Here is a 50,066-nt window from a genome sequence, read left to right as displayed (position 1 = left end):
AAAAAGATCTGTTTTTTCTCTTGACTATAATATAGCTGACTTTCCGTGGCCGGGCGGTGAACCCGCTGTGCTTCGCACATCGGTTTCACCTGTCCCTTTCCGCCACAGGAGTCTCCGGGGGAGGACGGTCCTTGGGAGATGTTTAATGATTTTATAAACAAAAAAGAAACAAATGCATGTATACATCTGTTCCTCTACTTTTTGATTTATGAAATCAGTCATCTTTCTTATCCATTAAGAAACGGTATTGATAGAAGTGTTCGGCGAATTCGGTAATTTTTCTTGTGAGCTGGTAGTTTGATACGGCTCCGATTGAGACTGAGATGACCGGGATGTTGGAGATTTTTTTGTTCTGGAAAGAGCGTATGGCGAATGTTTTGATGAGCTGGATGCCCGGTCCTTCAAGCCACTTTTCGTTGATGAGCTCATCATTTTCTGTAAAGAAGTAGTCCAATTTTTTTGAGTCGGCTGTCTGGATGAGATCGTCCCAGGCTTTTCTCTGAAAGCGTTTAGGGAGTGTGGCAGCATGGAAAACTTTTAGCGCAAGGGTCATTTCGTATGGGGTATGTATATCCCTGCCGTATGATGTAGCAATCATCTGGATCGCGCGGATATTCAGGAGCAGCATGGCGATTAGATCTGTCAGGAATGCGACTGTGCCTCCTGTACCGGCTATGCCCCCCTGTACGAAGGAGTAGAGTCTGTGTTTTCCGGTTTGCTGCAGTGACAGGTAATTTAATTGATCGATTGAGAGCTGTTGAAAGTCCTCCAGCTGTTGAATCGTATCGTCGAAAACTCTTGCGGTTTTCATCATTCTCTCCCGTTCATCCTGCGTCAGCTGAAACCCCTGGAGTGTACTATGCATATGAAACAGAGAGGTGTCTATTTTTGAAAAGAGCTCTTTTTTAAATTCTTCGGGTAAAGCGGAGAATGAAAGCTCCAGCCATTTGGCAAAAACATATGAAAGGTCATTTCCATGAATGGATGTCAGCGATTCTCTCCATGAAAGTATTTCTTCGTATACATCTTTCTCTCTATCCGTCCACGACATGTTATCCCCACCTGACGTTTTCCTTTATTATACTATTAAAAAGCAGAAAAAGCCCTTTTGTCTCAAAGTAAGACAAAAGGGCTTTGTTGTGTTTACGTCAAACGTGTCACGTCACGTGCAATCATAACCTCTTCATTGGTCGGGATGACCATCACTTTAACAGGTGAATGAGGATAGTTAATAAACGCTTCCTCTCCACGCGTTTTGTTAAGGGCAGGATCCCAGTAGATACCCATAAATTCAAGGCCTCTTAATACTTCTGCACGAATTACATCGCTGTTTTCACCAATTCCTGCTGTAAAGATGATCGCATCTACACCATTCATACGGGCAGCGTAGGATCCAATGTATTTGTGGATTCGATTTGAAAATACATCAAGCGCCAGTCTTGCGCGTTCGTTTCCTTCAGCTGACTGAAGTTCGATGTCACGAAGGTCACTTGAGAACCCTGATACTCCAAGCATACCTGAACGTTTATTCAGAACGTCAAGCACACCTTCAGCCGTCTGGTTTGTTTTTTCCATGATGAATGGAATTAGCGCCGGGTCAATGTTACCGCTTCGTGTTCCCATCGTTACACCAGCAAGTGGTGTGAAGCCCATGGAAGTATCAATAGAGCGTCCGCCTTCAATCGCTGCGATACTTGCTCCATTTCCAAGGTGGCAGGAAATCAGACGAAGCTGCTCAAGCGGACGGCCTAGCATTTCTGACGCACGTTGAGAAACATACTTATGGGATGTTCCGTGGAAACCGTATTTACGGATTCCAAAATCTTTATAGTAGTCGTAAGGCAGACTGTATAAGAATGAGCTTTCAGGCATTGTCTGATGGAATGCAGTATCAAATACAGCCACTGCAGGTACTTCAGGCAGTACATTGCGGAAAGCTTTAATACCGGTAATGTTTGCAGGGTTATGAAGTGGAGCAAGCTCTGACAGTTCTTCAAACTTCTCAATTGTTTCTTCTGTAATGACAACAGAATCGTTAAATACTTCTCCGCCGTGTACTACGCGGTGTCCGATTCCATCGATTTCATCAAGTGATTTGATAATTCCTGCTGATGTCAGCTTGTCCAAAAGCAATTTAACTGCGACTTCATGGTCTGGAATATCCGTGACTTCCTTTTGTTTTTCACCGTTTACTGAAATCGTGAACACACTATCGTTCAGGCCGATCCGTTCAATAAGGCCTTTTGTAATGACAGTCTCTTCCGGCATTTCAAACAGCTGAAACTTTAGCGATGAACTGCCTGCATTAATGGCAATGACTTTAGTCATGAATGAATTCGCTCCTTTAACAATCTATAAAATTAAAAGCATTATTACATGGTTACCCTGCTTTTTTATTGTTTATCCACGTTCATTTAATCATTGAATGACCAAGGCTTCAAGGAAAAGCTGATGATGGCAACGTTTACACGTTAAAGTGTTTATTTTCAGAACATTTGACAAGGGCTGATCTTTTCATGATATGAGAAGATCAGCACCTCATAAAAGTCCAGCCATTACTTGTTTTCAATCATCCACTGCTGAATTTTGCCCATCATATTCTGAACAGCAACACCGTTACTCAACTTTGGCATTTCTGCGAGCAGTACCTGTTTTGGCGGTTTGATTTCTTCTCCCTGCTTTTGAAGAATGAGAATGCTTTTTGCGGACTGTTCGTTTTTAAATAATGAAGAAGGAAGTTTAATTAACCCCTGTATATGAACAACCTTTTTTAAATAGTCGTGCAGCTGGGAGGACAGAGGTGACTCAAAGATTCCATTAGGCACAAGGAAAAAGAGATAGCCTCCATTTTTCACATGCTGGATGCTCTGCTCAATAAATAAATGATGAGCATAGGAGTGTCCCTCAGGTGCCTGCAGCTCGTAATCGGCCGCTCTCAAATCATTCGGATAATAGCCGACCGGCAAGTCACTGACAACGGCATCAGCCGGATCAATGAACAATGGTTCCAGTGAGTCCTGCGTGTAAAGGTGCAGTGGTTGCTGAGTCAGGTTCGCACCTGCATAAGAAAGACGGATCAGTACTTCATCAATTTCAACACCGTGTGATTCGGCCACTTTTCCATCCAGCTGATTCATAATAGATAAGACAAGGTTACCGGTTCCAAGTGCCGGATCAAGTATTGTCATCTGCTTTTGATTGCCGGTGAATTTATCAAGAAGATACCCAATAACCATGGCAATGGAATCCGGTGTCATCTGGTGATTTGGTTGAATATGTTCTTTCATTCCTTTTAACACAGCGAGCTGGAATCCTTTACGGAGATCGTCACGCTTAAAATTTTCTAATGGATGTTCATGATATTGCTTATCCAATCTTTTTTGCACAAGTGGCTCCAGGGAATCCGAAGCTTCATTTAAAAACCAGCTTTCTCCTGTTTCTGCAAGTGCTTCAAGGTAGGTTACACCCCGTGCATCCTGAATAACAGATGCCGTTTCATTCAGAAAGGTAAAGATTTTTTCGACTGGTGAAACACTCATTCTGTTCACGCCCCTAATCGGTTTTAATCAATGTTTCATTGTAACGTGTCTGTTATGAAAATGAAAGTAAAAAGCCGGCACCCTTGTCAGAAAGGGAGCCGGCTTTCAATGATGAAAGATCAGTTTGCTGATTTTGCTGCTGCAATGGCAGCTTCATAATCCGGGTGGTTCGTCGCTTCAGAAACGTATTCAGCATGAACAACTTTGTCCTCTGTATCAATCACAAATACAGCGCGCGCCAGAAGACGAAGCTCTTCAATGGCAACACCGTACGCTTTACCGAAGGACAGCTCTTTATGGTCGGATAGTGTGATCACATTTTCAAGTCCGTTTGCTCCACACCAGCGTTTTTGCGCGAATGGCAGGTCAACTGAGATCGTCAGAACCTCGACATTATCAAGCTCGCCCGCTTCTTCATTGAAACGTCTTGTCTGCGCATCACATACACCAGTGTCAATTGATGGCACAACACTGATTAGTTTAATTTTTCCAGCAGAATCTTTTAACTGAAATGGTGAAAGATCATTTGCCAGCACTTCGAACGCAGGTGCCTGATCGCCTACCTTCACTTCATTTCCAAGTAATGTGACCGGGTTGTTTTTAAATGTTACAGAAGCCATAAAAAAATCCTCCTTCAATATGTATTCTTTCTCATCATACTGAAAGGAGGGTGGGTTATTCAACTAATGCGTTTCCTCTGAGTGCTGTTTTCTGAACATTTCCTGAATACGGCCAATGGTTTCAGGAGCCATATCCATCAGCTTTTCAAGAAGATGTGTGCCTTCATTCATGTGATGCATCGATACGCCTTCTTTACCGACAATCAAAAAGGCAACCGGTGTAATAGATACGCCACCGCCGCTTCCACCGCCGAAAGGATGTCCTTCCACTGTTTCCTCAAAAGCCGACTGAAACTCACTGCCACCTGCTGCATAGCCGAACCTGACACGTGATACGGTCATGATGGTGCGACCGTCTCCTGTTTCAACCGGATCGCCGATAATCGTATTCACATCAACCATCTCTTTTAACTGTTCCATTGCTGAGGACATGACGCCTTCAATTGGATGTTCCATCTCTTCCACCCGCTTTCTTTTCGATGACCTTATTTCTGATAAGAAATAACAGGCCTGCTTTTATAAGCTGTCCGGCTTTGATAGATCCTATACATGAAAACGCCAGTTGAAATGCCGGTTCGTTAAATGCCGGATAGACATTGCAAGCCGGCTTGCACCGGAACGGCACACACAAACTCATTCCAGTTTGAAGAAATGCCAGTACAGGATATATTATCCCGATTACCAATGCCGTTGTGTCAGCTGAACCTGTTCCCGCCTTCACTCTCAGGTCATACTTTTCAATTGAGATCTTACGGAGCGTCTGTCTTCCCCATGTTCTTAAACCCGTTGTCTCTGCCTTCAGCTGCTTGTATTGATGCACAAGGAGTTTGAAATCATGGACAGTCATTCTTTTTTTCTCACCGTTCACTTTCATTTTTACAGACAGCTTTTGTCCGTATTTAAAAGGGATGATCCATTTTTTTATCCTGATTCCTGCAGCATACAGTTTCAGGACACAAAAAATCCTGTCACGGCCTGTCTGAATGTCAATTGATAATTTAATCTTAATAAACAGAATGATAAGCGGTATAAGCAACAGGAATAGCCAGTTCATTAGCGCCACCTCTTCCTTAATATCCCCTCTACACCAAAAATTATTTCAACTTTACTAACTTACAAAAAAAGGGTGGAGAGCCGTCCAACAGGACTACTCACCACCCGTATTTATGATTGTACGTATGCTGCTTTTTCAGGCTTACCTGCTATAACTGTCCGTTCGTGAATAACGGTTGTATCCGCGAGCAGGTCGTGAATGCCCTGCTTTTTCGGTGTAAATGCAACCACACCGTATAAAAACAGGAAGACCGGCAGACTGAAAAAGGTAATCGCGATGTGAAGGTAGCGTCCAATCAGCTCTCTGAAAAGCACTGTCACCCAGCTTAATTTTTCTGATGGCAATGCAACCACTTTCAGTCCGAAAATCATTTTTCCGAGTGTCTGACCGAGTATTTTAGTCATCAGTACGAAGTAGGCAAAAAAGACAATACCTGTCGCAATATTGATCGGGCTGAACATACCACCTGTCAGGTCAATACCTGCAAGCCGGAAAGCAGGCTCAATGAGCAGACCGTTTAATGCTGCAATGATCAGTAAGTCAAATAAGTAAGCACAAACCCTGATCCAGAAGCCTCCGTAATGCGGCTCATATGTCACCGTAGAAGGAACAGCTTCGGACTGAAGAGTTTCTTGTTCATGATGGTCCATGAAAGTTCCTCCTTTTAGTTGGAATACAAGTACATCGGACGCGGTCCGCCAGTGTTATTCATGATTTCAGATAATATTTGTGTTTCCGGACTGCCAAATAATCTGGATGCCTGATAATTAAACAGAGAGGCGAAATCGTTCGGCATACCGTAACGGATGACCTGGGCATTGCCAATCTCCAGATCCTCTTTTAGTGCTGCGATTACGTCTTCCTCGTAACCGAATTCATCGATCAAGTCGAGTTCGAGTGCCTGAGTACCATTATAAATACGGCCGTCTGCAATCTCTCTTACACGTTCTTCCGGCAGATCACGTCCGTTTGCAATAACATCGACAAATCCCTGATAGGAATCTTCAAGCATGCTTTGTACAATGGCCAGGTCTTCTTCTCTTACTTCCTCAGCCGGGTTTAACATATCTTTAAATTCACCGGAGGTAACGCTGACAAATTCCACACCAAGCTCATCTGCGAGCCCGCTGAAATTAATGCTTTGAAGAATAACACCTAATGATCCCGTCATCGTTTCCCTGCTGGCGAAAATCTTATCTGCTGGTGCCGAAACGTAGTAACCGCCAGATGTGGCCTGAGCCCCCATCGAAACATAGACAGTTTTATCTGTTTCTTCGATAATCTCCACTAGCTTGTCATGAATCTCCGCACTTTCTACGACACCGCCACCTGGCGTATTGACGCTAAGCACAATTCCTTTGATCGATGCATCCTCTTTCACCTGATTAAGCTGATTCATAAAATGGGTATGATTGTACCCGACAGGCCCGAGAAAACCACCTGTATCGCCGGTATCCTGAATCGTCCCGTTCAGCTCAAGCACAGCAATCCTGTCTGAAAAGCTGCCGTCTTCAATGACTTCCTCAGGCAGTCCGTCAAGAGAAGCTGCAGTTGAAAACATTTCTTCAAAATCAGTTGTCAGAGCAACTGAGGCAAAATTAATTCCCGCCGATACAACAAACAGCACAACGGCAATACCTAATGCTATCCATCTTTTTGCTGACATTGTTATAGCCTCCTTTAATCTTTCAAATATCCTTACGTTCGAGTTTTGGATATGTTTCATTTCATGATACACTTTTTGTATGTACATGAATATTGTACAGCACTACATATTGACGCATTCAATTGAACCGGAGGGATCTTTGATGGAACAACGACGAAATATGTATTTTTATGCCCGTAAAGATGACAAAACAAAAGAACAGGTTTCCATGCTTGAAGAACTGGCTGAGCGCTATGGATTTTCTGTTGTCGCTGATTATAAAGAAGCAAATATTATTGTCAGTGTCGGAAGTGACGGTGCATTCCTGCAGGCCGTGAGAAAAACCGGATTCAGACAGGACTGCCTGTACGCCGGCGTATCGACATCACGAAAAAGAAGCCTCTACTGTGACTTCCACATTGATGACGTTTCATCCATGATTGAGGCAATGACTAAAGAACAAATTGAAGTCCGTAAATATCCGACCATCGAAGTCACGGTTGATGATGAAACAAAATTTTTATGCCTGAATGAATTCAGTATCCGGTCAGGCATTATTAAAACATTTGTGATGGATGTCCATATTGATGATCTTCACTTCGAAACTTTCCGCGGTGATGGCATGATTATCTCCACACCTACCGGAAGCTCTGCCTATAATAAATCAGTAGGCGGCGCTGTTGTTGATCCAATGCTTCCATGTATGCAGGTCAGCGAACTCGCCTCCGTGAACAACAACCGCTTCCGTACACTCGGCTCTTCCTTTATCTTGAGCGGACAGCGAAAACTTCGCCTTAGTGTGACGCAGGATGGCAATGACTATCCGGTTATGGGTCTCGATAACGAAGCATTGGGCATCAGCCACGTACAGCACGTTGATCTTGCGCTGAGTGAAAACATTGTTAAAACGGTTAAGCTGAAAGACAATTCCTTCTGGGAAAAGGTGAAGCGGACGTTTTTATAAATAAAGCTTCTAAATATAAACCGGGCTCAATTCACCCTCCGCTTTCCATGGCCGGGCGGTGAACCCGCTGTGCTTCGCACATCGGTTTCACCTGACCCTTCCGCCATAGGAGTCTACGGGTGAATTGAGCCCTTTTATGGAGATAACCTCATTTTCTTAATGATAATTAGTAAAGAAACGTCGCCTAAACTTTATAATGGTAATCGGAGCATGTCACTGGCCCGGTTTTATCTAACTCACACTGCTTTCTTTCTCCTCACCGGCACCTGCATCGCCCACTTCGTTCTCGAAACAGTAAACACAGCAAGCCCCAACCAGATAAAGATAAACGAAATCAGATCTACCGCACTGAAAGGTTCTCCATAAAAAAATACGCCAAGTATCAACGTAATCGTCGGTGCAATGTACTGCAAAAACCCGACCATAAATAACGGAATCCGCTGTGCCCCATTGGCAAAAAGGAGAAGCGGAATCGCTGTAGCCGCACCAGCTGCGACAAGCAGAAAATCAGTCCCAAAAGAAACATTGAACAACGCAAGGTCCCCTGCTGCCCCAAGGTAGCCGAGATATAAAAGAGCAATTGGCATAATCGTCAGCGTTTCAAGTGTCAATCCAATCGCTGCATTTACCTTCAACATTTTTTTCACCAGTCCGTACAGTCCAAATGAAAAAGCAAGGATGAACGCAATCCAGGGAAACTGGCCGTATGAGACAGTTAGAATCAGCACACCGACCAAAGCAAGGATAAAAGAGAGAACCTGTGCCTTACTCATTAATTCCTTCAGCACAATGACACCGAGTAAAACAGACACCAGAGGATTAATGTAGTAACCGAGACTGGCTTCAACCATCTGACCAGAGTTAACCGCCCATATATAAACAAACCAGTTAATACTGATCAGGACCGATGCAGTCACCAGCGCCGCAAATCTCTTTCTCCGCTTCAGAAGTGAGAAGGTCTCACTTCTGAAAGCTTTGAACTGTCTTGTTGCCACCAGTAAAATCAACATGAACCAGAATGACCAGAAAATCCGATTGGCGAGTATTTCATCAGCCGGTACATGCTCCACCAGCTTCCAGTAGATCGGCAATAACCCCCATAATGTATAGGCAAAAGCCGTATAGATGATTCCTTTACGTTCTTCAGTTACCATATTGTTTCTCCAATCATTCGACTTTCTAAATAACGGAACTAATTATACGCCTTCTGACACGGTTGCATCAATGAAACTAGCTTAGGCACGTGAGAACACCGTTTTACCATCTACAACTGTTTTTTCCACCTTCAGCGTCAAAAGCTCATCAGGATGTATAGTAAATGGATCCTTCTCCAGAACTGTAAAGTCAGCGGCAAAACCTTCTTTTAACAAGCCGCGGTCGTTTTCATGATGACACACGTATGCACTGCCTTTTGTAAAAAGAGAAATTGCTTCGTATACAGATAAACATTCGTGCTCCTTATAAACGGTCCGTTCAGGATCACCCGGCTTTGTTCTCGTCACGGCTGCATGAATACCAAGTAACGGATCAAGTGGCTCAATCGGCGCATCAGATCCCGCTGCCAGCGCAATCCCGCGATCGAGAAGCGTTTTCCAGGCATAATTCCACGTCATATTCTCTTCACCAATTCTGTCAATCACCCATGGGAAGTCTGATGGTACAAATCTCGGCTGGATATCGAGCACGATTGGAAGTTTTTCCGCACGTTTGATGAGATCCTCATCTAAAATCTGAGCATGAATCAATCTATCCCGCTCCCCGTTTGACGGATATTCTTCAATGGCATCGAGCATATACTCAAACGCCTGATCACCAATGACGTGAACCGCTACCGGCATATCATACTGGCGCGCTTTATAAACGAGCTGCTTCAGCTTGTCAGGACTGTGAATCGCAACCCCTTTTTCACCCGGCATATCTGCGTACCCGTTTTTAATGAGCGCGGTCCGTCCACCTAACGCGCCGTCAGCAAAAATTTTCATTGCACCAAATTCAACATATCTTGAACCGGAAAGGAAGGAATGTCCCTGCCTGTGCCAGTCCTCAATCACCTGATGATGAACGAGAAGGTGGGCACGGAACGGACGTCCATCCTCTTCAATGATCTTCTGAAACGCACGGTACGTTCTTGTAAAATCACCATAGTAGCTGAGATCTTCCGTATGACCACCTGTCAGTCCAAGCGACCAGGCATGCTCAAGTGCAGTTTTCAACGCTTTTTGAATATATTCATCCTTAATTGGAGGCAGTGCCGGAATCATCAGATCCTGCGCCTGATCCTTTAACTGACCGGTCAAGTAGCCTTTTGCATCACGTTCAATCACGCCACCTTCCGGATCAGGTGTTTCAGCCGTGATTTTCGCCAGCTCAAGTGCCATGGAATTAGCAACAACCGCATGCCGGCAAATTCTTTTTAACAACACAGGGTGGTCAGGGGCAGCCTCATCAAGCTCCTGTGCAGTCAGAACCTGCGCTTCTTCCCACTCATTTTCATTCCAGCCGTCTCCTTGAATCCATTCACCTGCAGGAAGCTCCCGTGCCTTTTCCTTCACGGCCTCCAATACTTCCTGTTTGGACTTCATTGAAGATAAATCAAGTCGGAGCAGGGTTTCCCCGACACCTACAATATGTAAATGACTGTCAACAAACCCGGGGAACAATACGGCTCCATTCAGATCCTGAACGTGGTCAACTTCACCATTTACCAACTTTAATAGCTCTTCTTCCGTTCCAAGCGCAGCAATTTTACCGTTATTCGTCAAAATCGCCTCAACCGTTTCCCCTTCACGCTGCATCGTATAAATCGTGCCATTTTTCCACAACTGCTTCATTCGTCATTCCTCCAGATTTTTCGACTCTAGAAACAGTTTACAAAAGACCCGACAAAAAGAAAAGAGTGTAGAGTTGGGGTCATCCCCCGACTCTACACTCCTTTTATAAATTATTTAGAGTAACCGTTAAGCTGTTGTTCAGCCATCTGAACAAGACGCTTTGTGATTTCTCCTCCTACAGAACCGTTAGCGCGAGCTGTTGAATCAGCTCCAAGCTGAACGCCAAATTCAGTAGCGATTTCGTATTTCATTTGATCCAATGCTTGTTCTACACCTGGAACAAGAAGTTGGTTTGAGCTTCTGTTTGCCATGTGTCTCACCTCCTCTGTGACTATAGAATGTGCAAAAACACACGGCTTATCACTGGTAAATGATACTAATAACAGAAGGGTTTAAAAAAGCTCCTCAAACTTTTGTTCCTGTGCACGGTAACCGACTGTCAGTTTCTCTGACTCAGTCTGCTCAACCGCCTCTTTAATCAAGACTTCAAAATCAACAAAGCTTTCGTAAAACTCGACTTTTTCAAGCTTCGGTTTTGTTTTTGGTGCAGCAGGTGTAAAGATCGTACAGCAGTCTTCATAAGGGAGAATCGACGTTTCGTATGTGCCAATCTCTTTGGCAATGTCGATGATCTCTGTTTTATCAGCTGCAATTAACGGGCGGAGGATCGGCGTGCTGCTGACCGCATTGATCGCTTCCATACTCTCAAGCGTCTGACTGGCTACCTGCCCAAGACTTTCCCCTGTGATGATGGCACGTGAACCTGTTTTTTTACGGATCTCATCTGCAATGCGAAGCATCATTCTTCGCGTAGAGGTCATCGTATAATTTTCCGGAACCTGCTGATGGATTGTCTGCTGAATTTTCGTGAACGGCACAATATGCAATTTAATTGAGCCTGAAAATCCTGATAAGATCGCAGTCAGTTCTTTTACTTTTTCCTTCGCTTTATCGCTTGTAAATGGGGGACTGAAAAAATGAATGGCTTCGATTTCCACGCCACGCTTCATCATCTGATACCCTGCAACCGGGCTGTCGAGTCCGCCTGACAGCATCAGACTTGCCTTATTCCCTGTGCCGATTGGCATTCCACCGGCACCCTGAATTGTTTCAGCAGACAGGTAAACCGCTTCCTCCCTTACCTCAACAACCAGCTCTATATCAGGTTTTTTCATTTCAACCGTTAATCCGTCCACATTTCTTAAAACGTGAGATCCGATTTCAAGATTCAATTCATTCGTATCAAGCGGATATTTTTTATCAGCTCTTCTGGCTTTCACCTTGAAAAGATCTCCTTTGTCTCTAACTGAATTAACAAGTTCAACTGCTTTTTGTTTTACGTCATCGAGGTCTTTTGTTGCCTTAACCACAGGGCTGAATGATTGAATACCGAAAACGGGTTTCAGCCTTGAAATCACCACTTCCGTTTCTGAAGCATCCAAAAGTTCAATATGCATGCGGTCTCTGCCTGAATCAAAGCGGACCGGCTTTAAATCTGACAATGTATTTTTTATATTTTTCTCAAGCTGTGAGATGAAACGGTTACGGTTTTTTCCTTTAGTAGAAATCTCACCGTACCGGATCAGAATTCGCTCAGCGTTCATTTCTTTTCACTCCTTCTAATAAGGGAGGAATGACTTCTTCCCATATCTTTTTAAACTTTTCAAGGTCATTAAGGGATACATCATGCGAAAGACTAATGCGGAAAGCACCTTTAATCACGTCATCACTCAATCCGAGCGCTTTTAAAACATGGCTCTGTTTCGTCATCCTCGATGAGCATGCACTAGATGTTGATAAATAAACACCTTTTTTCTCAAGAGCATGGACAACGACCTCGCCTTTTAAAAGCGGAACTGAAACAGCGAGAATATGCGGTGCCTGGTCTTCAGCTGATAAAACTTCCGCTTCCTCACGTGTTTCAAAAAAAGCTCTTAATAAGTCTCTTCCTTCTATAAGATGTTTCCGATGCTTCTCTAATTGCTCAGTGGCCAGTCTCATCGCTTTAGCCATCGCTACAGTACCAGCTGTATGAACCGTCCCGCTTCTCAAGCCAAACTCCTGACTTCCGCCAAGCATTTGCGATACTAACTGTTGATCTGTATTTAAATAAATCAGGCCTGTCCCTTTTAGTCCATGGAATTTGTGAGCTGACAGTGTTAAGGCATCGATACCCGCTTTGTCAGGATCTATCGGGAGCTTTCCAAATGACTGGACGGCATCTACGTGAAAAATTGCTCTGGATTGGTTTTTAATTACACTACCTGCTTCTCCAATCGGCTGAACAGAACCAATTTCGTTATTCACATGCATGATGGATACAAGAATGGTTTCTTTTTTCAGTGCAGACCTTAACTGATCAATGGAAATAACGCCTTTTTCATCAACCGGCAAATACGTCACGGCGAAACCTTCCTTTTCTAAATGACGAAACACTTCGAGGACAGATGGGTGCTCAATATTCGTTGTAATGAGATGATTTCCACGCGAACGTAAAGACTGGGCAAAACCCTTTATCGCCAGGTTATTGCTTTCCGTCCCACCTGAAGTGAAAATGACTTTTCCACTTCCGTTTAAATACGAAGCAGCAGATTTTCTCGCCATTTCAACCAGCTGAGCAGCTGTTTCCCCCATGCCATGAAGAGAAGAAGGATTGCCGTAATATTGTTCGGTTACTTTTATATAAGATTCCAGCACAGCCGGATCCGGTTTCGTTGTTGCACTATTATCGAGATAAAGCATTTGTCTCACTCTTTCATTTGGTGTACGCAAACCTTATTAATCCTATCATACTAAATGAATGATGTGTGATGAAATCTCCTGTTTGAATACGCCTTCAATATATTGAATTTTCCCCTTATTTAGACTTTTGTTATTTTCGACAAATTTCGATTTTTCTATGTTATGATGTTTCGGTGAAAAAAGTTAGTGCATATATGGAGGGAACTATGACTGGTAGCAAAATAACTTTTGGTAGCGTTCTCACAATTGGACTGATGCTGTTTGCGCTGTTCCTTGGCGCAGGAAACATGATTTTTCCACCCCTGCTCGGTCAGCAGGCTGGTGACCAGAGCTGGGTTGCCATTGCCGGCTTCTTAATTACCGGTGTGGGTCTTCCGTTACTCGGTGTCATTGCGATTGCAAAATCCGGAGGCAGTCCTCAGATTCTGGCAAGTCGTGTACACCCAATTTTCGGAATAATCTTTACAATCACATTGTATTTAGCAATCGGTCCTTTTTTTGGGATACCGCGTACCGCAACTGTATCTTATGAAATCGGAATTTTGCCATTTTTACCTGAATCAATGGGCGGCGGATGGACATTAATGCTGTCTTCCTTTGTGTTCTTCGCGATCACGGCTTATCTGGCATTAAATCCAACAAAACTTGTTGATCGTATCGGCAAATATTTAACACCAGCACTTGTGGTAATTTTAACAGTGTTAGTAGCCGGAGCATTTTTCACGCCAATGGGTGAACGTGGAGAAGCTGTTGCCGCTTACGAATCCTCACCATTTTTTGCAGGGTTTCTCGAAGGCTATCTGACACTGGACGCCATCGCGGCACTTGTTTTTGCACTGGTGGTCATTTCAGCTGTGAAAGACCGTGGAATTACTGATCAGCGCCTTGTTGTCAGAGTGACCATTCTTGCAGGTGTCATCGCTGCAACCGGACTTGCGTTGGTCTACATTGCACTTAGTCACCTCGGTGCAACAAGCATTGGTGCCATTGGTACTCAGGATAACGGAGGAGCGATTCTTTCAGCGTCTGCGGCCTATCTATACGGATCGAGCGGCGCCGTTATTTTAGGCTTAGCGATTACCGCGGCCTGTCTGACAACATCCATTGGGCTTGTTGCATCTGTATCAACTTATTTCTCAAAAATCGTACCGAACATTCCTTATAAAGGCTTTGTCTTTATTTTTTCAGGATTCAGTATGATTGTCGCAAACATCGGCTTAACCCAGCTGATTGCTGTATCGGTACCGGTACTCGTGATGATTTATCCCGTTGCCATTGTGTTAATGGTGCTGGCATTTCTTCATAACATCATTAACGGCTATCGTGCTGTATACATTGGTGCGATTATTCCAACCGGGATCATCGGAATCGCTGACGGCCTAGCTGCTGCAGGATTTGCAGGCAACCCACTCAGCTCGATGCTGGCATTCCTTCCATTAATGGAGCAGACAGTCGGCTGGATGATTCCAGCTGTAATCGGAGGAATCATCGGATACTTGATCGCTGTTTCATTCAGTCACACAAAAAGAACAGCGGCAAGCTTGAAGAGCACGTAATGCATAAATAATTAGGTATAAAAAAGAGGTGTCCGCGGACACCTCTTTTTTATACGTGCTGTTCCTTTAAATCATCAATTTTCTTTAATACTCCAGGCTCCACTTTCTCAATCGTTTCTGCAGCCTGCTCCAGCGCTTCCTGATACTGACCTCGTCTGAACAGCATCTCTGCCTCATTTAATCCAATAAAAACAACTTCATTTTTACTTCTGTAGCGGTTTCCATACTGGATGACCCGTTCAGCAGATTCGGCGGCATTCATCATATCAGAAGTATTTTCTTCAAACGCTTCTGTCATACGCTCTGCTGAGGAGGAATGCTGACTGATCAGTTTCATATTCATCGGACGCTCAGTCAGCAGACGATCAATCTGCTCAAGCTGATTGTTCACTTCCTTCAACTCCATATGCCAGTAATCCGGGATTTTCGGAAGGTTTTTTTGAGATACAAGCTTAACGAGTTCTTTCAGCTTTTTAAAGCATTTATCCTGAAGCTCACGAACTGTAATTTCATCACTTCTCAGCTTCTGAAGCTGGCTTGAAGAATTCTTTTGCTGTTCTTCAATTTCTGCGAGTTCAGTTTCAAGTTTTTCAGCCTCTACTGCCAAAATCGTAAAGGCGGTTTCTCCCTCTTTGCGGCGATCTGTCATTAAATGAAACTCTCTAGTGATCCGCTCAAGCTGTTTTTCATGGTCTTTCGGAAGATCAAGATTCGTCTGATCCAGTTGATATCCCTGGCGGACATAATCTACTTCCCTCGTCAGTTCTTCGTTGCGCTTTACAGTCTCTTTCAGCTTTTCTGACAGTGGCGCTAACTTTTCATTCAGCTTTGATCTCGCTTCCAGTTCATCCTCAAGCTGATCATAAAATTGATCTAAAGTGTCCTGAACGGACTGACGAATGTCATCCGCCTCATCCAGTTCAAGACGAAGCAGATGTTTTTGAGCCAGTCCAATTTGTGATTCCAGCTCCGGATCGGCCTTTTCAAACCCGAGATGGGACAAAGGAAATCCCTTATCAGACATTTCGTTAAAGCCATCCTTCAGCTCTGAACGCTGGGAAGGAAGCGAATACTGCACTTCATCATTCAAAGATGGCAAACGTTCAATAATAGACTGAATGTCATTGATTTCCTGTACCAGCGCCAATACAAGCTCTCTTGCCTGAAGATAGTTCCCTTCTCCCGTGAGAGACTGATACTCGTCAAGCTTCGGTTCCACTGCGTAAATCTTTCGCTCAAGCGCTTCAGCAGATTTACCAAACGAATGGCGCTCTGCCATCAGACGGGAACGGGATTCTTTAAATACTTGTTGAATGTATTCCATTTCTTCGCGGTTCTTTTCATCACTGCCCATTAAATCTTCAAGTTCCTGAAGAATTACATTCATCTGTTCCTCTGCAATTTTCAATTCTTCCTCAATTGCTTCACGAACTTTTTTTGATTTATTAAATCTGAATTTATCAATATGTTCTTCTGCGTCAAACAGAAGCGAATCAACCTCGGCAAGCTTTTCATCCACGATATACGTCCAGGAATCTCTCCATTTTTCAAACAGTTCTTCTGTCTGTCCGTTCATATTCAACTGTTTGACTTTGGTCATTTCCTCAAGTACGGGACGATGCTGAATATCAAGCTTCTGTTCTTCAAGAACATCGACCTCTTTATATTGCTTTTTGCGCCAAAAAAAGGCTGTACCGATTAAAATTAACGCGAATAGGACGGATCCAATTATGTACTCCATCTCTTGCCTCCTGTTCAATCCTGCTGACGATTTATGTAAAAGTCTCTGTTTCAAAAAGTATAGTGACTTTATGATACCATGTTATTAGTGATAATTCTTGTTTTTTCTTATATTTTTGACATGACTTTTTTCATATCATTTTTTTATGAAAGGGAGTAATTCATCATGCCTTTTAGAGATGGACATATTCATTCCCCGTACTGTCCTCACGGTTCACGGGATTCGTTTCACCAATATATTGAGCGTGCGATTACACTTGGATATAAAGAGATTTCATTTATGGAACACGCTCCGCTGCCGGAAGGATTCACAGATCCCGTTCCAGATCAGGACAGCGGTATGAATCCGGATGATCTTGAAAAATATTTAAGTGAACTGTCGGATCTCAAAAAACAATATAAAAGAGACCTGATCATTCATACAGGTCTCGAAGTGGATTTTATAGAAGGATTTGAAGCACAAACGACGGACTTTTTAAACCGTTACGGTCATGAACTGGACGATTCCATTCTTTCTGTTCATTTTTTAAAAAGCGAAAAAAGCTATGTATGTATGGATTTTGATCCTGATGCATTTAAAACATTAATTGACAGCCAGGGGACGGTCGATCACGTTCATTCGCTTTATTATAAAACAGTATTAAATTCTATCGAGGCAGATTTGGGCCATCATAAGCCTCGGAGAATCGGTCATATCACGCTGGCCAATAAATTCCGGAAACTTTATCCCCCCGAATCAGGTCACGAGCACGAAATCGACCTGATCCTGCAGGCGATAAAAAAGAACAACCTTGAACTGGACTATAACGGGGCCGGGACTGTTAAACCTTATTGTCTGGAAGTATACCCGCCGTCACCTGTTGCGTTAAAAGCAAAGAAACTTGGCATCCCATTAATTTACGGCTCTGATGCCCACACAGCATCGGGCCTTAATCAAGGTGCAGATCAGCTGATTGCGCTTAAACCGTAACAGGACGTCACGCTCATAAACCACTTATCCATTGCATCCATATATCTTTCGGAGAAATATGTCTCTGAAGTATGAACATTCCACAGCTCACGCACAGACTGTCCCTGTAAAAAGGGAGCAGTAATCATCGATGACAGCTGAATCAGGAAAAAGGAAGGGGGAAGTTTAAAACTGATCCCCCTTTCAATATCCTCAGCCATCATCATCTTCCATAAGTATTGTTCTTTCCTTAAGTAACTTGCTGTCATCTCCCGAATCAGTTGATTATCCATCGTGATCTCTCTCCAGGCAAACCTGGCAAAACGGTGATGCTGCTGCTGAAACAAAACGGCTCTTCTCGCAGCGGCCATGACAAATGACTTCTCTCCCCTCAAATCCAATGACCCCTCTAAAACAGCCAAATAAGGTTCAAAAAAGGCAATCAGGCATTCTTCCAGGAGACCTTTTTTTCCTGAAAAATAGTAAGAGACGGTCGCGACATTGACTTCTGCGGCGGCTGAAATTTCCCTGACACTGGTGGCATGAAAACCTTTCGTATAAAACAAGTCTACTGCTGCGGTCATGACCTCTGACTTAGTTTCCCGTTGAAGCACTGCCATTTATATAACCTGCCCTTCAAATAAATTGATTCCACTCATTGTCTGTGATACAAATATAATATTATCTATCTTCTACCATTCTGCATTCAGGTGATTGATCCTTCATAAACCTTTCATCAAATAGCGGGATGATTCTCAGAAGAATAAAACTTTTATCGAAATGAAGGTGAGCTTATATGTTTACTGTCGAAATGTATAAAGGATCAAAAGAAGAGCAATATAGCCTGCTTCACAAACAATTGAAAGCGCTGCTTGAAGGAGAAGATAATGCCATTGCCAATTTAAGCAATGCTTCTGCCCTTCTTAATCAGTTTCTTCAAGAGACAAACTGGGTCGGATTTTATTTGCGAGAAAACGACGGACTCGTTCTCGGACCATTTCAGGGTCTTCCTGCCTGCGTGAGAATTCCATTTGGTAAAGGGGTTTGCGGGACCTCAGCAGCTGAAAACCGCACGCTTCGTGTAGAGGATGTTCATGCATTTCCGGGACATATCGCATGCGATGCTGCCTCTCAATCTGAAATTGTCGTGCCGATTGTTAAAGATGGGGAAGTTGTAGGGGTACTCGATATCGACAGCCCGATCAAAAACCGCTTTGATGAAACGGACCAGCAGGAGCTTGAGAAGTTTGTAGAGATCTTGCAGGAGTTTATTTAATTTCTGAAATACTGACTAGATAAACCGTGCCGGGTCATTCCTGCGCTTTCCTTGTCCAGCTGCGGCGACTAGCCCCTCGAGGTCATAAGTCAGGGCTGGAGGAGTCGTCTCCGCTTTTCGAAGGCCGTGCAGTGAGCCAGCTTGCGCGACGCTGGCTCACCTGTCGCTTCTCTGCCGCATGAGTCTCAGGAAAGACCCGGCACTTATTGTCTATTCATGTTCTAAACATTATCTTTAAAGTCCATTATATAAAAAAGGTGATCCCGCTTGATGGATCACCTTTTTTAATTTATTGCATCTGCACAGCTCTCTTTTCTACTTTCTTAAAGGCCTGTTCAAGATCTTCGCAAATATCTTCCCATGATTCCAGGCCGACGGAGAGTCTTAGCAGTGAATCTGTAATGCCCATTTTCCCCCTGACCTCAGGCGGAACAACGGAGTGGGTCATGGTCGATGGGTGTTGAATGAGCGTTTCGGCGTCGCCCAGGCTGACTGCAATTTTGATCATGTTAAGCTCATCCATAAACGCCTGAGCCATTTCTTTTGTTCCGTTAATTTCAAACGCCAAAATACCACCTGGACGTTTCATTTGATCTTTCGCCATTCGGAATGATGGATGGTCAGCATCACCTGGATAATGGATTGCCTGAACCATTGAGTGAGACTTCAGATACGATGCAATTTTCTCTGCATTATCACAGTGACGATCCATTCTGACAGCAAGCGTTTTAATTCCTCTGATCAGAAGCCACGCATCAAAAGGGGACATAATTCCACCGATATCCTTCTGGGTTGTCATTCTGATTTCCTGCATCTCTTCAGCAGATTTACCAACAAGCAGACCTCCAACAACATCACCGTGCCCGCAGATGTATTTGGTTGCACTATGCAAGACAAAATCCGCGCCAAGTTTGATTGGATTCTGAAGATAAGGCGAACTGAACGTATTATCGACAACCACCGGGATCTCAAGCTCCAGTGCGACCTGACAGACCATCTTCAAATCGATACATTCCATCGTCGGGTTGATTGGCGTTTCCACATATATACAGGCTGTATTCTCAGTAAGCGCTTGTCTGAGCAATTTTTCAGATGACATATCCGCATATTCATGTGTAATCGAGAATTTCTTCTCCATCATTTCCAAAAGCCCAAACGTACAGCCGTATACCCCTCTTGAACAGACGACATGGTCCCCGCTTTTCAGCAGATGGAACAGCACAGCAGATACAGCAGCCATTCCCGATCCAAACGCAAGCGCTCCTTCACCGTGCTCAAGTGTCATGATTCTATCTTCCAGCACCTTAACAGTCGGATTGCCAAGACGGGAATAAATATATCCTTCTTCTTCGCCCGCAAAACGCTTTTCACCCTGCGCAGCGTTTTCGAATGTGAATGTAGACGTTTGAAAAAGCGGAGGTGTAAGTGATCCCTGATACCGGGATGAATCATATCCTGTGTGAACTACCTCAGTTTCAAACCGCTTTCTATTCCTCTCCATAAGTGCTCCCCCTAAAATGTAATCGCTTACATCTTTATTCTACCTTTTTCCTTATTGTATTCAAAGAGAAGAAATATGCAGATATTTGCAATACAGCTGATATGTGTAATCGACTGGCTTCCTATGCGGAAACCATTTTCTTCTTCATAAAAAAACCGGAACGGCTCAAAAAGAGAGCTGTTCCGGTCTGTTTTCATTATTCAATAGATCCTTACTGCATCACCTGAAGCATAGGATACTTTATTTTTACCTGTGTTTTTTGATTCGTAAAGTGCAATATCCGCTCTTTTAACCAGATTAATCATAGAGAATCCTTGACCCGCTTTCCAACCCGCAACACCGCAGGAAATGGTGATTGCCGGGTCTGTATGCTGTGGCGCACTCATCCGTATGGAGTCAGTCAGCTCGATCCCCTCTTCAAGCGTCAGGTTTCTAAAATACAGCGCCAATTCTTCCCCACCCCAACGCGCACTGATGGAGGAATCATTTTCAAAACTGGATAACAGTCTGGCAAGCTGAATGATGACCTGATCTCCTACCTGGTGTCCGTGTGTATCGTTTACTTTTTTAAAGTTATCAATATCAATCAGAACAAATACTCCACACTCATCCTGATCAATAGAACGTTCCACAAACTGATCCAGGTAATGGCGGGAATACAGTTTTGTTAAGTGATCCCTGTTAATCATCTCCTGCATCTCGGCGCGTAACATGGAGTTGATAAGGGCTAATGCAGAATGATGAATAATTGACTTGAACAATTTAAACATATCAAAAGAGAAAGAATACGGTTGCTCATGCAGCACAACACAAAAGCCTTTCAATTCATTTAAATGAACCATCGGGACCGCCATGACAGAACGATACACAGGTTGCTTTGATAATGAGCCCTGATAATCAGCAGTGTAGACTGCTTCTGCACCGTCCTCAAACTGATTTTTCAGATTAAGCATGTATTCCTGGCTTTCCTGTTTATAAAAGAAATCACAGCTGCCATCCAGCACCTTCAATTCATTCTGATCGGTCAGAACGAAACCGATTTTCGAAGGTTTCAGACACGTTCTTAGCTGTTTATGAAGGTAATTCATCATTTCTTTCATGTTGAGATTCGAATTCAACTGATGAGACAGATCATTGATCAGACTTAAATCTTCTATCAGCCTTCTTGACTGCTGATAAAGCTTTGCATTTTCGAGCGCATTCCCCGCTGTTAATGATAATACCTTGATAAATTCCTGCTCGTGATCTTTAAAAGGCACCTGTGATTTCTTAACGGTCTTGAGCAATCCGTAGACACCCTGCTTTCCTTTTAAAGGAGAGTACAGAGCTGCCGGTGATCCCTGATCATCGTAGGATAATTCAGACGAAACAAATGCATGCATGATAGCAGGATTTTCTGTCTGATAATCGAGGTATTCAATTGGCAGATCCGTCTGTTTGTCATATTCATCAGAAAGAAGAAGCGTAAAAGAATGCTGAGGAAAAGTCGATTTTAATGAATTAATGATTTTACCCAGTATTTCATTGACATCCATAATGGAGTTAAATGCTTCTGTCACCTCAAATAATTCGTGGTATCTTTTTCTCTCTGTTGAAGTGGCGATCATTTTCCTAACGTTCTGATAGAGCACCGTTATATCGCATGCCATAACCGTCAGCAGCTTGTTGTCCTGCACCCACTTCGCATCCGGCACAGGTCTCAGGCCGACAATCCCCATTAAAACATCCCCGTCGTAACAGGGAATTAAAATATCTCCTTCTACTAAATAATGAAGGCCGGACCCTGCCTTTACAAAAGGTTCATCTTGCATTTTATTTAAGATGTCCAGACTGTCTGCCAACCTGATTTTTTCTGATTCATTAAAAACGTACAATTGGCGGTCGTTCTTATATAAGTAAAAGGTTTTCTCTATGTCGAATTCCTGGATCAGCAAAGCCGTCAGCTGACGGTACCAATTACGTATCGATGTTTCTCCCGCCATTGAATTCGATAGAATCTCAAAGATTCCCGCTTTAAAACGGTCCATAAACGGCTTCAGCGTTTCCATCATTCCACCTTCATCCCTTTTAATATCAACCTTTTGCCTCAATTTCGTAATATAACTTTTTATTTATTTATTTTTCAGATATTTACAAATATTTATTATATCACAATTCCCAGCTATTTCTACATAAAAAATATTATAATGATAGACAAAATACTTCGTTTATCGTATTTTTAGGGGATGCTAAATAGATCGATTCATGGATGATCTGTTGAAATCACCCTTGACATGAATCTTTCTGAGATGTATGATGTTCTTTGTGTAAAATAATGCAGCCTTTTGTGAGTACATGAATTTTTCATTTTGTTCCTGCTTCAATGCAGGTGCATCGTGTAACCCCTGCTGCAGGGCGATGGTGCAAGATGACAAAATGATGATTGATGGTTAATCACAGTACTGGTTTTTATTTTACAACAAAATAAAAACACAAGGAGGAGTCAAACTATGGCTCGTTATACAGGTCCAGCATGGAAACTGTCTCGTCGTCTTGGTGTTTCACTAAGCGGCACAGGAAAAGAATTAGAAAAGCGTCCTTACGCTCCAGGTCCACACGGTCCTACTCAGCGTAAAAAACTATCTGAATATGGTCTTCAGCTTCAGGAGAAGCAGAAGCTTCGTCACACATACGGAGTAACTGAGCGTCAGTTCCGTAACCTATTCGATAAAGCTGGTAAACTTCAAGGCCGTCACGGTGACAACTTCATGATTCTTCTTGAAGCTCGTCTTGACAACCTTGTATACCGCATGGGTCTTGCACGCACTCGTCGTCAGGCTCGTCAGCTAGTTAACCACGGCCACGTAATGGTTGACGGTTCACGCGTTGATATCCCATCTTACAGCGTAAAGCCAGGACAAACAATCAGCCTTCGTGAGAAATCACAGAAGCTGAACATTGTTAAGGAAGCAACTGAGCTTAACAGCTTCACTCCTGAATACGTAACGTTCGATGCGGACAAGCTTGAAGGTACATTCACTCGCTTCCCAGAGCGTAACGAACTAGCTGCTGACATCAACGAAGCGCTAATCGTAGAGTTCTACTCTCGTTAATCTGCCTCTGCAGCTTAACAGAGACAAAACCCCTGATCACGTTGTTTTTACAACATGGTCAGGGGTTTTTTTATGTTAAATAACACATTCTTTCACTTTTTCACCAGCTTCAATTGAGCAACTATGAGAAAACTGACAATCACGAGCAGCAGCCATGAGCTGGCTTTTCCAATGTCAACAAGACTCCATGCTTCAGTTTGATAAGGATAGGTCCAAGCACCAAAAAAGGTGGCAATATTTTCAGCAACCCAGATAAAAAAACCGATCAGGATAAATGAAAGCACAAGATGCATGCGATACTGCCTTCTTCCAACCTTATACAAAACAGCTGTCCGCCAAAACACAATGATAACAAGAGCAGAAAGCCACCAGCGGACGTCCATCCAGAAGTGATGAATGAAGAAATTCAGGTATATCGCAGCAGCAAGAGGAACGACAAAAACAAACGGCGGCCAATGTACAAGCCTAACATCAAGTCGCCGCCATGCCTGACAGAGATAACTTGCAACGCTGGCATACATGAATCCGCTGTATAACGGCACACCAAAAACCATGGAATATGCCTCCTCCGGATAAGACCATGACCCCATATTCACTTTAAACACTTCAAGCGCAAGGCCAATCAAATGAAACAACGTGATAACCTTCAATTCATCCCTTGTTTCCAATCCTGACTTCAACATCCACCACTGCATGAGGACACAGATAATCAGCAGCCAGTCATAACGTGGCAAAAATGGAAGTGTGATGTACTTTGTCAAAGCAAGAGAAAGGAAAATCACGACAGGAAATACACATGATAAGGACTGTTCCCATCCGAACCGGAGTAGTTGCATCATTGATCCACCATATCTGTCTGCCATAATCCAAAAAGAAACCCTTGTGAATTTATCATCTGAGATAGTGGAAGTATTTCTAGTTCGATTCATCTCCCTTTCCCTCCCTTGTTCTTTTATTCCTCATCACTCCTGTACTCCAAAATATCACCCGGCTGACAATCCAATGCTTTACATATTGCTTCAAGGGTTGAAAATCGAATCGCTTTTGCTTTACCGTTTTTCAGAATGGATAAATTCGCCATGGTAATACCGACTTTTTCAGTTAATTCCGTTACACTCATTTTCCTCTTTGCGAGCATCACATCTATGTTAATTACGATCGCCATATTCTCACCTCACACTGTTAAATCGTTTTCTGTTTTAATTTCAATCGCATTGTTTAACAGCATTTGCAGCAGGTAGGCAAATACCCCCACTACAAATGATGCACCAACAAGAACAGCTCCCACCAGAATTACGCCTGGTGCATCATCCAGTTCAGCCACCGCATAAAAAAATGGCATCGTCATCACATAAATCAGACTGATGACAAACGCACAAATCTTTATTTTTTTCAAAGCAGCTACAGAAAGGCTTGAAAAAGCTTCATTTCGATCAATGTATCCTAATAACTTAATTGACTGAAACAAAGCAATGAAAAACGGGACAACCGTTACATACATCGCGCCAATAATTAGAAGCAGCCACCTACCAAACACAGGATCATCCGCCACATTCCGCGCAAACGGAGCGAGTGCAAAGACACAAAATACAGCCACTACTAATGCCATCACGAAAAGCACCAATTTTAAAAAGATTGTAGAACCTTTTTTCATCAGAAACACCTCTTTTTGTTCGTTGTGCTTTTAGAATAAACTAAAATTTATTGTTTATCAATAAATAATTATTGTTTAATGTGATTTATTTAATTCAGGCAGGAACGGATGAGGGTATGTTAGAATGAGAGAATGTTTTCCGAATTGAGGAGTGAATGAGCCATGGAGAAAAAAGATATCGCAGGAATACGTAAACAATTCAAAACTGATAATGACCTGTTAAACATCTCAAATATATTCAACGTTTATATCATGAAGGATTCCACTGACATTTATCACGCTCAAAGACAGCCATTCGGCATGCTTGATAGCGATCAGCAGGAGCTGTTTTTGAATAACTTCAAAAAAATTCTGACTGGCCAGCTGAACGAAAAACTGTTTGAATTAAAATTCCAGCGTGATGCAGAGAACTCGAGTCAGCTGATTTTACATAAAGGCCTGCTCGGTTCCGCAGAGGACTTCGAAGACCATATGCTGCAAATGACAGAAAAGATGATTCAGGATCATCCTTACGAGAAGGATATCGTGATTACCTTTATTAAAGCTGAATACATGAAACCAACCAGACGCAGTAATGATGAAACGGAGGAAAACAGCAGAGATACGGTATACTCCCATCCGTTTATTTTATGTACTATTAATAAAACCGAGGAGCCGAAAAAAGAGATTCAGTTTGATTATGTAGAAAAAGAATTTAAGTACAAAGTTGAAGTGGATCCGATTATCGATCTGAAAAACCCTTTAACAGGCTTTATGTTTCCCTGTTTCACAAATGATACGTCAGATGTAAACCATGTCCTTTATGCGGCTTCTAAAGCCAATGAACCGGATTACCGTTTCATTGAAGAAGTGTTGAACGGTGAAGAAATCATGACAGCTAAAGAAGATAAAGCTGTCTTTGAAGAGGTCATCAAGGATGTCGTTGGAGATCAGCTTTCCCCTTCTACCCTCGCAACAGTTTACAGCGAAATCAATCAGACGATTGAGGAACATGATGCGGATGAAGCACCCAAGCTTGATTACAGAGATGTTGAACGTATTTTGACAAACAGCGGTGAAAAAGTGGAAACGGAGAAAGTTAAGGAAGCATTTGCCCGTATTACGGATAATGAATCCTATGAATTAAAAGCGAACAGCGTAGTGCCGAAATTCAAGTCCAAATCAATCAAAATTCAAACAAAAATCGCCAACATTGCGATCAGCCCGCAGGATCTGCAGTACATCAAGCAGGTAAACTATAAGGGTAAACGCTGCATTATGATTGAGCTTGAAGAAGATGCGGAAATTGAAGGTTTTAAAATGATTCCTGAAGTGTTTGGGGAATAAGCGTTTTTCATGTAAAAAAAGATCCCGCGGAATTGGACCTGTTACAGAGCAGGTGCAATCCGCGGGATTCCATCACGATGGTAAGTAATTCAATCGTTTCAATTTTTTATTCCATCTTTCTGGAATTTATTTCATTCGTTTCAAAAATCAATTCCCTCACAACACAAAATAGCCATCCTTTTTCCTTCAAAACACCCTGCCTATTCATTCTATTCAGGTCATGATTCCTTCACTTTGGCGTACATTTCCATCAAAAGATTAAATATTCAAACCTGAGAGTTTGCTAGTCCCTGCCCGCCGCAGCTAGACACAGAAAGGAATGCCCCGGCATGGATTTAAAGTCTACACTTAAGCATATTGAATCATAAAGTACTTCTTCTTTCCTCTTCGGATGATTGTGAATTCATCATCCAGACGAACATCTCCATTCAGTTCAAACTGAAGATCTGTTACACGCTCCCCATTAATATATACAGCACCATTTGTTACATCTTCACGCGCCTGACGCTTTGAAGGGGAGATTTTTGCATGAACAAGCACCTCAACGAGATTAACTGAATCATCTCCGCTCACCATATGAGTAGGCACATCCTTAAAGCCTTGACGGATTTCCGCACTGCTCAATGACTTAAGGTCTCCGCTGAATAATGCAGCCGTGATACGCTGAGCCTGTTCAAGCGCGGCATCCCCGTGAATCATTCTCGTCATTTCTTCAGCCAGTGCTTTTTGTGCAGCACGTAAATGCGGCTCCTCCTCAACTGCTTTTTCAAGACCTTCTATTGTTTCACGCTCAAGGAATGTGAAGAACTTCAGGTATTTGATCACATCTGCATCCGTAGTATTGATCCAGAACTGGTAGAACTCGTATGGCGATGTTTTCTCAGCGTCCAGCCAGATAGAGCCGCCCTCTGTTTTACCGAACTTTGTGCCATCCGCTTTTGTCACAAGCGGGATGGTCATACCAAATGCTTTTGTTTCTTCGTCATTCATTTTGCGGATTAGCTCGAGGCCCGTTGTAATATTGCCCCACTGGTCACTTCCGCCGATCTGTACTTTACAGTTGTATTCTTTGTAAAGGTGGTTGAAGTCCATCGCCTGTAAAATCGTGTAGGTGAATTCAGTGTAAGAAATTCCGGTTTCAAGACGTGAAGCGATCGTATCCTTCGCCAGCATGTAATTAACCCCGATATGTTTCCCGTAATCACGCAGGAAGCTGATCATATCAATTTTTCCGATCCAGTCAAGGTTATTCACCATCACGGCCTCATTGTCACCTTTTGCATCGTACAGTTTTTCAAGCTGCTTTGAAATCGCTTCTACGTTGTACTGAACCTGTTCAGGTGTCTGTAGCTGACGTTCTTCCTTCTTTCCACTCGGGTCCCCAATTTGACCGGTCGCTCCGCCAACCAGAACGACAGGACGGTGACCGTGATTCTGAAAACGTTTCAGTGTCAAAAATGGCAGCAGATGTCCTATATGGAGACTGTCTGCTGTCGGATCCGCTCCGCAATATAGTGAAACAGACTCTTTTTCAAGCAGTTCTTTCATGCCCGCTTCATCTGTTTGCTGATAAATAATACCGCGCCATTGTAAATCCTCTAATAAGTTCATGTGTTGATCCTCCTTTTTCTATAAAAAAACGCATAAAAAAATCCCTCGCATGTTCATCATGCAGGGACGCTTTTATGCGTGGTACCACCCGGCTTAAAGAGATTGCTCTCTTTCACTTCATTGGTTTAACGGCAGAAAATGCCGGCTTTCACAACTGAAAGCAGCTCTGAGAGTGTAATTCACAAATCATGTGTAACGGTTTGCACCACCCACCGTTTCTCTAATGCTACACGAATGATTTCCTACTTCGTTCTCTTCTTCGCTGATCGAATATCAAATTGATAAGGTTAGTTTTAGCACATCATTTTAATCATTGTCAAGCTTTGTTCAAGAAATCTGGTAACCTATTTGAAATTTACATTTCAAGAAAGACAAATATGATATAATTGTAAAGATGCTGCAAGGAGGATGATAGTAATTGGCAGAACAAAATAAAACCTTTCGGGATAGGCTCAAAACATTCACTTCAACTGCGGTGAAATGGGGCGTTCCACGGAAACTGCATACGTCATACCAGGTTGTCTGGAATCTTTTATTACTAATGATTATCTTTGGCGTAATTGGCGCTGCATTTGCCGGCGGTGTCGGTGCAGGTTATTTTGCCTCTCTCGTAAAAGATGAGAAGGTTTTGTCGTATGAGTCACTGGAGCAGAATATTTATGATTACACTGAAACATCTGATTTATATTTTGCAAATAACGTTTATCTCGGCAAGATTCGAACAGATCTTGAACGGGATGAGGTTACCCTTGAAGAGGTATCACCTACTCTGATCAATGCAGTGATTGCAACAGAGGATGAATACTTCATGGAGCACGACGGGGTTGTTCCTAAAGCGATCATGCGTGCACTTTATCAGGAAGTAACGAATGCTGCCAACCAAACCGGTGGTAGTACACTTACACAGCAGCTGATCAAAAATCAGGTGTTAACAAACGAAGTATCTTTCGACCGGAAAGCCAAGGAGATTCTTCTCGCACTTCGGGTCGAGCGATTCTTTGAAAAAGAAGAAATTCTTGAAGCCTACTTAAATGTAGCGGACATGGGAAGAAATTCATCCGGTAGAAATATTGCCGGTGTTCAGACTGCTGCAGCCGGCATTTTCGGCACGACCGCTGCTGAATTGACGCTTCCACAGGCTGCGTTTATTGCAGGACTTCCACAGGCGCCTTTCGGATATACCCCTTTCACCAATGCAGGGGAATTAAAATCACCTGAAGCTCTGGAACCCGGATTTGAACGGAAAAGAGAAGTTCTGTCCAGGATGCTGCGCGAAGGCTTTATTACACAGGAAGAACACGATGCAGCAGTCGCGTATGATCTGACACAGGATTTTATCCCGCCATCATCGGGAGCGCTTGAACGATATCCTTATGTAACAGAGGAGCTCGAGCGTCGTGCAGAAGAAATTCTAAAGTATGTCTTAGCTGAAAAAGACGGTTACACAAAAGATCAGGTAGATGCAAGCGATACACTTACAGAAGAGTATGCACAGCTTGCTGCACGCGACATGAGACAGAGCGGATATCAGATCCACTCCACCATCGACAAAGAGATTTACGATGCAATGGAGGATGTAAAGAATAATTACGATCGGTTTGGCACAACTTTTTCAAGCATGGTATACGATCCCGAACTTGATGCAGAGGTTGAAGTTTTTGAACCTGAAGAAGTCGGAACCGTATTAATGGAAAACACCACAGGTAAGATTATCAGCTTTACAGGTGGACGGGATCATGAGATTCAGTCAATGAACCACGCGACCCAATCATTCCGTTCAAGTGGTTCCACGATTAAACCGCTTGCTGTATATGCACCGGCTGTTCAATATGGTCTGATTGGTGCTGGATCACCTTTAGCGGATGTTGGGTTTACCTATAACGGCTGGACACCTTATAACTATGTTTCCAATAGAGAATATGGTCTGGTGCCTGCAAGAACAGCATTAGCCGCTTCACATAACCTTTCAGCTGCAAGACTATACGGGCAAATGCTTCAAAGCGGATATAATCCGGGAGAATTTCTTGAAGTGATCGACCCTAAAGGAATTCAGGATGAAGAATACGGTTATCCTGCATTCTCACTTGGAGGTATGACGAAAGGTATTACAGTGGAGGAAAACGTGTCTGCGTATGCAGCCATTGCCAATATGGGCCAATACAACGAACCATATATGATCGAGAAAATCCTCGATAAAGAAGGAAATGTTGTTTTCGAACATAAGCCTGAATCAAAAGAAATGTTCACACCGGCAGCCTCTTACGTCACGATAGATATGATGAGAGATACGTTAACCGGGATTGGATCAGGACGATCTGCTCCAGGTGTGCTGAATTTTTCTGCTGACTGGGCAGGTAAATCAGGAACATCACAGGATACAAAGGACAACTGGTTCATTGCTTCAAATCCTGAGGTCACATTTGGATTGTGGTTAGGTTATGACCAGCCACGGACATTGCAGGATCAAAGTTCTGTCAGAGCCATTCGTCTCTGGGCACTGATGATGAACAGGGTCAATGAAGTTCGAAGCGAATTAACAAGCCCGGGCCGCAATTTCCAACAGCCAGAAGGCGTTGTAAACCGCTCATTCTGTTCATTTACAGGATTGCCTGCTGATCAGGCGTGTTCAGCAGCCGGACTTGTAACATCGGATCTGTTTACAACAGCTTATCAGCCTTCAGGAGAAGACGCAGGTCTCGAAACGACCAAATACGTAATGCGTAACGGTCAGCGCTTTGTTGCACTTGACAGCACCCCGGATGAATTTTCTTCAACTGGAGCTGTGTTAAGCCCTGACTACGCTGAAAGAATGCTGTTCCCATATGGTGGAGATGCTTCAAAGCTTTTCCCTGAAAATAACAGCTTTTTTGAAAATCTGTTAGTCGCAGACAGCCGTCTTGAAGACGATGGCAGTAACCCTGGCGGTGTAACGGCAAGCGTAAATGGCACGACCGTCAGCTGGACACCATCAGGAAGCGGAGACGTGATCGGATACCGGATCTATTCCGGATCAAGTGTTGTCACCATCAGGCAGTTCGATGATGACAGAACAGCTACACTTCCTAACGGAACATACGAAATCGTTGCTGTTGATGTCGCCGGTAAAGAATCCGGCAGATCAAACGAAGTAAGAGTAGGGGCAGAACCTGAGCCGGAGCCTGAAGAACAGCCTGCTCAGCCTGCCCAGCCAGCTACACCGCCTGCTTCAGGTGGTAATGGAAATGGCGGTGAAAATGGCAATGGTGGCGGAGGCTCAACACCTCCTGGCGAAAATGAACCACCGGAGGAAACACCTCCACCAGAGGAAGAACCACCTGCCGAGGAACCACCTCCTGAGGAAGATCCGGCAGCGTAATGTGAAAGAGACCGCAAAATTGCGGTCTCTTTTTATGTTGAAGTGAGATTGAATTTGAGACTAAAAAAAGAGCACAATTTCTGCGCTCTTTTTATTACGATTAATCCTCCATTGTGGACAGATCCCCTGTTGGAAGGTCCAGCTCCCATGCTTTTAACACGCGTCGCATAATTTTACCGCTGCGGGTTTTAGGCAGCTTGTCTTTAAATTCAATTTCTCTCGGTGCTGCATGGGCAGACAATCCTTTTTTCACGTGCTGGCGGATTTCTTCTTTGAGTTCATCCGTTGCTTCATATCCTTCACGCAAAGCAATAAAGGCTTTAATAATTTCTCCGCGAACAGGATCAGGTTTCCCGATCACCCCTGCTTCAGCGATAGCTGGATGCTCGACCAGCTTACTTTCCACCTCGAACGGTCCTACTCGCTCGCCTGATGTCATGATCACATCATCAATTCGGCCCTGGAACCAGAAGTAGCCGTCTTCATCCATATAGGCTGAGTCTCCTGATACATACCAGCCGCTCGGCATAAAATAAGATTCGTATTTCTCCTGGTTATTCCAGATCGTATGCATCATGGACGGCCAGCCTTTTTTAAGAGCAAGGTTCCCCATCCGGTTTGGAGGCAGTTCATTTCCCTGGTCGTCGACAATGGCAGCCTCTACACCTGGAATCGGTTTACCCATTGATCCCGGACGGATATCGATAGCAGGATAGTTACAGATCATTTGTGCACCTGTCTCTGTCATCCACCACGTATCATGAATACGGTGCTGGAACACTTTCATTCCCCAACGGATTACCTCTGGGTTCAGCGGTTCTCCAACGCTCAGGACGTGACGGAGTGCAGACAGATTATACTTTTTAACAAGCTCATCTCCCGCTCCCATCAGCATACGGAAAGCAGTCGGTGCACTGTACCATACTGTAACTTCAAAGTCTTCAAGCGTCTGATACCAGGCTTCCGGACTGAACCTTCCACCAACGATAACTGAAGTGGTTCCAGTCAGCCACGGTCCGAAAATTCCATAGGATGTTCCTGTCACCCAGCCCGGGTCTGCTGTACACCAGTAAATATCGTCATCGCGAAGGTCAAGCACCCATTTAGCTGTCTGATAATGCTGGAGCATTGCACGCTGAACATGCAGAACCCCTTTTGGTTTGCCTGTTGAACCCGAAGTATAATGTAAAATCAGTCCGTCATCCAGCTGAAGCCACTCTATCTGGAATTGACGGTCAGCTGCATTGAAATGTTTATTAAAGTCTATGTATTTACCTTCTTCTTTTACATCATCCCCGACGACCAGTACATGCTTCAGATGCGGCAATGCATCAACCGGTATCCTCTCAAGCAGCTCAGGCGTTGTTATGATCGCTTTCGCCTCACTGTCTTCCAGACGGTCTCTTACAGCACCTTCCATAAATGCTTCAAAAAGCGGACCGACAATCGCTCCGATTTTTAACGCCCCCAGCAGGGCAAAATACAACTCAGGTGATCTCGGCATAAAAATAAAAACACGGTCCCCTTTTTCAATATCAGCCTGACTTTTCAGCACGTTAGCCGCCTTATTTGTCAGCTCTTTCATTTCTCTGAACGTATATTTTTCATTACGATTCGCATCTCGGTAATAAAGTGCAACTTTGTTTTTCCGTTCCCCTTCAGCATGGCGGTCAATGGCTTCATAGGCCATATTGACTTTTCCTGACTGATGCCACGAAAAATACTTCTCCGCTTCTTTCCAGTCAAACGACTGGGCTGCTGCTTCATAATCCTGCAAATTATAGTTCCCTCTAACTGATGGTAGCGCTTCCAATTTCATCTCGTCGTCCCCCTATATGCAAGTTCTTTACCAGTATAGTACAATTCACTATTTTTCTCAATTTTTTTAATATTACGTGAACGTCATTTGTCGAAAGGAAGCGAAATTCAGTTTTAAGTTGAAAGCGCTTTTATGATTGGGGTATGCTGTATAGTAGGATACTTATGAAATGTAGGTGACAGCAGATGGACCATCCAAAACTGTATAACGCAAAGGAATTAAAAACTGCTAAAGGAACGATTGTGATCGAAGGACCGATTTCTAAAGATCAGCTGGCTCAAATGGAATTTCACGAGGATCTGGTCGCTTTCCGTCCTCCTGCCCAGCAGCATAAAGCACTGATTGAGATCGCCGACCTTCCTGAAGGACGGATCATTATTGCACGGGAACATAACACGATCGTCGGGTATGTCACATACCTCTATCCTGACCCGCTCGAGCGATGGTCGCAGGGAAAAATGGAAAACCTGATTGAACTTGGTGCGATTGAAGTCATTCCGAAATACCGCGGAGCATCCGTTGGAAAGAACCTGCTGCGTGTATCAATGATGGATGATGCGATGGAAGATTATATTGTCATTACAACCGAGTACTACTGGCACTGGGATTTAAAAGGAACAGGCTTAAACGTATGGGATTACCGTAAAGTGATGGAAAAAATGATGAATGCCGGCGGGCTTGAGTATTATGCTACCGATGATCCTGAAATCAGCTCACACCCTGCCAACTGTCTGATGGCACGTATCGGAAAGAGAGTCGATCCGGAATCCATTCAAAGATTTGATCAGCTTCGGTTTATGAATCGATTTATGTATTAACAGGAGGGCTTCTGCATGATTATAGAAGATATGATGGTCCGTGATGTTCATACGCTGGCTCCGGACTCAACGCTTGAAGAGGCAATCGAATTAATGTCGAAGGAAAAAATCCGTCACATTCCTGTGATCGATGTGAACAAAAAAGTTGTAGGAATTCTCACGGATCGGGATATTAAAGAATTTTCCCCGTCTCCTTTTCAAACTGAAAATCGTGAAAAGCTTTTTCAAACCAAGGTGCTGGATATGATGACAACACCTGTCATAACCGGACATCCTCTTGACTTCGTTGAAGAAGTCGCTGTCACTTTTATGGAAGAACAAATCGGGTGTCTTCCGATCGTCAGCGAAGACAAGCTGGTCGGGTTGATTACAGAGACCGACATTTTACATACACTTATTCAATTAACAGGCGCAACGCAGCCGGGCTCACAGATTGAAGTAAAGGTTCCGAATAAGCAGGGCATGCTCTATGAAGTGGCAGGTATTATCAGAAAAAACCATTCCAATATTCACAGTGTTCTCGTTTATCCGTATAAACAGGATGAATCTTATAAAATATTAGTATTCCGCGTTCAGACAATGAATCCGATGTCCGTCATTGATGATCTGCGAGAAGAAGGGCATGAAGTATTATGGCCAAATCTGCCAACGAATCCACTGTAAAAAGAGATTCTGTTTTCATCTATTCTGATGAACTGTTAAACTACCGGTTTTCAGCAGATCATCCATTCAATCAGAAAAGACTCCAGCTGACATTGGATCTATTAAGGGATTCCGGTTTTATTAATGATGAGGACATCATCCCTCCACGATCAGCAACGGATGAAGAGCTGGCCCTTGTGCATGATCCGGCGTATATAAAAGCTGTGCAACTTGCAGGGCGTGGAGAACTTTCAAAAGATAAAGCTGATAATTTCGGCCTGGGAACAGAAGATACACCTGTATTTAAAAATATGCACGAAGCCAGCGCAATGCTGGTCGGGGGCACATTGACAGCTGTTGATGAAGTGATGGAAAACCGCTATCGGCATGCATTGAGCCTTGGCGGCGGGCTGCATCACGGTTTCAGAGGAAAAGCATCGGGCTTTTGCATTTATAATGACAGCTCTGTTGCCATCCGTTATATGCAGCAGAAGTACAATGCCCGTGTGCTGTATGTTGATACCGATGCGCATCATGGTGATGGAGTTCAATGGTCGTTTTATGACGATCCGTCCTCCTGCACCCTTTCCATACACGAAACCGGCAGATATTTATTTCCCGGTACCGGAGCTGTAAATGAAAGAGGTCACGGGAAGGGTTATGGATATTCTTTTAATATCCCGCTGGACGCTTTTACGGAGGATAATTCATTTATAGAAGCTTATGAAAAATCCTTCAGGAAAGTGATTGAGTTTTTCAAACCTGATATCATCCTGACTCAAAACGGGGCAGATGCACATTGTCTGGATCCGCTGACGCACCTTTCCTCAACCATCCGCACCTATGAGGAGATTCCAAGGATTGCCCATGAACTGGCACATGAATATTGCGATGGCAGATGGATTGCCGTCGGCGGTGGTGGTTATGATATCTGGCGGGTTGTTCCGCGTGCATGGTCAAGAATCTGGATGGAAATGACGGGTGCCGTTCCGGAGAGCGATCACATTCCTCAATCCTGGCTCGATAAATGGCAGGGCGAATCACCTGTTCCACTTATGAAAACGTGGAGTGATCCTGAAGGAGTCTGCCAGGAGATCCCGAGAAAAAGAGAAATTTCTGAGAAAAACAGACAAACAGTAGAAAAAGCACTTTATCCTATCTTAAAAATAAAAAACAAGAGCTGAACTGCGCTCTTGTTTTTTATTTTGGAGATTTCGAATGAATCGGCACGGTTTAAAAATCAGGAGTCCTCCCCCTCATTTAAATACTGATTCAGAATCACGATTTCCACACGTCTGTTCAGTGCCCAGTTTGCAGGGCCATCATTCGGTGCAACCGGCTTTGTATCACCATATCCAACAGCTGAAAATCGATCTGAAGACAGGCTGTGCTCATTGATGAAATAACGCACTACACTGCTAGCCCTTGCGCCTGAAAGTTCCCAGTTTGATGGGTAAACTTCAGTTTGAATCGGCCGATTATCCGTGTGTCCTTCTATTCTTACGAAGTTTGGAATGCCTTCTAAAAGGGGCCCGATTCCTTCAAGCAGCGGAATCGCTTCAGACAGGATATCCGCCTCCCCTGAATTAAACAGCACCTGTTCCTGCAAAACAATAACCACTCCACGGTCTGTCTGGGAGGCCTCTGCCATCTCCCCTAAATCATTCGAATCGAGAAAGGAATTGATTTCAGCATAAAGGCTCTCAAGCTCCTGATCTTCTCTGATCTCCTCTTCAAGCCATTCCTCATCAAAAGGGATAACAGAGTCAGATTGATCAAAAATTCCATTATTTTGGAAAGATTGTGAAATTGACTCGAATTTTTGCTGATCTACCTGCGAGATTGAAAAGAGAAGAATAAAGAATACGAGAATCAAAAGGGTAAAATCAGCAAAAGTCACCATCCACTTTGGCGCTTGACTTTCAGTATCCGGCATTTTGTTAAATCTGACTCTTCTAGCCATTTGCCTTCTCCGCCTGAATCTCACCTTTTGCACGATCCTGTTCAGATAAATAAACAGAAAGCTGTTCTTCAAGCACTCTCGGGTTCTGTCCATGGTGTACACCAATAACACCATCTATAATCATCTGCTTCTGAAAAATTTCCTTTTCGGTTTTCTGTGCGAGCCGGCCTGCCATCGGATTAAACACCAGATTCGCCAGCAGCACCCCATAAAAGGTTGTCAAAAGAGCAATCGCCATATTTGGTCCAATCGCTGCAGGATCATTTAAATCCTGTAGCATGAGAACGAGTCCGATTAACGTACCGATCATTCCCCATGCAGGTGCATAATCCCCTGCTTTTTCGAGCATTCTGCGATTTACCTTATGGCGCTCCTCAAGAGACTGGAGTTCCGCCTGCAGAATATCAACCATTGTATCTCCTTCCACACCGTCAATCGCAAGATAAATCCCTTTTTTAATAAAAGGATCCTTAATCCCCACCATCTCCTTTTCAAGAGCAAGCAAACCATCTCTTCTCGCAATTTCAGACAGTTTGACAAATAGGGATACGATCTCATGAATCTGATCGGGTGACCTCCTGAACGACTGCAGGCTGACAGATCCGAACCTTTTCAGAGATGAAGCAGGAAACGTGACAAGCAAAGCAGCAAATACGCCGCCAAGCACAATTAAAAGGGATGGTAAATGAAAAAACGAAGCAAACCCGTCTCTTCCGCTGTTCCAAAAAATCGCCAGACCAACTAGTAGAACACCGGCGATCACCCCAATTGGTGTAATCCAGTCATACCTTTTCATCATCAATACTCCCCGTTCATGAATTTATTTATGTAATAAGAGCATAAAAGCTCATTTGACTGAACAAATGAGCTTTCATTTATATATTATATCGGACAAGTATATCCTTTGTTTATTTATTTTGTTGATTGTCTTTCTTCAATTCGGTGAGGAAGAATAACAGTCTGATCCTCGATCACTTCTTTATTCATCAGTTTTGTCAACAGACGCATCGCAACAGCACCAATGTCATATAGCGGCTGTACAACAGATGTAAGCTGAGGACGGACCATCAGTGCAAGCTTTGTATTATCAAAGCTGATCACTTCCACATCATTTGGAATAGATGCTCCCTGATCCTGAGCACCATGAACAACACCCAGCGCCATTTCATCATTTCCAACAAAAATAGCAGTCGGTTTTTCATCAAGCTGCTGTAGGCGCGACCACGCTTCAAGTCCGCTGTCATACGTGTAATCTCCTTCAAATACAAGCTCTTCGTTGTAAGTGAGTCCGGCTTTTTCCAGCGCTTCTTTGTAACCTTCAAGTTTCATTGCGCGATTAATCGTGTCGTGAAAAGGTCCGCTTACAAATGCCACTGTTTTGTGACCTTTTTCGATTAGTGATGTAACAGCATCCACTGAAGCCTGATAATAATCAATGTTGACGGATGGTGTCTGTTCCGTTGACTCTACAGAACCCGCTATCACAATCGGTACAGGAGAACGCTGGAACTCGGATACATGCTCCTCGGTAATATTTCCTCCCATAAAGACAATGCCGTCTACCTGCTTACCTAGCATCGTATTTAACAGATGAAGCTCTTTTTCTTCATTCTGATCAGAGTTACTTAAAATAATATTGTATTTATACATCGTTGCGATATCTTCAATTCCGCGGGCAAGCTCAGCAAAAAAGATGTTAGAAATATCAGGTATGATGACCCCAACCGTTGTCGTCTTTTTGCTGGCAAGCCCTCTCGCAACCGCATTCGGGCGGTAACCGAGACGGTCAATGACCTCCAGTACTTTTTTCCTTGTAGCAGGTTTTACATTTGGATTTCCGTTCACGACACGTGACACGGTCGCCATGGATACGTTCGCTTCGCGTGCCACATCATAAATCGTAATATTCATCGTCAGCTCTCCTTTGTCTATTCTCATTTTCATTTATTTTCATTTTACATGATAAACCTCAGTGATACGAAGGATTTAATGCATTTTAAATGAAGTTTGCTCAATTATGTACATAATCATATACGAGGACGGTTGCGCTTTCAATTAATATCATAAAAAAACTGAAGCTTTCCTGCACAATTGTCAGGAAAGCTTCAGAATTAAGCGGTTATTTTGCATGTACGCCCAGGTATTGCTGGACAGCATCCCAGAAATCGTTGAACTGGTCAAAGTTCATCTGCTGGGCAGAATCAGAAAGGGCAACTGCAGGGTCAGGATGGACCTCAGCCATTACTCCATCTGCGCCAATAGCAAGTGCTGCTTTTGCCGTCGGAAGAAGAAGATCACGGCGGCCCGTTGAATGCGTAACATCAACGAATACCGGTAAGTGAGTTTCCTGCTTAAGAATCGGAACTGCTGAAATATCAAGCGTGTTTCTCGTCGCTTTCTCGTACGTACGGATTCCGCGCTCACAAAGGATAATCTGATCATTCCCCTGTGCCATAATATATTCCGCTGCATTGATGAACTCATCAATCGTCGCAGCAAGTCCGCGCTTCAGAAGAACAGGCTTTTTCGCCTGTCCGGCAGCCTTTAACAGCTCAAAGTTCTGCATGTTACGGGCACCGATTTGAATAACGTCGATATAATCAACTGCCTCTTCAATATGTGCCGGGTTCACAATTTCACTGATAACAGCAAGATCATGCTTATCCGCCACCTGCTTCAGAATCTGTAACCCTTCAAGACCAAGGCCCTGGAAATCATATGGTGATGTACGTGGTTTATATGCTCCCCCACGCAGCAGTTTTAGTCCTTTTGCTTTTACTTCCTTTGCTACTGCCTCCACCTGCTCGTAGGATTCAACAGCACAAGGACCGAAGATAAATTGCGGGCTGCCATTACCGATCTTTTCACCCTTCAGTTCAACAATCGTATCTTCTGCTTTCTTTTTACGTGAAACAAGCAATGCCTTGCGATGGTCGTCTTTTTGAAGCTCAAGTCCCGCTTTAAAAATCTCTTTAAAAATATGCTCAATGGTAGAATTAAGAAATGGGCCTTTATTATTTTCAGTCAGTAAATCGAGCATCGCTCTCTCACGGACAGGCTCAAAACGATTTACTCCCTGCTTTTCTTTTACACGTCCAATTTCCTGGACCAGTTCCGCGCGCTGATTAATAATATCCAGCAGCTGCAGATTCATCTCGTCTACTTTCTGTCTTAACTGATCTAATTCTACGTTGCTCATAATAACATCCCTTTCCTTAGAAAATACCATTGATACTCTTCCCCGAATCTTTTCCATCCTGTTTAATTGTGCTACATTTTGTATAACAGCAAACCGATGTACTCAGTAGGGGCTTATCAATTGTTCCCTATTATAAAACAACAATTTTAAAATGTCACGAAAAATATTTTATTAATTAAACGCTTTTAAGCGGTAAAGCGATAAAGGAGGCTATTATTTCTTTGACTACTTCTCAATATTTTGCGCTTGATATCGGCACTCGCTCTATAGTAGGGCTTATTATGGAGTATACAGATTCAGGATATTATATCACTGATATGGTTCAAAAAGAACATAAGGAACGGGCAATGCTTGATGGACAGATCCACCATGTCCCTGCCGTTGCAGCACTCATTAAGGAGATCAAAACAGAACTCGAAAAACGGCATGGAACGCTGACGCATGTATCTGTTGCTGCAGCAGGAAGAGCATTAAATACTCAGCGCTCCACGTATACAATTGCCCTTTCCGGAAGGCCTGCATTAACAAAAGAAGATATATTACATATGGAACTAAGTGCTGTTCAGGCTGCCCAGGAAGCAGCTGCATCGAGTCAGGAGAACAGTCATCATTATCATTGTGTCGGCTATTCCGTTCTGCATTATTTGTTGGATCAGCAGGAAATCGGCAGCCTTGAGGACCAGCAGGGTGATGAGGCTTCTGTTGAAATCATTGCTACCTTTTTGCCGAGAGTCGTAGTAGAATCACTGCTGGCTTCATTAAAAAGAGCCGGCCTAGTCATGAGTGCCCTGACACTTGAGCCGATTGCAGCGATCAATGTCCTGATTCCTCCTTCCATGAGACGCCTGAATGTTGCGCTCGTGGACATTGGAGCAGGCACATCAGATATCGCAATTACAAACCACGGTACGGTAACCGCTTATGGCATGGTACCGGTCGCCGGAGATGAAATGACCGAGAAATTAAGCGATACCTATCTGCTAGACTTTCCAAACGCTGAAGGATTGAAGCGCGCTTTATCTGAAGAGCAGGAATCGATGGAGATCACAGACATCCTCGGCTTCTCTCAAGAGGTTTCAAAACAGGATGTCATTGCTGAACTTTTGCCTGCTGTAGACAAGCTCGCTAATGCTATTTCCGGGGAAATAAGACGATTAAACAATCAGCAGGCACCAAAAGCGGTCATGCTTGTAGGAGGCGGCAGTCAAACATCCGGTCTCACACAGCTGCTTGCAGAAAAGCTCGATTTACCTGAAAACCGGGTAGCTGTCAGAGGGATAGAAGCGATACAGAACCTGACGCTGCACGAAAGCATTAAACGAGGACCTGAGCTTGTTACGCCTGCAGGTATTGCCATTTCAGCAAATCAGACTCCGATTAATTATATTCCGGTTATGGTTAACGGGCACGAAATACGTATGTTTGAAGTAAAGGAATTGACAGTTGGGGATGCGCTCCTTTCAGCAGGTCTCAGCCTTCCAAAACTGTATGGAAAACCGGGTCTGGCAAAGATGATCACACTTAACGGAAAAACTATTACGCTTCCCGGCACTCATGGTGAAGCACCATCCATCACGCTGAATGGGGAAACAGCTGATTTACAATCAGCTATTAGAGCAGGTGATGAACTTATGATTCACAAAGGAAATGACGGACAGGCATCTGCAGTCAGCCTGAAAGAAATCCTTGAGGAGTCATTGACATTTAACGTTTATGTAAACAGCGAGCCTGTTCATTTTGATAGAAAAGTGTTTGTAAACGGAAATGAAGAGCCTGTTGCATATATCTTAATGGACAGGGATGAGATCACAGTTCAAAAGAAGCTGACGATCGCTGATGCCTGTCAAAAAGCAGGTTTCCCTATCCAGCATAATAAAACACCTTTTTCACTTACCGTAGATTCAAAAATCATGTATTTTCCTCAGTGGGATGGGGAACTTCTTGTGAATCAGCAACCTGTTAAGCGTAATTCCTACCTAAAGGAATTAAACCCACTTGATCAGATCGAACTTCAAAGACCTGTACAGCCTACTGTTTCAATGCTGAAAAAGGCATTGAATCTGGTGGACATTCCCTTCACCGTCACATTTAACGAAGAAAAAATTGAATTTCCATCTTCGAATACATCATTTTACAAAGATGATCGTCTGCTTTCACCAGATGATCTTTTAGTGAATGGGGACGAAATTATAACAAAGCGAACATCTGGACATGTGTATTTTCAGGATATCTTTTCTCACATAGATTGGACGCCTCCAACTAAATCAGGAAAAATTGATATTTTAAAAAATGGAGAAAAAAGTTCCTTAACTGACGCTATTTCTTCAGGAGATGAATTAGAAATCATTATTTATTGATAATAAAAAGACCGCTCATCAGATGAGCGGTCCTTTTTATCTGCTGTGTTCTTCTTCAAGACTTTTCACATTAATTTTAAAATGTGATGTGTTCCATACCGGTTTTCCGTTCTTTACATGAAAAACCTGTGGAGATTCATGTTTTGTATGGAATGCCTCTGCAATATGATTGGACAAAGGACGGGATTCCTGAACGGCCAGGTAATACGAATCAGTATGGTTTTTCTCCGTAAAAGACTGAAATGCATGGAATGCAGAAGCCGATATGGGGCATGTTAAACTGTGTTTGAGAAAATAAAAGTCCTCATTGGATTGAAGCAGCTGTTCAAACTGATCCACTGTATCAATCTTTTTCATCAAAAAACTCCTTTGTCTTTCAAATCACACTCTGCTGTTAACCGGCTCTTCCTCAGTTGGAGGAGTAAGCGGATCTACCGGATGAACCGTTGGCAAAGAAGGATCTTTTGCCAGTACAGGTCCTGCAGTTTCTTCAGCCTGGCTGTCACCTGAACGTGATGACTTCACCTTTTCAATAACTGAATTTGAGCGTGACTGAACAGTTTTAGAAAGCTCAGTGGATTTCTCTTTTGCAGCAGAAGCAAGTTCAGAGCTTTTGGCAACTGCCTGGTCCTTCAATTCATATGAACGCTCTTTGATTTTTCCAGCCTGATAGTTGAGATCCTGTCTGAATTCTCCACCTGATTTTGGTGCAAGGAATAATGCCGTAACCGCTCCTGCAATACTTCCGATAAGCGCGCCAATAATAAAGTCCTTAGAATTAGATTCATGTTTCCCCATGATAATCCCTCCTGGAATGTTTATTTTTCAGTTTGGTCAACAGGTGGAAGCGCACGCTGTGGCTCCGGATACTTTTCCGCTTTCTGTGATCCTTCAGCGCTGCGATCCTTTTTCCACTTATTGCGAAGTTCCATTGCAACGTTGCTCCATTGAACGACCTGTGCAATTTTTTCTTCATTGTTTTCCGCAGAACGTGAAATTGTACTCGTTATCTTTCCAATTGAATTGTTCAGCTGTTGAACATTCGTACCAATTCCTTTGACTGCATCCACAACAGAGTTCAGCTTGGCAGATTTGTTTTGAACATCTTCTGCAAGCCCGTTCGTCTTATGTAATAAATCGGTTGTTTCGCGGGTAATACCATCCAGTTGCTTCTGAAGTGCTGCAACGGTATCTGCAAGACTGTTCAGCGTTTTTTTGACCGCAGTCAGCGTTACAGCCAGACTGATGCACAAAATCAAAAATCCCCCTGCTGCAAGCAGCGCACTAATATAAAGTAAGATTTCCATGAATTCAGCTCCCTTCTATTTATAATGATTGTTTTACCCTTGCCGGGAATTTGATAAACGCTCTTTCTTTCTATTCTCTAAAGCCTTTACAAATTCCTTCAAGCATCTTATCGTATTTGTGAAAAATTAATCAAGCATGATAACCTGCCTTATCATCACAAAAAGTTCCAGGTCATTTCACAGACTCCAAACGGATGACCTGGCTTTTATCGTGCAGGTCTTCTTTTATACCGCATAAAAAAGACAGCTCATAAAAGCAGAGCTGTCTTTTCTTTGAATTAATTAATTTTCATTCAGGTAGGCTTCAAATGATTCCTGAAACTTCTGGACGTCCCCGGCTCCCATAAAGATCAGTACAGCATCTTCATGCTTAGCAAGTGGAGAAGGGTCCTCCGCTGTAAGAATCTCAGCTCCGTCAACTCTTTCCTTCAGGTCATTGATTGACAGCTTGCCGTGGTTCTCACGGGCAGAGCCAAAGATCTCGCATAAATACACATGATCTGCCCCTCTAAGACATGAGGCAAAGTCCTCCAGGAACGTCTGCGTCCGCGTAAATGTATGAGGCTGAAAAATCGCCACTACTTCACGGTCCGGGTATTTTTTCGAAGCCGAATCAAGTGTCGCTTTGATTTCAGTCGGGTGATGTGCATAGTCATCAATCAGGATTCTGCCACCGATTTTCTTTTCAGTAAAACGGCGCTTTACCCCCTTAAATGTCTTTAACTGCTCCTGCACAGATTCTGTCGGGATGCCTTCATAATGGCACAGGGCAATCACGGAAAGTGCATTCAAGATCGTATGATCTCCGTATGTCGGGATCTGGAACGTAGCAAAATATTCATTTCTGACAAACACATCAAATGACGTCCCTTCAGTTGAAGTGGTAACATTTCTGGCCTGAAAATCATTTTCTTCATTAAAACCGTAGAAAAGAACCGGCACATTGGCAACCATCTTCTGAAGATACTCATCATCACCACAGGCGATAATGCCTTTGTTAACCTGCTTCGCCATATCCTGAAAAGCAGAGAAAACATCGTCAATATCAGCAAAATAATCCGGATGGTCAAAATCAATGTTTGTCATGATCATATAGTCAGGTGAATAGGAGAGAAAATGCCTTCTGTACTCACATGCTTCAAATACAAAGTATTTACTCTCTTCATATCCTTTACCGGTACCATCACCAATCAGATAAGAAGTATCTGCCCCTCCCTGCATGACATGGGCAAGCAGGCCGGTCGTAGATGTTTTACCGTGCGCACCTGAAACGCCGACAGAGATGTAGTTATGCATAAAATCACCAAGGAATTTATGATAACGGATCAGATCAACGCCCTGTTTCAGTGCTTCATCAATTTCCTCATGTTCATCCGGGAACGCATTTCCAGCTATAACTGTCATTCCAGGTTTAATATTATTTCGGTCAAAAGGCAGGATCGTAATACCACGTTCTTCGAGTGGTACCTGAGTAAAAAAACGCTTCTCTATATCTGAGCCCTGTACATCGTGTCCCATATCGTGAAGGATCTGTGCAAGGGGACTCATGCCTGAACCTTTGATTCCTACAAAGTGAAAACTTGTCATTATTGAACCTCCAGCAGTCATCTGATTTATATACGCAGATGACAGTGTTAAATTATCATTCAAAATCGCACATATTTTTTTATTATAGCATGTTTCATGATTTCAACAAATAATGCGTTTATAGCTGCTTTCCTGTACCCGTTTCCTGAAGCTGCTCTAGATCTTCACCTGTCATCATGACATCACGTGGACGGCTTCCTTTTGCTTCTGAGATCCATCCGTGCTTCTCCATCTGATCAATTAATCTGGCTGCACGGTTGTAGCCGATTCTGAAATGGCGCTGTAGAAGCGACGTGGACGCTCCCCCATGACTCATCACAAATTCACAGGCTTCTAGCAGTAATTCATCTTCTTCATCCTGAATATCGACTTTCGCCAGAAGCTCTTCCTGCTCAAATAAATAGGATACTTTGCGCTCATTACGCACGTGTGCCACTACCTGATCAATTTCATCGTCTGAAACGAATGTGCCCTGAAGTCGTACAGGCTTTGATGCACCATTTTCAAGAAACAGCATATCTCCCCGTCCGAGCAGCCGCTCAGCTCCGGATGAATCAATGATCGTACGTGAATCAACCTGAGAACTGACGGAAAACGCAATTCGGGTTGGTACGTTTGCCTTGATCAGTCCGGTGATGACATCAACAGAAGGTCTCTGTGTTGCGATCAGCAGATGAATACCACACGCTCTTGCTTTTTGAGCAATTCGGCAAATGGCTTCTTCCACGTCTGCCGGTGACATCATCATCAAATCAGCCAGCTCATCGATGACGATAACGAGATAAGGCAGTTTTTGTGAATAATGTCCGGCTTCTTTGACTTTTTGATTGTATCGCTTAATATCACGGACACCAGAATGGGCAAACAGCTGATAACGTCTTTCCATTTCTTCAACAGCCCATTTTAGTGCAGCCGTTGCTGCTTTTACATCCGTAATAACCGGGCTGACCAGATGCGGAATATGATTATATGGTGCCAACTCTACCATTTTAGGGTCAATTAATAACATTTTCAAATCATCTGGTGAAGAATGATACAGAAGACTTACCAGAATGGAATTAATACATACACTTTTACCTGAACCGGTAGCTCCGGCTATCAGACCATGCGGCATTTTCCCGATATCCGTAACGACCGGCTGACCTTCAATATCAAGGCCAAGTGCTACCGGCAGGGTCGCGTCCGATTGTGTAAAGGCTGGATCGGCTAAAATCTCCCTTAAGGCAACCGGACGGCTCGTCGGATTAGGTATTTCAATGCCAACAGCCATTTTACCCGGTATCGGTGCTTCCATCCGGATATCTCTTGCTGCGAGCCCAAGCTTAATATCATCGGTTAAGCTCGTAATTTTACTGACTTTGACGCCTTTTTCAGGAAACAATTCAAACCTGGTAACGGATGGTCCCTGCGTCACATTTTTCACTTTGGCATTCACATTGAAATGGAACAAAGTTTCATCCAAAAGCTCTGCCTGAGCATTCAGCCATTCTTCATCACGCTCTTTGAATACAGGTGGAAGCAAAAGATCCTGCGATGGAAAAGCGTAATACGGAAGATCCTGATCCTGTTCATCACTCTGCTGGCTGACTGGTTTTGAAACAGGTTGCGCTTCTTCCTGAGGTTCAGGTGTCCTTTTCTCAGCTACTGGCTGACTGACAGGCTCTGCCGGCTTTTGAGCCTGCTTTCTCCGATCCTGATTCAGCATCATCACATTAAATGGCACCGATCTTCTTCTTGGCCTTTCAGCTTTGGCATCGTTTTGGGCAGTTGCTGATTCAGTGCTTGTAACAGGTTGTGGTTCATTTTTCGCTTCACGATCTGAATGACTTAGATCATTTTGCGTCTCATTATTAACGGTTTCCAACTTATTCTCTGATTCCGTTTCTTGAACGGCAACTGGATTGTTTTCGGTTGTTTCCACTGAAACGTCAGGGACCTCAGCAGTTTTTGCTGTTTCGGTTGTTTCAGCTTCTTCTGTTGTATCTGCAATTTCGCTTATTTCTGTTGTATCCGTTGATTCTGCTGCTTTAGATTTGCGTTCAACCATTACGGCTCCTGTCTGAGTGTGCTGCAGCACGATATCCGGACGGTTTGTTTCAGCAGCGGTTTCTTGTGTTGAAGCAACCTCTTCAACTTCCATTGAGGTTACGGCTTGATTTTCATCATTGTCTTTGACATCAGACTCCTGTTTCACCAGTGTATGCAAAGACCGTTCCTTTTTCTGCTCATTCAGGTGAATCACATTATGCTGCTTGTCCTCTGAAACCGGGCGATCCTTGTGACGGCTGAAAGAAGAAATCTCATATTCGATTTCCTCGCTATGTATAGTCACCGGCTTTTTCTTCGGACGCTCCCTGAATCCATAAATAGGTGAAGGCACGTCTGTAGGCTGAAAAGGTCCTGCATTCGGACTTTTTTCAACTTTTCTTGGCCGCTCATGTTCCGGTTTGACCGCCTCCTGCTTTTGATGCTGTTGAGACTTACGTTCAGGCTGCGTTCTTTTCACAGAAGATTCGTCAGGTATTAACGGGAACCGGAACTCCCCTTTTGGATACTGATAGGTCATTCTTGTCGTTAATTCTTTTTGCTGTAGGCGCTGTTGCGGGTGAACAGGCTTTTGTTCCTGTACAGATTCATCCTCATCGCTTTGAATGATTGATAATATTTTTTTAATCCAATTCATTTTTACAACCACTCTTTTCTTACTTACTTTTTAGTAGGGTTTTTTATTTTGTATATGTGATGTGCTATCCTCTCACTTCACCTATTTTAGCAGGTTTTACTCTACAATCGTGTCGAAATTGATGATTTAGTTAAATCGGATGACGGGTGAGTGTGACTTGTTTCGTATCCGGGTGTCTATTGTCATCTGGAAAAATAAAAAACCGCTCTGGTTTTGGGCTGAGCGGTGGGGTGATGATATGCTTTTTAAAAAACGGGCCGGGTCGCATCCTTCGCTTTCTTTTGTCTAGCTGCGGCGGCTAGCCCCTCGAGGTCATAAGTCAAAGCTGAACGAGGGCGAAGGTCAGCCCTCTTTTCATCTTCGCCTTATGCTTGTCGGGGCTGGACGAGCCGCCTCCGCTTTTCTAAGGCCGCGCGGTGAGCCAGCTATTGCTGCGCAATACGCTGGCTCACCTGTCGCTTCTCTGCCGTAGGAGTCTTCGGATGCGACCCGGCCCTTTAGTCAGTAGTATCAATCATTGTTAATCCTAAATTAGAAGCGTGATTTTTACAAGCTACAATTAATCTGTTATTAAGACGAATGTTCCCGTTGATAGCATATACATCTCTGTCGATAGGTGATTAATTTGAAGCTGAAATCTTGTTAGCGAATAAGGTATTGACGACTGCAAGACTGGTTCTATTGATAGGACTGAGCAAGATGTTAATAGATTACAAATTAAAGTCATAGAAAAGCCGGCCTGTGTATATATACACCAGCCGGCTTTATCAGCAGTAAGATTTATAAAACTTTAGTTAGACAGCGGGAATGCCTGGCCGGCTTGGTAGGAGTCTTCTAGGACGAGGATTCCTTTTTTGTCCGGTGCGTCAGGCAGTGCAAGTTCTTTGGCTGAACAGATCATGCCGCTTGATGGAACGCCGCGGAGTTCTGCATCTTTAATGATCATGCCACTTGGCATTACAGCGCCCGGCTTGGCCACAACCACTTTTTGACCTGCTTCGACGTTTGGTGCGCCGCAAACGATCTGGAGCTTTTCTTCTCCTACATTCACCTGACAAACGTTAAGTTTGTCAGCGTTCGGATGTTTTTCCATTTCTTCAACGTAGCCAACAACAAATTTCGGCGTGAAGTCAGCCTCAATCTGATGGTCAAATCCTGCCTGCTGGATCACTTCATTGATTTGCTTCAGCTTTCCAGCGTCCATTTTAACTACGCCTTCTGCATCGTATGAGAAAGTTGAAGATGCTTCAAAAATGTTATAGCCTGTCACTTCGTTGGTTTCATTGTTTTTAATTTGAACAACATTTCCTTTTCTTTCAAAAGCTTTGGAATGACGTGGCGTGTCATTCAGTTTAATGAGTACTACATCACCAATACCATGTTTGTTATAAAATACGTTCATCAGATTGTCTCCTTATTCCCTGCGTTTATTTTTTCCTAAGATAAAGACCGGCTCCAGTTCTCCCTCTTCGTAAATGAAGGATAAGGCTGTGATCGGTACATGCCCTGCTGCAAAGAAGGACATGGCCATTTGAGCCAGTACATCATAACCTGTTTCATTGCGGATGTCACCAATGATCAGCACGTCCTGATGAGGGACAGCAACCGTCATTTCGCCTTCTATTTTATCAGCCATTTCTTTTAAAAACGAGTCATTTAAAATTCTGCTGGCATCGTATCCGTCATTTGAATTCAGGAAATAGAATACATTTTCAGCCACTTCATCCCGTTTCATTTCAGCTGGAAGAGAGCGAACATTGAATAGTGCCATTTCCTTCATTTGAGCATGTGTCCAGCCCTGATCTTTCAGGAATGGTTCATCAATAAGCCGGTACGTCTTCCCAAGATCCATCGCATAAAAGATTCTCGTTTCAGCCGTATGCTCATCGTATACAAATGAAACGCCTTCTTTTGATTCTGTTGGGAAAGAAGTCGAGCGGATCACGGGCAGAACATGCTTTTCAGGATTTTGAACAGCTGCTTTTCTTCCCATCACTGCAAGCGCTTCTTCAACATAATAAGCGGTTTCTTCAACGGCCTGGTCCTTTTTCTGATTCCATTTTCCGATTACGCTCGGAATCGAAATTTCGATTCCTTTTTTTGTTTCTTTATCTTCAACTCTGAGCTGGTCCTTTTCCCGGTCATACGAGATGACACGGTCAGGATGCTCAAGTCGTTCCTTTAATTTTTTTCTCATTTTCAATGAGTCCATTTTTTCTGCCATGATAACCCTCCA

Annotated in this window: 44 protein-coding genes and 1 other annotated feature; of the genes, 11 read left to right on the top strand and 33 right to left on the bottom strand. The window is 43.5% G+C overall.

Translation table 11 applies throughout. From position 1 onward, the window contains the following. Positions 1–214: 214 nt before the first annotated feature. The 8 genes from E2491_RS08985 to sppA form a co-directional block, all read right to left on the bottom strand. Complete coding sequence (locus tag E2491_RS08985) at positions 215–1,051, bottom strand: EcsC family protein (RefSeq protein ID WP_134375105.1); 837 nt, start codon at positions 1,049–1,051, stop codon at positions 215–217. Positions 1,052–1,143: 92 nt separating this feature from the next. Then, the gene (locus E2491_RS08980; protein ID WP_134375103.1) at positions 1,144–2,328 is read right to left on the bottom strand and encodes an acetate kinase; all 1,185 of its coding nucleotides are present in this window, start codon (positions 2,326–2,328) and stop codon (positions 1,144–1,146) included. A 227-nt stretch (positions 2,329–2,555) separates the two neighbouring features. After that, positions 2,556–3,539 carry a class I SAM-dependent methyltransferase gene (locus tag E2491_RS08975; protein ID WP_134375101.1) on the bottom strand — a complete coding sequence of 328 codons (984 nt, stop codon included), beginning with the start codon at positions 3,537–3,539 and terminating at the stop codon, positions 2,556–2,558. A 119-nt stretch (positions 3,540–3,658) separates the two neighbouring features. Continuing rightward, positions 3,659–4,159, bottom strand: coding sequence for a thiol peroxidase (gene tpx, locus E2491_RS08970; RefSeq protein ID WP_134375099.1), 501 nt, complete (start codon positions 4,157–4,159; stop codon positions 3,659–3,661). A gap of 63 nt (positions 4,160–4,222) precedes the next feature. After that, complete coding sequence (ytfJ, locus tag E2491_RS08965) at positions 4,223–4,615, bottom strand: GerW family sporulation protein (RefSeq protein ID WP_134375097.1); 393 nt, start codon at positions 4,613–4,615, stop codon at positions 4,223–4,225. Further along, a complete protein-coding gene (locus E2491_RS08960; protein WP_134375095.1) occupies positions 4,599–5,213 on the bottom strand; it encodes a DUF2953 domain-containing protein in 615 nt (204 codons plus the stop codon). The genes ytfJ and E2491_RS08960 overlap by 17 nt, the downstream gene beginning before the upstream one ends. Before the next feature lie 110 nt (positions 5,214–5,323). After that, positions 5,324–5,863: an RDD family protein gene (locus tag E2491_RS08955; RefSeq protein WP_134375093.1), complete on the bottom strand. Its 540-nt coding sequence runs from the start codon at positions 5,861–5,863 to the stop codon at positions 5,324–5,326. A 14-nt stretch (positions 5,864–5,877) separates the two neighbouring features. Beyond that, positions 5,878–6,879 (bottom strand): signal peptide peptidase SppA, encoded by a 1,002-nt coding sequence (gene sppA, locus E2491_RS08950; RefSeq protein ID WP_134375091.1) that lies wholly within the window; start codon positions 6,877–6,879, stop codon positions 5,878–5,880. Positions 6,880–7,021: 142 nt separating this feature from the next. Between sppA and E2491_RS08945 the strand changes: the two genes are divergently transcribed. Beyond that, entirely contained in the window at positions 7,022–7,822 is an 801-nt protein-coding gene (locus E2491_RS08945; RefSeq protein ID WP_134375089.1) for an NAD kinase, read from the top strand. Between the two features lie 236 nt (positions 7,823–8,058). Here E2491_RS08945 and rarD read toward each other — a convergent pair whose 3' ends face one another. From rarD to E2491_RS08920, 5 genes are all read right to left on the bottom strand, one after another. Beyond that, entirely contained in the window at positions 8,059–8,976 is a 918-nt protein-coding gene (gene rarD / locus E2491_RS08940) for an EamA family transporter RarD (protein WP_134375087.1), read from the bottom strand. Positions 8,977–9,057: 81 nt separating this feature from the next. Further along, positions 9,058–10,653, bottom strand: coding sequence for an amidohydrolase (locus E2491_RS08935; RefSeq protein WP_134375085.1), 1,596 nt, complete (start codon positions 10,651–10,653; stop codon positions 9,058–9,060). A gap of 110 nt (positions 10,654–10,763) precedes the next feature. After that, positions 10,764–10,964, bottom strand: coding sequence for an alpha/beta-type small acid-soluble spore protein (locus E2491_RS08930; protein ID WP_134375083.1), 201 nt, complete (start codon positions 10,962–10,964; stop codon positions 10,764–10,766). An 81-nt stretch (positions 10,965–11,045) separates the two neighbouring features. After that, positions 11,046–12,257, bottom strand: coding sequence for a tRNA uracil 4-sulfurtransferase ThiI (thiI, locus tag E2491_RS08925; RefSeq protein WP_134375081.1), 1,212 nt, complete (start codon positions 12,255–12,257; stop codon positions 11,046–11,048). Then, positions 12,247–13,425 carry a cysteine desulfurase family protein gene (locus tag E2491_RS08920; protein WP_244093923.1) on the bottom strand — a complete coding sequence of 393 codons (1,179 nt, stop codon included), beginning with the start codon at positions 13,423–13,425 and terminating at the stop codon, positions 12,247–12,249. Before E2491_RS08920 ends, thiI begins: the two co-directional genes overlap by 11 nt. Positions 13,426–13,601: 176 nt before the next feature. Here E2491_RS08920 and brnQ point away from each other — a divergent pair, with 176 nt between their 5' ends. Beyond that, the gene (gene brnQ / locus E2491_RS08915; RefSeq protein WP_134375078.1) at positions 13,602–14,951 is read left to right on the top strand and encodes a branched-chain amino acid transport system II carrier protein; all 1,350 of its coding nucleotides are present in this window, start codon (positions 13,602–13,604) and stop codon (positions 14,949–14,951) included. A gap of 49 nt (positions 14,952–15,000) precedes the next feature. Here the strand turns inward: brnQ and E2491_RS08910 are convergent, their stop codons facing one another. Next, complete coding sequence (locus tag E2491_RS08910) at positions 15,001–16,692, bottom strand: septation ring formation regulator EzrA (RefSeq protein WP_134375076.1); 1,692 nt, start codon at positions 16,690–16,692, stop codon at positions 15,001–15,003. A gap of 165 nt (positions 16,693–16,857) precedes the next feature. On the opposite strand from E2491_RS08910, the gene hisJ reads away from it, so the two are divergent. Next, a complete protein-coding gene (gene hisJ / locus E2491_RS08905; RefSeq protein WP_134375074.1) occupies positions 16,858–17,661 on the top strand; it encodes a histidinol-phosphatase HisJ in 804 nt (267 codons plus the stop codon). Here hisJ and refZ read toward each other — a convergent pair. Then, entirely contained in the window at positions 17,637–18,260 is a 624-nt protein-coding gene (gene refZ / locus E2491_RS08900; protein ID WP_134375072.1) for a forespore capture DNA-binding protein RefZ, read from the bottom strand. The genes hisJ and refZ overlap by 25 nt on opposite strands. 176 nt (positions 18,261–18,436) lie before the next feature. Here refZ and E2491_RS08895 point away from each other — a divergent pair, with 176 nt between their 5' ends. Next, positions 18,437–18,916, top strand: a complete 480-nt coding sequence (locus E2491_RS08895) for a GAF domain-containing protein (protein WP_134375070.1) — start codon at positions 18,437–18,439, stop codon at positions 18,914–18,916. A gap of 289 nt (positions 18,917–19,205) precedes the next feature. Here the strand turns inward: E2491_RS08895 and megL are convergent, their stop codons facing one another. After that, positions 19,206–20,417 (bottom strand): methionine gamma-lyase, encoded by a 1,212-nt coding sequence (megL, locus tag E2491_RS08890; protein WP_134375068.1) that lies wholly within the window; start codon positions 20,415–20,417, stop codon positions 19,206–19,208. Between the two features lie 200 nt (positions 20,418–20,617). Continuing rightward, entirely contained in the window at positions 20,618–22,468 is a 1,851-nt protein-coding gene (locus tag E2491_RS08885) for a sensor domain-containing diguanylate cyclase (protein WP_134375066.1), read from the bottom strand. Positions 22,469–22,906: 438 nt separating this feature from the next. On the opposite strand from E2491_RS08885, the gene rpsD reads away from it, so the two are divergent. Beyond that, on the top strand, positions 22,907–23,509 hold the full coding sequence (rpsD, locus tag E2491_RS08880) for a 30S ribosomal protein S4 (RefSeq protein WP_134375064.1): 603 nt from the start codon (positions 22,907–22,909) through the stop codon (positions 23,507–23,509). 92 nt (positions 23,510–23,601) lie between these two features. Here rpsD and E2491_RS08875 read toward each other — a convergent pair whose 3' ends face one another. The 3 genes from E2491_RS08875 to E2491_RS08865 all read right to left on the bottom strand — a co-directional run bounded on the left by E2491_RS08875 (position 23,602) and on the right by E2491_RS08865 (position 25,163). Further along, complete coding sequence (locus tag E2491_RS08875) at positions 23,602–24,372, bottom strand: DUF817 domain-containing protein (RefSeq protein ID WP_134375125.1); 771 nt, start codon at positions 24,370–24,372, stop codon at positions 23,602–23,604. An 89-nt stretch (positions 24,373–24,461) separates the two neighbouring features. Further along, entirely contained in the window at positions 24,462–24,674 is a 213-nt protein-coding gene (locus tag E2491_RS08870; RefSeq protein WP_134375062.1) for a helix-turn-helix domain-containing protein, read from the bottom strand. 9 nt (positions 24,675–24,683) lie between these two features. Then, complete coding sequence (locus tag E2491_RS08865) at positions 24,684–25,163, bottom strand: DUF2975 domain-containing protein (RefSeq protein ID WP_134375060.1); 480 nt, start codon at positions 25,161–25,163, stop codon at positions 24,684–24,686. A 162-nt stretch (positions 25,164–25,325) separates the two neighbouring features. Here E2491_RS08865 and E2491_RS08860 point away from each other — a divergent pair, with 162 nt between their 5' ends. Further along, on the top strand, positions 25,326–26,489 hold the full coding sequence (locus tag E2491_RS08860; protein WP_134375058.1) for a DUF4317 domain-containing protein: 1,164 nt from the start codon (positions 25,326–25,328) through the stop codon (positions 26,487–26,489). A gap of 348 nt (positions 26,490–26,837) precedes the next feature. Here E2491_RS08860 and tyrS read toward each other — a convergent pair whose 3' ends face one another. Continuing rightward, a complete protein-coding gene (gene tyrS / locus E2491_RS08855; RefSeq protein ID WP_134375056.1) occupies positions 26,838–28,100 on the bottom strand; it encodes a tyrosine--tRNA ligase in 1,263 nt (420 codons plus the stop codon). Positions 28,101–28,159: 59 nt separating this feature from the next. Further along, positions 28,160–28,369: a binding site (T-box leader), on the bottom strand. A gap of 149 nt (positions 28,370–28,518) precedes the next feature. On the opposite strand from tyrS, the gene E2491_RS08850 reads away from it, so the two are divergent. Further along, positions 28,519–31,455: a transglycosylase domain-containing protein gene (locus E2491_RS08850; protein ID WP_208528058.1), complete on the top strand. Its 2,937-nt coding sequence runs from the start codon at positions 28,519–28,521 to the stop codon at positions 31,453–31,455. Between the two features lie 100 nt (positions 31,456–31,555). Here the strand turns inward: E2491_RS08850 and acsA are convergent, their stop codons facing one another. Beyond that, positions 31,556–33,274 carry an acetate--CoA ligase gene (gene acsA, locus E2491_RS08845; protein ID WP_134375054.1) on the bottom strand — a complete coding sequence of 573 codons (1,719 nt, stop codon included), beginning with the start codon at positions 33,272–33,274 and terminating at the stop codon, positions 31,556–31,558. Positions 33,275–33,459: 185 nt separating this feature from the next. On the opposite strand from acsA, the gene E2491_RS08840 reads away from it, so the two are divergent. From E2491_RS08840 to E2491_RS08830, 3 genes are read left to right on the top strand one after another with little or no spacing between them, the layout of a single operon-like run. Further along, positions 33,460–34,092, top strand: a complete 633-nt coding sequence (locus E2491_RS08840) for a GNAT family N-acetyltransferase (protein ID WP_134375052.1) — start codon at positions 33,460–33,462, stop codon at positions 34,090–34,092. A gap of 15 nt (positions 34,093–34,107) precedes the next feature. Then, the gene (locus E2491_RS08835; protein ID WP_134375050.1) at positions 34,108–34,755 is read left to right on the top strand and encodes an acetoin utilization AcuB family protein; all 648 of its coding nucleotides are present in this window, start codon (positions 34,108–34,110) and stop codon (positions 34,753–34,755) included. Continuing rightward, positions 34,725–35,918 carry an acetoin utilization protein AcuC gene (locus E2491_RS08830; RefSeq protein ID WP_134375048.1) on the top strand — a complete coding sequence of 398 codons (1,194 nt, stop codon included), beginning with the start codon at positions 34,725–34,727 and terminating at the stop codon, positions 35,916–35,918. Before E2491_RS08835 ends, E2491_RS08830 begins: the two co-directional genes overlap by 31 nt. Positions 35,919–35,974: 56 nt before the next feature. On the opposite strand, the gene motS is transcribed toward E2491_RS08830, so the two are convergent. The 4 genes from motS to E2491_RS08810 all read right to left on the bottom strand — a co-directional run bounded on the left by motS (position 35,975) and on the right by E2491_RS08810 (position 39,896). Then, positions 35,975–36,697 carry a flagellar motor protein MotS gene (gene motS, locus E2491_RS08825; RefSeq protein ID WP_134375046.1) on the bottom strand — a complete coding sequence of 241 codons (723 nt, stop codon included), beginning with the start codon at positions 36,695–36,697 and terminating at the stop codon, positions 35,975–35,977. Beyond that, positions 36,690–37,493, bottom strand: a complete 804-nt coding sequence (locus E2491_RS08820; protein WP_134375121.1) for a MotA/TolQ/ExbB proton channel family protein — start codon at positions 37,491–37,493, stop codon at positions 36,690–36,692. Before E2491_RS08820 ends, motS begins: the two co-directional genes overlap by 8 nt. 116 nt (positions 37,494–37,609) lie before the next feature. Continuing rightward, positions 37,610–38,608, bottom strand: coding sequence for a catabolite control protein A (gene ccpA, locus E2491_RS08815; RefSeq protein ID WP_134375044.1), 999 nt, complete (start codon positions 38,606–38,608; stop codon positions 37,610–37,612). A 208-nt stretch (positions 38,609–38,816) separates the two neighbouring features. Beyond that, entirely contained in the window at positions 38,817–39,896 is a 1,080-nt protein-coding gene (locus E2491_RS08810; protein ID WP_134375042.1) for a bifunctional 3-deoxy-7-phosphoheptulonate synthase/chorismate mutase, read from the bottom strand. A 221-nt stretch (positions 39,897–40,117) separates the two neighbouring features. On the opposite strand from E2491_RS08810, the gene E2491_RS08805 reads away from it, so the two are divergent. Next, on the top strand, positions 40,118–42,253 hold the full coding sequence (locus E2491_RS08805; protein WP_256369350.1) for a cell division protein FtsA: 2,136 nt from the start codon (positions 40,118–40,120) through the stop codon (positions 42,251–42,253). Between the two features lie 36 nt (positions 42,254–42,289). Here the strand turns inward: E2491_RS08805 and ytxJ are convergent, their stop codons facing one another. From ytxJ to E2491_RS08770, 7 genes are all read right to left on the bottom strand, one after another. After that, positions 42,290–42,610 carry a bacillithiol system redox-active protein YtxJ gene (gene ytxJ, locus E2491_RS08800; RefSeq protein ID WP_134375040.1) on the bottom strand — a complete coding sequence of 107 codons (321 nt, stop codon included), beginning with the start codon at positions 42,608–42,610 and terminating at the stop codon, positions 42,290–42,292. A gap of 24 nt (positions 42,611–42,634) precedes the next feature. Then, a complete protein-coding gene (locus E2491_RS08795) occupies positions 42,635–43,051 on the bottom strand; it encodes a YtxH domain-containing protein (RefSeq protein WP_134375038.1) in 417 nt (138 codons plus the stop codon). A 20-nt stretch (positions 43,052–43,071) separates the two neighbouring features. After that, positions 43,072–43,560 (bottom strand): DUF948 domain-containing protein, encoded by a 489-nt coding sequence (locus E2491_RS08790; protein ID WP_134375036.1) that lies wholly within the window; start codon positions 43,558–43,560, stop codon positions 43,072–43,074. A gap of 282 nt (positions 43,561–43,842) precedes the next feature. After that, entirely contained in the window at positions 43,843–45,147 is a 1,305-nt protein-coding gene (gene murC / locus E2491_RS08785; RefSeq protein ID WP_134375034.1) for a UDP-N-acetylmuramate--L-alanine ligase, read from the bottom strand. A 118-nt stretch (positions 45,148–45,265) separates the two neighbouring features. Further along, positions 45,266–47,830, bottom strand: a complete 2,565-nt coding sequence (locus tag E2491_RS08780; RefSeq protein ID WP_134375023.1) for a DNA translocase FtsK — start codon at positions 47,828–47,830, stop codon at positions 45,266–45,268. Between the two features lie 790 nt (positions 47,831–48,620). Then, positions 48,621–49,232, bottom strand: a complete 612-nt coding sequence (ytpR, locus tag E2491_RS08775) for a YtpR family tRNA-binding protein (RefSeq protein ID WP_134375021.1) — start codon at positions 49,230–49,232, stop codon at positions 48,621–48,623. A 12-nt stretch (positions 49,233–49,244) separates the two neighbouring features. Then, positions 49,245–50,054: a DUF1444 domain-containing protein gene (locus tag E2491_RS08770; protein ID WP_244093922.1), complete on the bottom strand. Its 810-nt coding sequence runs from the start codon at positions 50,052–50,054 to the stop codon at positions 49,245–49,247. Positions 50,055–50,066 lie beyond the last annotated feature (12 nt).

Source organism: Jeotgalibacillus sp. R-1-5s-1 (assembly GCF_004405105.1).
Classification (GTDB): domain Bacteria; phylum Bacillota; class Bacilli; order Bacillales; family Jeotgalibacillaceae; genus Jeotgalibacillus.
This window is presented reverse-complemented; position numbering and strand designations above follow the sequence as displayed.

Bases quoted from the DNA above. Each gene is read 5' to 3' on its own strand.
- sppA (WP_134375091.1), bottom strand. From the start codon at position 6,879: ATGTCAGCAAAAAGATGGATAGCATTAGGTATTGCCGTTGTGCTGTTT.
- E2491_RS08985 (WP_134375105.1), bottom strand. From the start codon at position 1,051: ATGTCGTGGACGGATAGAGAGAAAGATGTATACGAAGAAATACTTTCA.
- E2491_RS08975 (WP_134375101.1), bottom strand. From the start codon at position 3,539: ATGAGTGTTTCACCAGTCGAAAAAATCTTTACCTTTCTGAATGAAACG.
- E2491_RS08935 (WP_134375085.1), bottom strand. From the start codon at position 10,653: ATGAAGCAGTTGTGGAAAAATGGCACGATTTATACGATGCAGCGTGAA.
- E2491_RS08795 (WP_134375038.1), bottom strand. From the start codon at position 43,051: ATGGGGAAACATGAATCTAATTCTAAGGACTTTATTATTGGCGCGCTT.
- refZ (WP_134375072.1), bottom strand. From the start codon at position 18,260: ATGGCAGTGCTTCAACGGGAAACTAAGTCAGAGGTCATGACCGCAGCA.
- E2491_RS08770 (WP_244093922.1), bottom strand. From the start codon at position 50,054: ATGGCAGAAAAAATGGACTCATTGAAAATGAGAAAAAAATTAAAGGAA.
- hisJ (WP_134375074.1), top strand. From the start codon at position 16,858: ATGCCTTTTAGAGATGGACATATTCATTCCCCGTACTGTCCTCACGGT.
- E2491_RS08820 (WP_134375121.1), bottom strand. From the start codon at position 37,493: ATGAAAAGGTATGACTGGATTACACCAATTGGGGTGATCGCCGGTGTT.
- E2491_RS08895 (WP_134375070.1), top strand. From the start codon at position 18,437: ATGTTTACTGTCGAAATGTATAAAGGATCAAAAGAAGAGCAATATAGC.
- E2491_RS08960 (WP_134375095.1), bottom strand. From the start codon at position 5,213: ATGAACTGGCTATTCCTGTTGCTTATACCGCTTATCATTCTGTTTATT.
- acsA (WP_134375054.1), bottom strand. From the start codon at position 33,274: ATGAAATTGGAAGCGCTACCATCAGTTAGAGGGAACTATAATTTGCAG.
- E2491_RS08780 (WP_134375023.1), bottom strand. From the start codon at position 47,830: ATGAATTGGATTAAAAAAATATTATCAATCATTCAAAGCGATGAGGAT.
- ytxJ (WP_134375040.1), bottom strand. From the start codon at position 42,610: ATGAAAAAGATTGATACAGTGGATCAGTTTGAACAGCTGCTTCAATCC.
- rpsD (WP_134375064.1), top strand. From the start codon at position 22,907: ATGGCTCGTTATACAGGTCCAGCATGGAAACTGTCTCGTCGTCTTGGT.
- tyrS (WP_134375056.1), bottom strand. From the start codon at position 28,100: ATGAACTTATTAGAGGATTTACAATGGCGCGGTATTATTTATCAGCAA.
- E2491_RS08790 (WP_134375036.1), bottom strand. From the start codon at position 43,560: ATGGAAATCTTACTTTATATTAGTGCGCTGCTTGCAGCAGGGGGATTT.
- thiI (WP_134375081.1), bottom strand. From the start codon at position 12,257: ATGAACGCTGAGCGAATTCTGATCCGGTACGGTGAGATTTCTACTAAA.
- megL (WP_134375068.1), bottom strand. From the start codon at position 20,417: ATGGAGAGGAATAGAAAGCGGTTTGAAACTGAGGTAGTTCACACAGGA.
- E2491_RS08870 (WP_134375062.1), bottom strand. From the start codon at position 24,674: ATGGCGATCGTAATTAACATAGATGTGATGCTCGCAAAGAGGAAAATG.
- tpx (WP_134375099.1), bottom strand. From the start codon at position 4,159: ATGGCTTCTGTAACATTTAAAAACAACCCGGTCACATTACTTGGAAAT.
- ccpA (WP_134375044.1), bottom strand. From the start codon at position 38,608: ATGAATATTACGATTTATGATGTGGCACGCGAAGCGAACGTATCCATG.
- E2491_RS08840 (WP_134375052.1), top strand. From the start codon at position 33,460: ATGGACCATCCAAAACTGTATAACGCAAAGGAATTAAAAACTGCTAAA.
- E2491_RS08955 (WP_134375093.1), bottom strand. From the start codon at position 5,863: ATGGACCATCATGAACAAGAAACTCTTCAGTCCGAAGCTGTTCCTTCT.
- E2491_RS08930 (WP_134375083.1), bottom strand. From the start codon at position 10,964: ATGGCAAACAGAAGCTCAAACCAACTTCTTGTTCCAGGTGTAGAACAA.
- E2491_RS08945 (WP_134375089.1), top strand. From the start codon at position 7,022: ATGGAACAACGACGAAATATGTATTTTTATGCCCGTAAAGATGACAAA.
- motS (WP_134375046.1), bottom strand. From the start codon at position 36,697: ATGGCTAGAAGAGTCAGATTTAACAAAATGCCGGATACTGAAAGTCAA.
- ytpR (WP_134375021.1), bottom strand. From the start codon at position 49,232: ATGAACGTATTTTATAACAAACATGGTATTGGTGATGTAGTACTCATT.
- E2491_RS08910 (WP_134375076.1), bottom strand. From the start codon at position 16,692: ATGGAGTACATAATTGGATCCGTCCTATTCGCGTTAATTTTAATCGGT.
- E2491_RS08875 (WP_134375125.1), bottom strand. From the start codon at position 24,372: ATGGCAGACAGATATGGTGGATCAATGATGCAACTACTCCGGTTCGGA.
- E2491_RS08830 (WP_134375048.1), top strand. From the start codon at position 34,725: ATGGCCAAATCTGCCAACGAATCCACTGTAAAAAGAGATTCTGTTTTC.
- ytfJ (WP_134375097.1), bottom strand. From the start codon at position 4,615: ATGGAACATCCAATTGAAGGCGTCATGTCCTCAGCAATGGAACAGTTA.
- E2491_RS08860 (WP_134375058.1), top strand. From the start codon at position 25,326: ATGGAGAAAAAAGATATCGCAGGAATACGTAAACAATTCAAAACTGAT.
- E2491_RS08980 (WP_134375103.1), bottom strand. From the start codon at position 2,328: ATGACTAAAGTCATTGCCATTAATGCAGGCAGTTCATCGCTAAAGTTT.
- rarD (WP_134375087.1), bottom strand. From the start codon at position 8,976: ATGGTAACTGAAGAACGTAAAGGAATCATCTATACGGCTTTTGCCTAT.
- E2491_RS08810 (WP_134375042.1), bottom strand. From the start codon at position 39,896: ATGAGCAACGTAGAATTAGATCAGTTAAGACAGAAAGTAGACGAGATG.
- E2491_RS08865 (WP_134375060.1), bottom strand. From the start codon at position 25,163: ATGAAAAAAGGTTCTACAATCTTTTTAAAATTGGTGCTTTTCGTGATG.
- murC (WP_134375034.1), bottom strand. From the start codon at position 45,147: ATGACAAGTTTTCACTTTGTAGGAATCAAAGGTTCAGGCATGAGTCCC.
- E2491_RS08885 (WP_134375066.1), bottom strand. From the start codon at position 22,468: ATGATGGAAACGCTGAAGCCGTTTATGGACCGTTTTAAAGCGGGAATC.
- brnQ (WP_134375078.1), top strand. From the start codon at position 13,602: ATGACTGGTAGCAAAATAACTTTTGGTAGCGTTCTCACAATTGGACTG.
- E2491_RS08835 (WP_134375050.1), top strand. From the start codon at position 34,108: ATGATTATAGAAGATATGATGGTCCGTGATGTTCATACGCTGGCTCCG.